Genomic DNA, 57019 nt, shown 5'->3' with positions numbered 1-57019 from the left:
CAGCTCTCGACATCCAGCCCGCTCAGCTCGAACGTCTGCCGGGCGCCCGCGAATCCGGGGCGCTCCCACAGACACAGCCGGCCCGCCCCGCAGTCGCCCAGCCGCGTCCGGTCACCGGCACCGCTCCGCGTCTCCGGTGTGCTCGGCGTCTCCGGCGTGCCCGGCGCGCCTGCCGACGTGCCCGGCACAGCGGCGGCGAGCAAGGCTCCGGCGGCCAGCGCCGCACCCACGTAGATCTTCCGCACAGGAATCAACTCCCCCGTCTTGCCCCTTGGTTCGTGTCACAAGGTTCCGACGGCAACGGCCGGTCTGCCAGGGCAGACCGGCCGTTTCATCAGGTCGGGCGAGGAAGTTGTCCACAAGCTCCGCAGGCCTGGCCGTCGCCGAGGGGCGCCGGCCGGGGGTCAGACGTGGACCGAGGGGCCCGCGTCGTTCGTACCGCGCTTGGTGAAGAAGGCGACGCAGGCCGCCACCACCGCGACGACGCCGGCGCAGGTGAAGGCGAGACCCATGCCCGACATGAAGGAGCCGTGCACGGCGTGGGTCATGGCGTCGGCGAACTGCTGCGGCGCGCCCTTCGGGGCGGGAGGCGCCATACCGACCTCGGCGGCGCTCTTGAGCTGTTCCGCCTGCTGCCCCTTGAGCGGCGGGAGCTTGGACTCCGCCCACTTCTCCGGCAGCGTACTGCTCACCTTGGAGGCCATCACGGCGCCCAGCACGGCCGTGCCGAGGCTGCCGCCGACCTGCATGGCGGCCTGCTGGAGTCCGCCCGCGACGCCGGCGTGCTGCAGCGGCGCGTTGCCGACGATGACCTCGGTGGCGCCGACCATCACGGGGGCGAGCCCGAGGCCCAGCAGGGCGAACCAGAACGAGGTGGTCAGCGTGGTGCTGTCCGTCTCCAGCGTGGAGAGCCCGAACAGGGCGACGGCGGCCACGATCATGGCGCCGACGAGCGGGATGCGCGGCCCGACCTTGGTGATCACCGAGCCCGCGAGCGGCGAGCCGACGATCATCATCGCGGTCAGCGGCAGCAGGTGCAGTCCGCTGTCCAGCGGGCTCATACCGTGCACGTTCTGCAGGTAGAAGGTGACGAAGAACAGGCCGCCCATGAAGCCGAAGGCCATCAGCACCATCAGCACGGTGCCCGCGGACAGCGGCACGGAGCGGAACAGGCTCATCGGCAGCAGCGGCTCCTTCGCCCTGGTCTCCCAGAGGGCGAAGGCGATGAAGGCCACGACGGAGACGATCAGGAAGCCGACGGTGAGCTTGTCGCCCCAGCCCCACTCGGGGGCCTTGATGAGCGACCAGACCAGGCAGAACATCGCGCCCGACAGCAGCACGATGCCGGGTACGTCGAAGGACCGCGGGGCGTTCTCCGAGCGGTGTCCGAGCAGGAGCACCAGGCCCATGACGAGCGCGAGAAGGCCCACCGGGACGTTGATGAAGAACACCGACTCCCAGCTGACGTGCTCGACCAGCAGGCCGCCCACGATCGGTCCCGCGGCGGTGGAGGCGCCGATGACCGCGCCCCAGATGCCGATCGCCGCGTTGAGCTTCTCGGCGGGGAACGAGGCGCGCAGCAGGCCGAGAGCGGCCGGCATCAACAGGGCTCCGAACGCGCCCTGCAGCACGCGGAAGGCGATGACGAGGGAGATGCTGCCGGACACGCCGATGGCCGCCGAGGTGGCGGCGAAGCCGACGACGCCGGTCAGGAAGGTCAGCCGGTGGCCGAAGCGGTCACCGATCTTGCCTGCCGTGATCAGGAAGACGGCGAGGGCGAGCAGATAGCCGTTGGTGATCCACTGCACGTCGGCGAGGGAGGCGCCGAGGTCCTTCTGGATGGCCGGGTTGGCGATGGCGACGATGGTGCCGTCGAGGGCGACCATCGTGACGCCGAGCGCGACGGTCAGCAGCGTCAGCCAGGGGTGGCCGCGCAGACCGCGGCGGCTCTGCGGTATATCCGTGTCCGGTGGAGTGGGCGCACCGGGCGCATCGTCCTTCGGGGCGGTGGTCTGGGAGCTCATGCGGCGAGATTAATGACAGCCACTGACAATTGACAAACTCATTTATTCGCCGGTAAATGTCAGATGGCTCACAGGTAGCGTGAGCCGCGGAAGAACTGGAGGTGGCGCAGTGACCGGACTGCGTGAACGGAAGAAGCAGCGCACCCGTGACGCCCTCATCCGGGCGGCACACGAGCTCTTCGTCGCGCAGGGGTACGACGCCACGACGGTGGACGAGATCTCCGACGCGGTGGACGTCTCGCAGCGGACGTTCTTCCGCTACTTCGCCAGCAAGGAAGAGGTCGCCTTCGCGCTCCAGGACCTCATCGAGGAGCGCTACTTCGAGGCCGTACGGGAGCGTCCCGCCGACGAGCATCCGCTGGAGGTGCTGCGCCGCCCCCTGGAGGAGTCCTGGAAGAGCATCGGCGACACCGTCCAGGAGATCGTTCCGATCCAGCTCCACATGCGCATGTGGCAGGTAATCGAGACGACCCCGTCGCTCGTCGCGGTCATGCTGCGGCGCTCCACGCAGACGGAGGAGCGGCTCGCCCAGGAGATCGCCCGCCGTACGGGACTGGACATCGACGCCGACCCGCGGCCGCGCGTACTCGTGGCGGCGTTCTCCGGTGTGACACGTATCGCCGGACGGCTGTGGGGCTGCGGCGAGGACACGAGTGTCGACGCCGCACGTCAGTTCACCGCGTCCTATCTGGAGCAGCTGGTGCCCGCGCTGAGTGACGACTGGCAGTGAGCGGGACGAGTGACAGGCGGCTCACCGGCCGTGACCCGATCACCCCAACGGGAAACGTGAGATGGCTCACTGGAGTCTCGGCTCCACAGTCGGGTCTCCTATCGTGTCCCCCCAGTGACTTCCTTCTCCGCATTCAGCAACCCGCTGTCCGGGGCCGGCTTCCCTCCGACGGGAGCTCCGGGCACCACCGCCTGGCGCGCGCTGCTCGCGCTGGCGGTGGTTCTCGTGCTGCTCGCCACCACAGGATGGACCGCGCTCAAGAAGGGTGACGCCGCACCGGGCCCCCGTACGGCGGCGCTGCTCTCCTGGGAGAAGGGGAGCATAGGCGGCCGGCCGCTGCCGTCCGCCGACAGTTCGACAGGCTCCATCGCGCACTTCTTCCACTCGCTGGACGCCGCGCAGCAGCACAGGCTCGCCGACCGCTATCCCCTCGTCGTCGGCAATCTCGGCGGTGCGCCGGTCGAACTGCGCTACGACGCGAACCACACGGCACTTCAGCAGGCGCGGGACTCCGAGCGGAAACGCATGCACGACGACCGGCTCACCGACGAGGGCCGGCACGAGGCGGGCAGGCGTATGCACCGCTTCGAATCGATGCTGGAGCCCGGCCGGCAGATCCTCGCCTTCGACCCGACGGGGAACGGGCGTGCCGCCGAGGCCTTCGGTGATCTGAACCGCGCGCAGCGCGTGTCAGTCGTCGTGCCCGGCGTGGACACCAATCTGCTGACGTTCGAGAAGACGCACCACAAGTACGCGGCGCCCGTCGGCATGGGGAAGGCCCTGCAGAAGCAGCAGGAGCGTTCCGCGCCGAACATGCGCACGGCGACCGTCTCGTGGGCCGACTACACGGCTCCCGTCGGGCTCGGCGTGGACTCCGCTTCCGGCAACATGGCGGAGAACGGCGCACAGCGGCTGACCGACTTCGTGGGCCAGCTCGGACAGCTGCCGGGCTCTCCCAAGACCGCGCTGTTCTGCCACAGTTACGGCTCGGTGGTGTGCGGGGTCGCGGCGCGCGACCTGCCGTCGCGGGTGACGGACATCGCGGCCTTCGGCAGCCCCGGCATGCGGGCCGACACCGCGCAGCAGCTCGACAGCAAGGCACGCGTGTGGGCGGCCAGGGACCGGGAGGACTGGATCGCCGACATCCCGCACATGGAGTTCGGCGGTCTCGGCCACGGCGCCGACCCCGTCTCGTCGTCGTTCGGCGCCCGCAGGCTCTCCACGGACGGCGCCGTCGAGCACACCGGCTACTTCGTTCCGGGCACCGGCAGCCTCGCCAACTTCGCGTCCATCGGGACCGGCTCGTACCAGACCGTCAACTGCGCCACTACGGACCCGGGATGCACCGGAGCCACAGCTGAACAGCCGCCGCGTACCTACAGGGCAGCGGGCTGACGCGCGTAGCGTTGGAGAGGGGGACGCGCGGGCAGCTCGCGCATACGATGGCCCACATGGGTGACGTACTGGCTGGAATTCACTCCACCTGGGAGTTCGACACGGACTCCGTGCTCATCCGCTTCGAACGGGGGATCCGCACACCGAAGCTCTTCCACGTGCTCGGGGAGCGGCGCGTTCCGTACGAGGCGTTGAGCGATGTCGAGCTCTCGCCGGGGGGAAAACGCGGCACCGTGGTGCTGCGCATCGTGCCCCGGGCGGGCTCCGACCCGCTGCTGGAGGCTGCCGACGGGCAGTTGAAGGAGGGCAGCGATCCGTACCGGCTCGTGCTGCCGAGCGAGCGGGAGACGCTGGCCGACTACTACGCGACGGAGCTGCGCGGTGTGCTCGGACCGGACGCGGGCAAACCCGCCGAACAGTATCTGGTCGAGGCGCCCGCGACGCCGCTGAACTTCAAGGCGTACGACGGGAAAGCGACCTTCGACGGCACGGCGGTGTCCTTCCGGTGGTTCTGGACGGGCGCGTCCTCGGCGAAATGGAAAGCCGGCGACCAGAGCTTTCCCGTGGGCGACCTGGAGGGTGTCGAATGGCGCTCCCCCGAGGCGATGAACGGTCATCTGCGGCTGCGGGTGCGGGGGTTCGACCCGCCGGGCGAGGCCGATCTGGACCCGGCATCCGTGGTGTTCGGGCTGGGCTACGGGCTGGTGTACGAGTCGCTGCCGTTCGCGGCCGCGGTGCTGGAGGCCGTACGGGCCGCGGGGCCGCTGCCGTCGCAGGCGGTGGCGGCCGCCGCGACGATCGCGGCGCCGGCGGCGCAGGGCGCGGGGACCGCGGGGGTCCCCGGCCGCCCCGACCCGGCCGACATCGCGGAGCGCATCCGGTACTTGGGCGAACTGCACGACGCGGGTCTGCTGACGGACGACGAGTTCACGGAGAAGAAGGCCGAACTGCTGGCCGAACTGTGAGCCGGTACGCCCCTCACCCCCTACCGCGGTAGGGGGTCACACAGGGACGCCGGAGTGACGGCCCGCGCCGGGGCGGCCGCCTAAGCTGGGCCCGACATGGACAGGTCGAGGTGGAAACCCGGGGCACGCGTGGCCTCCTGGGCACGGTGGCTCGGAGACGCCCTCACCACGCCCGCGCCCGCGCGCAGTGCGAAGACGGCCCTCTACGTCATCGCACTCGCTTTCGTCGCCGTGCTGCTGCCGGTCACCGTTCAGGTGCTGACCAACGACTACGGAATGCAGGCCGGCGTCGCCGGATCGCTCGCCGTTCTGCAGACCGCGCCGCTGCTGCTGGCCGTCTCACGGCCGCTGCCCGCCTGGTGGATCGTCATCGCGGCGGACACCCTCGGCGCCCTTCTGAGCGACGACATCGGCCTGGAGCCGCACCGTCCGTGGCCGTGGCCGGCCACCGTGATCGTGGGCTATCTGCTGCTCTGTCTCGCCGTCGCGCGGCGCGAGCGGCGCCGCACACTCATCGCGGTCTGGCTGATCACGACCGCCGTGTCGGTGGTGCTCGGCTTCGTGCATCAGGACCGCAGCGACGGCACCAACGTGCTGCTGGCCGTGCTCAGCGGTGTCGCCCTGTTCGTCGGCGCCCTGGTGCGCGAACGGGGCGACGCGCGGCGGAAACTGGCGGAACAGGAGACCATCAGCGAGGCCGAGAGGGCGCACCGCACGCTCCTGGAAGAGCGCGCCCGGATCGCCCGGGAACTGCACGACGTGGTCGCCCACCACATGTCCGTCATCACCGTGCAGGCGGACAGTGCCCCGTACCGGCTGGACGGTCTCCCCGCCGCGGCCGCCGAGGAGTTCGGCACCATCGCGGCCACGGCCCGCGAGTCGCTGACGGAGATGCGCCGGCTCCTGGGCGTACTGCGCAGCGAGGAGGCACAGGGCGAACGCGCGCCGCAGCCCGGCCTCGAACGGCTGGAGCAGCTGGTGGAGGCGACCGTACGGGCGGGCGTACCGGCCGAACTGGACCTGGACGAAGGGCTGTCGGTACCGGACGGGGCCGCAGCGGAGCCCGGAGCCGGACCGTCCGGTGTCCCGCAGGCCGTGCAGCTGTCCGCCTACCGCATCGTGCAGGAGGCGCTCGCGAACGTCGTACGGCACGCACCCGGCGCCACCACCACGGTGACCGTCCGCGATGACGGCACCGAGCTCACCGTGCGCGTTGTCAACGGGCCCGCCGCGCAGCCGGACGGGCCTCCCCTGGAGACCTCCGGAACGGGTCACGGGCTGGTCGGCATGCGGGAACGGGTACGGCTCGTGGGCGGCTCGCTGGAGACCGGGCCACAGTCCGGCGGGGGCTTCCTGGTCGCAGCCGTACTGCCCCTCGGCGCACAGGAAACGGCCCCACAGGACGACGGCCCGCGCAAGAGGGCCGCACGGGAGAAGGGCGGCACCGCCTCGTGACCACACGGGTGATCATCGTCGACGACCAGGCCATGGTGCGGGCCGGGTTCGCCGCGCTGCTGGCCGCACAGTCCGACATCGACGTGGTGGGCGAGGCGCCCGACGGGACACAGGGCGTCGCCCTGTCGCGCCGCGCCCACCCGGACGTCGTCCTGATGGACGTCCGCATGCCGGAGATGGACGGGCTGGAGGCCGCACGTGAACTGCTCGCCCCGCCACCGGGGGTGACGCACCGTCCGAAGGTGCTCATGCTGACCACGTTCGACGTGGACGACTACGTGTACGAGGCGCTGCGCGCGGGAGCGAGCGGCTTCCTGCTGAAGGACGCGCCGCCCGCCGACCTGATCTCGGCGGTACGGGTGGTGGCCGACGGCGAGGCGCTGCTCGCCCCGTCCGTCACGCGACGTCTCATCGCGGACTTCGCCCGCAGCCGCCCCGTACCCCGCAAACAGCGCGCCCTGCGGCTGAACGGACTCACCGAGAGGGAGACAGAGGTGCTGGGGCTCGTCGCCCGCGGACTGTCCAACACGGAAATCGCCGACAGTCTCGTCCTGGCCGAACAGACGGTGAAGACCCATGTGAGCCGCATACTCACCAAACTGGACCTGCGCGACAGGGCGCAGGCCGTGGTGTTCGCGTACGAGTCGGGGCTGGTCTCCCCCGGCGACACCTGAACCGCCGCACACCGGCCCACCCACTACCCGGGTATCACCTCGCAGTTGGCTCCCCGGTGTGACGCGTGCACGGTGAACCGCACCGCAGTCTTCCCTCCGCCAGGCAGCCGGATCCTCCGGCGCCGAAGGAGGGAGATCCGGTATGCAGCGCCGCCTCAAGCGTGCTCTCACCGCCACCGCACTCATCGGGGTCACCGTGCTGGGAACGGCCGGCTGGGCCACGGGCTCGGGCCAGACCGCCGTCACGGGACCGCCTCCCGGCTCCGTCTCCTGGCGCGCCGATCAGTCGCTGGGCCGGCAACTGCCCGACCCCGCCACCACGTCCCCCGACAAGGCCGCCGCCTTCCTCGGCCGGCTCACCGCGGCACAGCAGCGGGACCTGGCACACCGTCACCCGCTGACCGTCGGCAACCTCGACGGTGCTCCTGTCGCCCTGCGCTACGAAGCGAACCGGCTCGCACTCCGGCAGGCCGTACGGCAGCAGCGGGAGCGCGCGGCCGACTCAGCGCTCCCCCGGGAGTACCGCGAGGAGGCCGGCGAAAAGGCAGGCCGGTACGCCGGGCTGCTCTCCCCCGGGCGGCACATCCTCGCGTTCGACCCGCGGGGCCGCGGCCAAGTGGCAGAAGTGCACGGCGACCTGACGACAGCTCAGCGCACCGCGGTCGTCGTACCGGGCTCCGACATCGACCTCGGCACCTTCGACCGTACGGGCAAGAACCGGCTGGGCACGCCCACCGGCATGGCCGTGGCCCTGCGCGACCGGATGGCCCGTCAGAGCCCGGACACCCGCACCGCGGTGATCGCCTGGACCGGCTACACCACACCCGTCGGGCTCGGGCCGGACGCCGCCACCTCCCGGCTCGCCGACGCCGGCGCACCCCGGCTGGCGCGCTTCCTGCACGGACTGGCGTCCGCCGGGACACCGGCACCCACGGTGTTCTGCCACAGCTACGGCTCGGTGGTGTGCGGGGAGGCCGCGCACCGGCTGACCAAACGGGACGCGGCAGGGCTCGTGGTGATGGCGTCGCCCGGAATGCACGCGGACTCGCTGTCCGGGCTGCACACCGCCGTCCCCGTGTGGGCGACACGGAACCCGGGCGACTGGATCGGCCGGGTCCCGCACGTACGGCTGCTCGGCCTGGGACACGGCGCCGACCCGTCCGACCCGGCGTTCGGCGCACGTGTCGTCAGCTCGCGCGGCGCGGACGGGCACACCGGTTACTTCGCACCGGGCACACGTTCGCTGGCCAACTTCGCGTCCATCACGCTCGGTTCGTACGGTGACGTGCAGTGCGCCGCACGGGGGTGCCGTCATGGCCTCTGACGTGTTCGCGTGGCTTCCGGTCGCTCTGCTGGCCCTGCTGGGCGCCGTCAGCGGGGCACGGCACCTGTGCCGGCCCCGGCGTGCCGGACCGCCCCGTACTGCTCCCGGGCCGCGGAGGTGAGGGCCGTGCCGCCCGTGTGCTCAAGAGGCCGGGAGCCCCTCCGGTGCCTCGGCGGCGTCCGAGTAGATGCCGATCTTGTAGTCGAGGATCGCGAGAGTGTCCTGGAGCTCCGCGATCCGCTGCCGTACGTCCGCGCGCGTGGCGGTGAGCAGTTCGTGCCGCTCGGGGTAGGTGTGCTCGCCCTCCCGTACGTACTCCGCGTACCGCACCATGTCGGCGACTGCCATGCCGGTGCTGCGCAGCTTGCCGACGAGGTGGAGCCAGTCCAGGTCGCGGTTGGTGAAGCGCCGCTGCCCGGTGTGCGAACGGTCCACGTGCGGCATCAGGCCGATGCGCTCGTACCAGCGCAGCGTGTGGGCGCTGAGCCCGCTCAGGGAGGCGACCTCGCTGATCGTGTAGTGGTCCTGCCCGTCGGGCTGCGGGTGCACGACCTGCCGGGCGGCGCACCGCTGAACGGTGGCGTTCGCCGGGACGACGGGATTCGTCGGTGTCTCCGTTTCCATCACGGTCATAAGTGAACGCTACGGACTTGGAGTGCACTCCAAGCAAGCGCAAAATCGAGGCCAATTCGACCGGCGTTAGGCTCGGGGGCCATGGACAGCCTGCGCATGATCGAGAACTGGCCGGTCGACAACGCGGCGGCGGCCGTCGTCAGTGCGGACGGAGGCCTCGCGGGGACACACGGTCCCGTCGGACGGCGCTTCCCGCTCGCCTCCGTCACCAAGCCGCTCGCCGCGTACGCAGCGCTCATCGCCGTCGAGGAGGGCGCGGTCGAACTGGACGAGCCGGCCGGGCCCGCCGGTTCGACGGTCCGTCATCTGCTCGCGCACACCTCGGGGCTGGCCTTCGACGAGGACCGCCCGATGGCCGAACCGGGCACCCGCCGCATCTACTCCAACGCGGGCTTCGAGGCGCTCGGCGACCATCTCGCCAAGGCCACGGACATCCCCTTCCCGCAGTATCTGCGCGAAGCGGTGCTCGAACCGCTGGGCATGACGGACACCGATCTGCCCGGCTCCCCCGCGAAGGACGGAGTGTCGACGGCGGCCGACATGGCGCGCTTCGCCGCCGAACTGCAGGCGCCGCGGCTGCTGGACCGTACGACGCTGGACGAGGCGACGTCCGTGGAGTGGCCGGGCCTCAAGGGAGTGCTGCCGGGGTACGGCAACCAGTCGCCGAACGACTGGGGGCTCGGCTTCGAGATCCGCGACGGCAAGTCGCCGCACTGGACGGGCGAGTCGTCCTCGCCGCGCACATACGGCCACTTCGGACAGTCCGGCACGTTCCTGTGGGTGGACCCGGACGCGGGCGCCGCCTGTGTGACACTGGCGGACCGCGCCTTCGGCCCGTGGGCGATCGAGGTGTGGCCGCCGCTGACGGACGCCGTGCTGGCGGAACTGCGCTCGGCCTGAAGCCGGTCCGCCCGGGACCGGTCCGCCTGAGGCCGGTCCGCCTGAGGCCGGTCCGCCGGCGCTCAGCCGTAGCCGGGTTCCGCGTGCATCTCCCACATCAGGAGCTCCGCGGATCCCGCTGCCGTCGCGTCGAGGTCCTTCGCGCCGGTGATGCGGGCCGCGTCCCCGTCCTTGAGCGTCTGACCGTCCAGCACCGCGCTGCCGCGCACCACATGGACGTAGACCCAGGCCGCGTCCGGCACCGCGGTGATCTCCCCGTCGCCCAGCCTGCGTACGTGCAGCACCGCCTCCGTACGCGGCAGGGCGAACGGGGTGCCGTCCGCGATGCCGTGCACCACTTCGTACTCCGGCTCCGTCCCGAACGAGCCCGGCACCAGCCACATCTGTACGAAGCGCAGTGGTCCGTCCCCGGCATTGCGCTCGACGTGCCGTACGCCGCTGCCCGCGCCGAGCCGCTGCACGTCGCCGGGCAGCACCCGGGACACGTGTCCCTCGGAATCGCGGTGCTCCAGCTCGCCCTCGACCACCCAGGTGACGATCTCGACGTCCCTGTGCGGGTGTTCGGAGAAGCCGGAACCGGCGTCCAGGCGTTCCTCGTTGCACGCCACGAGCAGCGCGAAACCGACATTGTCCGGATCGTAGAAGCCGGAGAACGAGAAGGCGTGCCGGGTGTCGATCCCGGCCGCCGCGTCCCCGCCCCGGTAGCGGTCGTCCGCCCGCCAGACCTCAAGCATGCCCCCACGGTATCCCCCGCACGCCCCGCCCCTTCCGCTCTGTACCGCTCCCGCCCCCGTTGTCCCGGAACCGCCCCGGCCCCCGGGCCACCCGTTCCATGAGGCAGGCTTGTCACGTGCCCGAACCCAATGAGTCCTCCCCGAGTCCCGCCGAACACCCGCACGCCGCGACCCTCCGCAGACTCGAGCAGTCCTCCGGCAAGCTGGCCGCCGCCGCGATCGCGCGCATGGACGAGCAGCTGCCCTGGTACCGGGCGATGCCCCCGGAGAACCGCTCCTGGATCGGCCTCGTGGCACAGGCCGGCATCGCGGCCTTCACGGAGTGGTTCCGGCACCCGGAGACCCCGCAGGCCATCAGCACCGACGTGTTCGGCACCGCACCGCGCGAACTGACCCGCGCGATCACGCTGCGGCAGACCGTGGAGATGGTGCGCACGACCATCGAGGTCGTCGAGGCGGAGATCGACACGGTCGCCGCCCCCGGCGACGAGTCCGTACTGCGCGAGGCGCTCCTCGTGTACGCACGGGAGATCGCCTTCGCGACGGCGCAGGTGTACGCGCAGGCCGCCGAGGCCCGCGGCGCGTGGGACGCGCGGCTCGAATCGCTCGTGGTGAACGCGGTGCTGTCCGGCGAGGCCGACGAGGGCGCCGTCTCCCGCGCCGCCGCGCTCGGCTGGAACTCCCCCGAACACGTTTCCGTGGTGCTGGGCACCGCGCCCGACGGGGACAGCGAGCTGACAGTGGAGGCCATCCGGCGCGCCGCCCGGCACGCCAAACTGCAGGTGCTGACCGGCGTGTTGGGCACCCGCCTGGTCGTCATCGCGGGCGGTTCGGACGATCCGCTGCGTACCGCCAAGTCACTGATCGGCCCGTTCGCTCCGGGCCCGGTGGTGGCCGGCCCCGTGGTCGGCGACCTGCTGTCGGCGACCCGTTCCGCACAGGCCGCGGCGGCCGGACTGCGGGCGTGCGCGGCATGGCCGGACGCGCCGCGGCCCGTACTCGCGGACGATCTGCTTCCGGAGCGGGCGATGGCCGGCGACCCCGCTGCACGGGACCTCCTGGTGGAGGAGATCTACAGACCGCTGGAGGAAGCCGGTTCTGCGCTCCTGGAAACACTGAGCGTCTATCTGGAACAGGCAAGCAGTCTGGAGGGCGCGGCCAGGATGCTCTTCGTGCATCCCAACACCGTCCGCTACCGGCTGCGACGTGTGACGGACGTCACCGGCTGGTCCCCCTCGGACGTCCGCTCCGCCTTCACACTGCGGATCGCGCTCATCCTGGGCCGTCTCGCGGACTTCGAGCAGCAGCCCTAGGCTCTGACCGCCCGTTTGTCGGGGGTCCACAATTCCCCTGACCGTTCTTCGTCTCGGTCCCCACCCACGGGGACCGCTGTCCACAGGAGAGAGTGAAAGAGTGCTCGTACTCGTCGCTCCCGGCCAAGGCGCTCAGCAGCCTGGCCTTCTGACCCCCTGGCTCGAACTCCCCGGCGTATCCGACCGGATCGCGGAGTGGTCGGCCGCCATCGACCTGGACCTGGTGCACTACGGCACCGAGGCCGGCGCGGAGGAGATCCGTGACACGGCCGTGGCCCAGCCGCTGCTGGTCGCCACCGCTCTTGTCTCCGCCGGCGCGCTGCTGGACGAGCGCGACCCGGCCGGAGTGCTCGGCGCCGTCGCGGGCCACAGCGTCGGTGAACTCGCCGCCGCCTCGCTGGCCGGAGTGCTCTCGCCGCTCGACGCGATGTCCCTGGTCCGCACCCGCGGCAAGGCCATGGCGGAGGCCGCGGCCGTCACCGAGACCGGCATGTCGGCCGTCCTCGGCGGCGACCCGGAGGAGGTGACGGCGCATCTGGAGAAGCTGGGCCTCACCCCGGCCAACGTGAACGGCGGCGGTCAGATCGTCGCCGCCGGTACCGCCGAGCAGCTCGCGGCGCTGTCCGAGGACAAGCCCGAGAAGGCCCGGGTGATCCCGCTGAAGGTCGCCGGAGCCTTCCACACGCAGCACATGGCACCGGCCGAGCCGGTGCTGGAGTCCGCCGTCGCCGGCGTCGAGGCACACGACCCGGCGGTTCCGTACGTCTCGAACCTGGACGGCGCCGTGGTCGCCGAGGGCAGCGAGGTCGTACGGCGGCTGGTGCACCAGATCTCCGCCTCCGTGCGCTGGGATCTGTGCATGGAGACGTTCGCCGCACGGGGCGCCACCGCGATGGTGGAGCTCTGCCCCGGCGGCACCCTGACCGGGCTGGCCAAGCGTGGCCTGCGCGGTGTGCAGACGCTGGCACTGAAGTCCCCCGACGACCTCGACGCGGCCCGCGAGCTGATCGCCGAGCACACGCAGACCGCCTGAGCCTAGGAGCCCCGAGAAGCATGACCGCGAAGATCAAGCCCGCTAAGGGCGCCCCGTACGCGCGCATTCTCGGCGTCGGCGGCTACCGCCCGGCCCGTGTCGTGCCGAACGAGGAGATCCTCAAGCACATCGACTCGTCCGACGAGTGGATCCGCTCCCGCTCCGGCATCGCCACCCGGCACTGGGCGAGCCCGGAGGAGACCGTCGCGGAGATGACCCTGGAGGCCGCCGGCAAGGCCGTCGCGGATGCCGGGATCACTCCCGAACAGGTGGGCGCGGTCATCATCTCGACCGTCTCGCACTTCAAGCAGACGCCGGCCATCGCCACCGAGATCGCCTCCCGGATGGGCACCGACAAGGCCGCCGCGTTCGACATCAACGCGGGCTGCGCGGGCTTCGGTTACGGACTGACCCTGGCCAAGGGTCTGATCACCGAGGGCAGCGCGGAGTACGTACTGGTCGTCGGCGCCGAGCGGCTGTCGGACCTGACCGACCTCACCGACCGTTCCACGGCGTTCCTGTTCGGGGACGGCGCGGGCGCGGCCATCGTCGGCCCCTCCGAGGAGCCCGCGATGGGTCCCACGGTCTGGGGGTCGGAGGGCGACAAGTCCGACGTCATCTCGCAGACCGTGTCCTGGGAGGGCTACCGCGTCGGCAACGTCTCGGAAATGCCCGTGGGCGAGGACGGCCAGCTGAAGTTCCCGGCGATCCGGCAGGAGGGCCAGACGGTCTTCCGCTGGGCCGTGTTCGAGATGGCGAAGGTCGCACAGGAGGCGCTGGACGCCGCCGGTGTGGCCGCCGAGGACCTGGACGTCTTCATCCCGCACCAGGCCAACATGCGCATCATCGACTCGATGGTGAAGACCCTCAAGCTGCCGGAGAGCGTCACGGTCGCCCGTGACGTGGAGACCACCGGCAACACGTCGGCCGCCTCCATCCCGCTCGCCATGGAGCGGCTGCTGGCGACCGGGGAGGCGAAGAGCGGCGACACCGCGCTCGTCATCGGTTTCGGGGCGGGTCTGGTGTACGCGGCTACGGTCGTTACCCTCCCCTAGTCAAGATCCACGCGGATCCGACGAGCCGGGTCCGTGTGGTGGACGTTTTCCCACCGCAAACGCAACACGCCGCAACAGCGGCAACACACCGAAGGAGCGCCCCAGATGGCCGCCACGCAGGAAGAGATCGTCGAGGGTCTCGCGGAGATCGTGAACGAGATCGCCGGTATCCCGACCGAGGACGTCAAGCTGGAGAAGTCCTTCACCGACGACCTGGACGTCGACTCGCTGTCCATGGTCGAGGTCGTCGTCGCCGCCGAGGAGCGCTTCGGCGTGAAGATCCCGGACGACGACGTCAAGAACCTGAAGACTGTCGGCGACGCGACCAACTACATCGTCAAGCACCAGGGCTGATCCCGGCTCTGCTGCGACCCGTCCGATGACGCGTTTGTCGCCACCCGCCGCGCTCCCCGGGGAACTCTCCCCGGGCCCCGGCGGGGTGGCCCAAACGTCACCCCCTCAACCCGTGGAGACAGGAATCCAGTGAACGCGACCCACCAGACAGTGGTCGTCACCGGTATCGGCGCAACCACACCGCTGGGTGGCGACAGCGCATCGACCTGGGAAGGGCTGCTCGCCGGACGTTCCGGTGTGCACCTCCTCGAGCAGGACTGGGCCGCTGACCTGCCCGTCCGTATCGCCGCCGAGGCAGCGGTCGACCCGGGCGAGGTCATCCCGCGTCCGCAGGCCCGCAAGCTGGACCGCTCGGCGCAGTTCGCGCTGATCGCGGCCCGTGAGGCGTGGGCCGACGCGGGTTACACCGCCAAGGCCGGCGAGGACACGTCCATTTCGCCCGACCGGCTCGGCTCTGTCATCGCCTCCGGCATCGGCGGCGTCACCACGCTGCTCGACCAGTACGACGTGCTCAAGGAGAAGGGCGTACGCCGCGTCTCCCCGCACACCGTGCCGATGCTGATGCCGAACAGCCCCAGTGCCAACGTCGGCCTGGAGGTCAACGCGCGTGCCGGTGTGCACACTCCGGTCAGCGCCTGCGCCTCCGGTTCCGAAGCCATCGGCTACGCCGTCGAGATGATCCGAACGGGCCGCGCCGACGTCGTCGTCGCGGGCGGCACGGAGGCGGCGATCCACCCGCTTCCCATCGTCGCGTTCGGCAACATGATGGCGATGTCGAAGAACAACGACGACCCGGAGCACGCCTCCCGTCCGTACGACACGGACCGGAACGGCTTCGTGCTCGGCGAGGGCGCCGGCGTCATCGTGCTGGAGTCCGAGGAACACGCCAAGAAGCGCGGCGCGAAGATCTACGCGGAGGCCGTCGGGCAGGGCATCTCGGCCGACAGCCACCACATCACGCAGCCGGAGCCCAGCGGCAACGGCATCGCGCTGGCGCTGCAGAACCTGGTGGAGAACACCGGGCTGGCCGCCGCCGAGGTCCAGCACATCAACGCGCACGCCACGTCGACCCCGCAGGGCGACATCGCGGAGCTGAAGGCGCTGCGCAAGGTCTTCGGCGACGACGTCGACCACATGGCGATCTCCGGCACCAAGTCGATGACCGGCCATCTGCTGGGCGGTGCGGGCGGTGTGGAGACCGTGGCGTCGATCCTGGCGCTGCGGGACCGCAAGGCTCCGCCGACGATCAACATCGAGAACCTGGACCCGGAGGCGGACGCCGACATCGTCCGCGACGAGTCCCGTGCCCTGCCGGCCGAGGGCCGGATCGCCGCGCTGAACAACTCGTTCGGCTTCGGCGGCCACAACGTCGTGCTGGCCTTCCGTACGGTCTGACGGAGCAGTCGTACGGTCTGACGACACAGTCGTACGGTCTGACGGACCGGCCGAACGGTCCGGCGGGACAGTGACGTTGTAAGGGGCGGCTCCCATGGGGGCCGCCCCTTACGCGTGTGACGGGGCGCTAGTCGCCCGTGTCGTCGCCCTCGAAGCTCGCGTAGTACGAGGCGGACATGTCCTCGGCGCCGTGGCCCTGTTCGGCCGCGCGCCGGAAGCGCTCCGCACCGGCCGCCGTGACGTCCAGCTGTACGCCGGAGGCCCTGCCCGCTTCGACGATCAGCCGCGCGTCCTTCTCGGCCGTGCCGACGGCGAAGCTGGGCGTGAAGTCCCGCGACCTGATGGCGGCGGCCTTCAGCTGGAGATAGCCCATGTCGAGCGGGCCGCCCGCGACGGCCTCCAGGAAGTTCTGCGGGTCGACGCCGAGGCCCTCCGCCAACGCCATGGCCTCCGCCGTGCCGTGAGTGACAGTCAGCACCCAGCTGTTGCAGACCAGTTTGAGCCGGGTCGCCGCGCCGGGCGCCTCGTCGACCCAGACCGTACGGGAGCCGACCGCGTCCAGCACGGGCTCCAGTCCGGGCCGCGCCTGTGCGGGGCCGGCCGCCAGCACCAGCAACTGGCCGGTCTCGGCGGGCTGTCGGGTGCCGAGCACGGGCGCGTCGACGAAGACCAGCCCCCGCTCCCGGGCGAACTCCGTCAGCCGGGGCAGGCCGTCGAGCCCCGCCGTGGTGCACTGCAGCCAAGTCGCGCCGGGTCGCAGTCCGGACGCCGCGGCGCGCATCGTCTCCAGGGCCGCCGGCCCGTCGTGCAGCATGGTGAGCACCACGTCGGCGCCGTCGACCGCCTCCGCCGGAGTGTCGGTGACGCGGGCGCCGTCGTCGGTGAGCGGTTCGGCCTTGGCGCGGGTGCGGTTCCAGGCGCGGACGTCGAGGCCCGCGCGGCAGAGGTTGCGGGCCATCGCGGCGCCCATGATTCCGGTGCCGAGGACGGCTACTGAGGTTCGGTCAGCCATGCCCGCACGGTACCGGCGCTCAGACCACCTGGTGCAGCCACCGCACCGGCGCGCCCTCTCCCGCGTACCGGAAGGGCTCCAGCTCGTCGTCCCAGGGCTTGCCCAGCAGCCGGGAGATCTCCGCCTCCAGGTCGCTCTCGCCGCGCGTGGAACGCGCCATGGCGGCCCGCAGTCTGTCCTCGGGGATCAGGATGTCGCCGTGCATGCCGGTGACGGCGTGGAAGATGCCCAACTCCGGCGTGGAGCTGTACCGCTCGCCCTCGGCCGAGGGGCAGGGCTCCGCCGTGACCTCGAAGCGCAGCAGGTGCCAGCCCCGCAGCGCCGAGGCCAGCTTGGACGCCGTGCCGGGGTCGCCCTGCCAGGAGAACTCGGCGCGCCATGTGCCGGGCGAGGCGGGCTGTCTGATCCAGTCGAGGCTGACGCGGGCGCCGAGCACTCCCGCCACGGCCCATTCGACGTGCGGGCACAGCGCGCGGGGCGCGGAGTGCACGTACAGAACTCCACGTGTCGTCACCGGGACCTCCAGTGCGGTTCGAGGGCCACGACTCCTTCGGTGGCCTCGACTACCTGCCGGTCACGCGCCGGTACAGCGCCTGACTTCCTGCACCATCGGTCACTTCACCGTCAGTGGCCGAGGTTACGAACAGTAAACACCATGGCGATCAATTCTCCCCGAAAGGGACATGAAGTGACGCGAGGTAATATTTTGTCCTTGCAGTGCGCCCCCATTGCATCGTGAGCCACGGGGCAAAGCTATCGTGCGCCGGACGGCTGCGGGTGACGGACCGTCCGATGCACGCTGAGACGGTGGGGTACCAGATGCGGCAGAGCGGACAGAAACCCCGGAACGGTCAGGGGACGCGGCGTGTGCGCACCGCCGCGATCGGCGCTTTTCTCGCGCTCGTGACCGGCGGACTGGTGCTCGCGGTGGCATGCGGTGACCCCACCGGGGGCAGCGGAAGCGAGCGTCCGGACGCACCGCGCACGAGCGGTTCCGCACGCCCCTCCGCCTCGCCTTCCCCCTCTCCGACGCCCCGGTGGGACCGCAGTCCGGACTCCCTCGCCGCGGTCGGCGACTCCATCACCCGCGGATTCGACGCCTGTTCGCTGCTGGCCGACTGCACGCGTGCGTCCTGGGCCACGGGAACGAAGAAGGGCGTGCACAGTCTCGCGCAGCGGCTGCTGTCCGACCCGGCGGGGCAGAGCTGGAATTACGCGGTCAGCGGGGCCGTCATGGCGGATCTGCGCGGCCAGTTGACGCGCGCCGCGAGCCACAGCCCGGACATGGTGACCGTGCTCAGCGGGGCGAACGACGCCTGCCGGTCCTCTGTTTCGCGGATGACGCCGGTCGAGGTCTACCGCGACGAGTTCCGGCAGGCGCTGCGCGCGCTGCGGAGTGAACAGCCGAAGACCTTCGTGTACGTCTCCAGCATCCCGGACCTGAAACGGCTGTGGCAGCAGGGGCGGAACAACCCGACGGCGGAGCGGGTCTGGCAGTTGGGCATCTGTCCGTCCATGCTGCACAACGCGCGCTCCGACAGTCCGGCCGACCAGCAGCGGCGCGACGAGGTGCAGGACCGGGTGGTGGCCTACAACAAGGTGCTGGCGCAGGAGTGCGCGAAGGACAAGCGCTGCCGCCACGACCGGGGCGCCGTCTTCGACTACCGCTTCACAGAGGCGGAACTGAGCAAGTGGGACTGGTTCCACCCGAGCCAGCAGGGCCAGCGCAAGCTGGCCCAGCTGGCCCACAGCCGGATCACCGCACGGTGAGGGTGGCGGTCACCCGCGGCCCGTCCACGGAACGGGCCGCCTCCACCGTGTAGTTGCCGCCGACGAGGCGCCAGCCGCCGGTGCCGCCGTGCAGCGACTCGTCCCAGATCTCGGCCGCGCGGCGCGGGACGCGGACCTCCACGGTCGCCGTCTCGCCGGGCGCCGCCTCCACCGGGGCGAAACCCGCAAGCCAGCGTGCGGGCCGCTCGGGTGACGGCCTGTCGGCCGGGCCGCCATTCTGCGGGTCGCCGTGCTGCACGCCGTCCTGCGGGGCGAGGTAGATCTGTACGACCTCTCGGCCCGTGCGCGCGCCCGTGTTGCGTACCCGCACAGTGACCGTGGCCAGTTCACCGCCGCCCGGGGCCGCCGGGGTGACGGCCGTCTCCTCGTACTCCCAGTCGGTGTAGCCGAGCCCGTGTCCGAAGGGGTACGCGGGCTCGGTGCCGGCACGCTGCCAGGCGCGGTAGCCGACGAAGACGTCCTCGGTGTACGGCAGTTCACCGTCCTGCGGGACGACCTGCCGTACGGGCGCGTCCTCCAGTGCGGCCGGCCAGGTGGTGGGCAGCCGTCCGCCCGGTTCGTGGTCGCCCAGCAGTACGTCGGCGAGGGCCGAGCCCGCCTGTTCGCCGGGGAACCAGCCGAGCAGGACTGCGGCCACGTCGTCGCGCCACGGCATCTGCACGGGTGCGCCCGCGTTGACGATGACGACGGTGCGCGGGTTGGCCGCGGCCACGGCACGGACCAGGTCGTCCTGGCGGCCCGGCAGGGCGAGGCTCGTCCTGTCGAAGCCCTCGCTCTCCACCCGTTCCGTGGTCGCGACCACGACGACGGCCGCCTCCGCCGCGCTTGCGGCGGATGCCGCCTCGGCGATGAGGTCGTCCGGGTCGCGGCGCGGGTCGAGGTGGGTGAGGGCGCACAGTACGGCGGGAAGCGGCAGTGCCTCGGACTTCACGACGGTGTACGTGAGGGAGACCGATACCGGTTCGCCTGCGGACAGTTCGGCGGTGCCGCGTTCCACGGGGGTTCCGAAGAACGCCTCGAACGGGTCGCCGGAGTCCAGGCCCTGATTGCCGTCGAACAGCTGCCGCCCGGCCACCTCCAGCCGGAACGCGCCGACGCCGCGGGTGCCGAAGTGGTGGGTGCCGGACTCGCGCGGGGTGAAACTGCCGGTGATCTCGACGGTGTGCAGCGCGTCGTAGTCGACGCCTTCCGGGAGGTCGCCCAGCCACTGCACCTGACCGCTGGGCAGCGGTTCGCCTCCCAACTCGCGTCCCTCCGCGTCACGGCAGACGGCGCGCAGGGTGAAACTGTCGCCGGCGACGACCAGTTCGTCGTTCGGGTCGGCACCCACCGCGTACGTGAGGCCGGGCAGTCGCTCCCGCAGCCCCTCCAGGGGCGAGACGACGTGCGCGGGGAACACGGTCGCCGAACCGCCGCCGAGCACGCGTGCGTCCCGCGCGGCGGCGCCGAGGAGGGCGACCCGTGTGTCGCGGCGCAGCGGGAGGACGGGCTCCTCGTGCGGTGCCGGGGCACCATCGCGCACAGCACCGTTCTGCACGGCCGCGGTCCGTACGGCGGCGTTGCGTACGAGGACGAACGAGCGGCGGGCGATCTCGCGGGCCACCGTCTTGCCGTCCTCCGGGGCGGGACGGCGGTCGGCGGGGACGGCGGGCTCGACACCGTCCAGCAGTCCGACCCGGGCGGCGAGCAGCAGGACGCGCCGTACGGCAGCGTCGACGTCGCGCTCGTCGGCACGTCCCTCGCGCACGGCGGTGGCCAGGGCGGGCCCGTAGACGGTGCGGGGGCCGGGCATGGCGATGTCCAGGCCGCCGGCGAGGGCCCGTTCGGTGTCCCGGGCCGCCATCCAGTCGGACACGTTGATGCCGTCGAAGCCCCATTCGCCGCGCAGCACGTCCTGTACGAGGTGCCGGTGCTCGGTCATGGTCGGCCCGTTGACGGAGTTGTACGCCGTCATCACGCCCCACGGGTGCGCGGTCTCGTTGATCATCTCGAACGGGCGGAGGTACAGCTCGCGCAGCGCGCGGTCGCTCACCTTGTTGTCGACGGTGAACCGGTCGGTCTCCGCGTCGTTGGCGACGAAGTGCTTCACCGTCGTGCCGACGCCGCCCTCTTGTACGCCCCGGACGTAGCCGGCGCCGATGGCCCCGGTCAGCAGCGGGTCCTCGCTGTACGCCTCGAAGTGCCGTCCGCCCAGCGGCGACCGGTGCAGATTGACCGTCGGCGCGAGCAGCACGTGGACGCCCTTGCGGTGCGCCTCGCGGGCGAGCGCGTGGCCGGCGCGGCGGGCGAGCTCCGGGTCCCAAGTGGCCGCGAGCGCCGTCGGGGACGGCAGGGCGAGGGAGGGGTCTGCCGCGGTCCAGCGGACGCCGCGTACGCCGATGGGCCCGTCGGACATCACCATGGCCCCCAGGCCGATCTCCGGCAGGGGCGGGAGTGTCCACATGTCGCGGCCGGACAGCAGGCGTGCCTTGGCGTCCAGATCGAGCTTCGCGAGAAGGGCGTCGACAGCGGAGGCGTGGGGCGGCTCGGTCATACGGTGCTGCCTTTCTGAAGAGGCTCCCGGAAGATCCGAGCCTACGGGCCGACGCAGACCCATTGACGCGCCACGCAGCACCTCAATACATTCACGCCAGCATTTCGAACGTGATCCGAAATCTCGAACAGTGGGAGAGGCAACTGCCGTGCGCATCACCGGAATCAGCACCCACGTCGTCGGAACTCCGTGGCGCAACCTCACCTACGTCCAAGTGCACACCGACGAAGGGCTCACCGGTGTCGGCGAGACCCGCATGCTGGGCCACACCGACGCGCTGGTCGGCTATCTGCGGGAGGCGGAGGCCAACCATCTGGCGGGCTCCGACCCGTTCGCCGTCGAGGACCTGGTACGCAGGATGAAGTACGGCGACTACGGACGCGCGGGCGAGATCGTGATGTCCGGCATCGCCTGTGTGGAGATGGCCTGTTGGGACATCAAGGGCAAGGCCCTGGGGGTGCCGGTCTGGCAGCTGCTGGGCGGCAAGGTCACCGACCGGGTGAAGGCGTACGCGAACGGCTGGTACACCACGGAGCGCACTCCGGACGCGTACCACAAGGCGGCCCGGACGGTGATCGAGCGCGGCTACCGCGCCCTGAAGATCGACCCGTTCGGCACCGGGCACTTCGAACTCGACCACGCGGCCACCCGGTACGCGGTCTCGCTGATCGAGGCCGTACGGGACGCGATCGGCCCGGAGACGGAGCTGATGCTGGAGATGCACGGGCGGTTCAGCCCGTCCACGGCGGTGCGGCTGGCGAAGGAGCTGGCGCCCTTCCGGCCCGCGTGGCTGGAGGAGCCGGTGCCGCCGGAGAACCTCAAGGCTCTGAAGACCGTGGCGGACAAGGTGGATCTGCCCGTCGCCACGGGTGAACGCATCCACGACCGGATCGAGTTCCGCGAGCTGTTCGAGGACCGCTCCGTCGACATCGTGCAGCCGGACGTCGGCCACCTCGGCGGCATTCTGGAGACCCGCAAACTGGCGGCGACGGCGGAGACCCACTACGTGATGGTCGCGCCGCACAACGTCGGCGGCTCCGTGCTCACGGCCGCGTCCCTGCAACTCGCGGGCTGCACCCCCAACTTCAAGATCCTGGAGCACTTCAACGACTTCGCCGACGCGGAGATCAAGAAGGTCGTCAAGGGCGCTCCGCAGGTCGTCGACGGGTACTTCGAACTGCCCACGGCGCCGGGTCTCGGGGTCGAGCTGGACACCGACGCGGCGGCAGAATTCCCCCAGCAGCAGGCCCGGTTCGACCTGTGGGCCGAGGGCTGGGAGAAGAGGGAGCCCGCGGGCGCGGACGGCGCGGGCGGCGCCCGGTGAAGGGAGCAGCGGTGCAGGAGTGGTCACGCGAGTCCGGGGGACGGCCGTCGCACGAGCCGGCATTGGAACAGGTTCCGGTGGACAGGCCCGAGCGGGCGCGGGCGGTGGTCGTCGACAAGCCCGGCGCGCACCGGCTCGTCAGCGGCGCCCGTGCGCGCCCCGGCCCGGGCGAGGTGCGGATCGCCGTGTACGCGGCGGGAATCTGCGCCAGCGACCGCGAGGTGTACGACGGGACGCGGCCGGCCGGCTACGTGCGCTACCCCGTCACCCCGGGCCACGAGTGGTCCGGCACCGTCGACGCCGTCGGTGAGGGAGTGGACAGCGAACTGATCGGCCGGAAGGCCGTCGCGGAGGGCTTCCGTGCCTGTCTGCGCTGCGAACGCTGCCGTGAGGGGCAGACCAGTCTGTGCGAGAGCGGCTACGAGGAGACCGGGTTCACCCTTCCGGGCGGCTTCGCCGACGCGCTCGTACTGCCGGCCCGGCTGCTCCATCTGCTGCCCGACGACGCCGACTTGCGGGCTGCGGCCCTGCTGGAGCCGGCCGCCGTGGTGGCCGCCGCCGTCCTCGCGGGCGCGCCGCGGGCCGGTGACCGGGTGGCGGTGGTCGGCGCGGGGACGCTCGGACTGCTGGCGGTCCAGCTGCTGGCCGCGTACTCGCCGGCCGAGCTGCTCGTGACCGATCCGCGGGTGCGCCGTGGGGAGCTCGCCCTGGAGATGGGCGCGAGCCGTGCGCTGACTCCCGGGGAGTGCGCCGACGAGGGCGGATACGACCTCGTGGTGGAGACCGCCGGCGCGGCCACGACTGCCAACGACGCGTGTGCGCTGGCGCGTCGGGGCGGGCGCGTGGTGCTCACCGGCATGTTCGAGCCCGGTGCGCAGGGCATGGACCCGGTGCGGCTCGCCGTGAGCCAGCTGACCGTGCAGTCGGTGTTCGGGGCACCCTCCGCAGCCTGGGCGTACGCCGTGCGGGCGTTCGGGGCGGGGATCCTCACGCCGGGAGCGCTCGTCACCCACGAGTTTCCGCTGGAGAGCTTCGGCGAGGCGATCGCGCTCGTCGGGTCGGGCGAACCCGCGGTCGGCAAGGTGCTGTTGAGGCCCTGACGGCGGTGGGCCGGGGGCGGGCGGTCCGGTTTCCCGCGCCCCAGCCGGCCGCCGCACCTGACAACCGCCGAACCGGACGACCCGGTGGCGGCCGCTGTGCCTGACGCCTCCGCGGAGCCCTGTCCCACCCCGGCTCCCTCCTCACTCCAACCAACACAGGAGTCCCGTGTCTTCCTCCTTCCGCCGTCCCGGTGCCGATACGCTCGCCGCCCTCGGCCACGAAACCCCCGCACTCGATCCCGCCGACGCCTCGCCGCACGCCTTCCCCGACGGCGGGACGTGGCGTACGGAGATCCCCTCCTGCGAGGGGCCCGAAGTGCTCGCCACCGTGCTCAAGGAGTCCGAGGCGCTCGGCGTACCGGTGCACCGCATCAGCCAGGGCAGCGGTGTGTGGATGCTGACCGACGCCGAGATCACCGAGATGGTGGACGCCTGCGCCGAACGGAACATCGAGCTCTGCCTGTTCACCGGTCCGCGCGGCACATGGGACATCGGTTCCGCCACCCGTACGGACTCCGGCGGCGGCGGTCTGCGCGCCCGCGGGCACGACGCCGTGGCGGGCTGCGTCGAGGACGCCGTACGTGCCACAGGGCTCGGTGTGCGATGCCTGCTGGTGGCAGACGAGGGCGTGCTGTGGACGCTGCACAGGATGCGCGCGCAGGGTCTGCTGCCGGCCGGCACGACGCTCAAGGTGTCCGCGCTCATCGGGCCCGTGAACCCCGTCTCCTTCAGCGTCCACGAGCAGTTGGGCGCCGACTCCCTCAACATCCCCTCCGACCTGACCCTGGACCATCTGACGGAGATCCGCAGGGTCAGCCGCGCCCCCATGGACTTCTACCTGGAGGCGCCCGACGACCTCGGCGGCTACGTCCGCATGTACGACGCCGCCGAGATCATCCGCCGGGGTGCGCCCGTCTATCTGAAGTTCGGCCTCAGCAAGGCGCCCGGCATCTATCCGTACGGCGCACAACTGCGCGACGCCGCCCTGGACTCCGCGCGCGAACGTGTGCGCCGCGGACGGCTCGCCCTCGACCTGCTGGCCCGGCTCGGCGCCGACGGCGGCATGTCACCGCTCGGCTCCCGGCTGCCCGGCGAGCTCAAGCGCTTCCCTCTGCCCGAACTCCCCGACAGGAGCTGACCATTGTGCGCACCGGTCCGAGAACAACAGCTGCCCTAGCGGCTGCCGCCCTGCTGACGGCCTCGCTGGCCGCCTGCGGCCAGGAGGCCAAGGGCGGCAGCCGCTACAAGCCGGACGAGGGCAAGGGCGGGACCATCGGTCTCGCCATGCCCACCAAGTCCTCCGAACGCTGGATAGCCGACGGCAAGAACATGGCCGAACAGTTCGAGGCGAAGGGCTACAAGGCCGATCTGCAGTACGGCGACGACAAGGTGGAGAACCAGGTCGCCCAGATCGAGAACATGATTTCCAAGGGCCACCGGCTGCTCGTCGTCGCCGCCATCGACGGCCGCGCCCTCACCGACGTACTGCGCCGCGCCAAGGAGGCCGGGGTCCCCGTCATCTCCTACGACCGGCTGATCCTGGGCACCAAGAACGTCGACTACTACGCGTCGTTCGACAACGAGCGCGTCGGTGAACTGCAGGGCCAGTACATCGTCGACAAGCTGAAGCTGAAGGAGGGCGGCGACAAGAAGTACACCGCCGAACTGTTCGCCGGTTCTCCCGACGACAACAACACGCGGTACTTCTGGGACGGCGCGATGAAGGTGCTGCGCCCCTATCTGCGCGACGGCCAGCTGACCGTCCGCAGCAAGCAGACCAAGATGAACCAGGTCACCACGCTGCGCTGGGACGGCGGTACGGCGCAGAAGCGGATGGACGACCTGCTGAGCAAGAACTACGGGTCGGCCGACGTGGATGCCGTCCTGTCGCCGTACGACGGGATCTCCATCGGCGTCATCTCCGCGCTCAAGAGCGCCGGTTACGGCACGGCGGGCAAGCCGTACCCCGTCGTGACGGGACAGGACGCCGAACTGGCGTCGGTGAAATCCATTCTGCGCGGCCAGCAGACGCAGACCGTCTACAAGGACACCCGCAAGCTCGCCAAACAGGCCGTGCAGATGAGCGACGCCGTCATCACCGGCAAGAAGCCGGAAGTCAACGACACGAAGACGTACGACAACGGCGAACGTGTCGTCCCGTCGTACCTGCTGAAGCCGGTCAGCGTCGACAAGTCGAACACCCAGCGGCTCATCGACGACGGCTACTACAAGGCGGGACAGCTCAAGTGACGGGCCGCGAGGACATACCCGTTCTGGAGATGCGCGGCATCACCAAGACCTTCCCCGGCGTGATCGCGCTGTCCGGGGTGGACCTGACCGTGCGGCCCGGCGAGATCCACGCCGTGTGCGGGGAGAACGGCGCCGGAAAATCCACCCTGATGAAGGTCCTCAGCGGGGTGCATCCACACGGGAGTTACGAGGGCGAGATCCGCTTCGAGGGCGAACAGGCCGGCTTCCGGGACATCCGTGACGCCGAACGGCGCGGCATCGTCATCATCCACCAGGAGCTGGCGCTCATCCCCCAGCTGTCCCTCGCCGAGAACATCTTCCTCGGCAACGAGCACTCCTCCCGCGGGATCATCAGCTGGAACGAGACGCTCCGGAAGGCCGGTTCGCTGCTGCGCCGGGTCGGGCTCGACGACAAACCGCAGACCCGGGTCTCCGACATCGGCGTCGGCAAGCAGCAGCTCGTGGAGATCGCCAAGGCGCTGTCGAAGGAGGTGCGGCTGCTCATCCTGGACGAGCCCACCGCCGCGCTGAACGACGAGGACAGCCGCAATCTGCTCGCCCTCATCCGGGAACTGCGCGACCAGGGCATCGCCTGCATCGTCATCTCGCACAAGCTCCAGGAGATCCGGCAGGTGGCCGACACGGTGACCGTCCTGCGGGACGGCCGCACCATCGAGACGCTGACCGTACGGGAGAGCGCGGACGCGGAAGCGGAGATCTCCGAGGCCCGGCTCATCCGCGGCATGGTGGGGCGCGACCTCGACCACCGTTTCCCGCCGCGCACGCCGTACGCCGGGGACGACGCGGGGAAGACCGCGCTGGAGATCGCCGGCTGGACTGTGCACCATCCCGTGGACCAGCACCGCAAGGTCGTCGACGACGTGTCGCTGGACGTGCGGCGCGGCGAGATCGTGGGCATCGCGGGACTGATGGGCGCGGGCCGGACGGAGCTCGCCATGAGCGTGTTCGGCCGTTCGTACGGACGGTTCGCCGGCGGCACCGTCCGGGTGGACGGCCGGGAGGTGCTCACCCGTACCGTGTCGGAGGCGGTGGGGCACGGAATCGCGTACGTCACCGAGGACCGCAAGACATACGGCCTCAACCTCATCGACGACATCACCCGCAACATCTCGCTGGCCTCACTGCCGGGGCTGTCGCGGCGCGGCGTCGTCGACGAGCACGCGGAGCGGCAGGTCGCCGAGCGCTACCTGCGCTCGATGAACATCAAGGCGCCCACGGTGCGCGAACAGGTGGGCCGGCTCAGCGGCGGCAACCAGCAGAAGGTCGTGCTGTCCAAATGGCTGCACGCCGGCCCGGAGGTGCTGATCCTCGACGAGCCGACGCGGGGCATCGACGTCGGCGCGAAGTACGAGATCTACACCGTCATCGCCGACCTCGCCGCACAGGGCAAGGCTGTCGTCTTCATCTCGTCCGAACTGCCGGAACTGCTCGGCATGTGCGACCGCATCTTCACGATGGCGGCCGGCCGGCTGACCGGCGAACTGGATGCCGCCGGCGCCACGCAGGAGGCGCTGATGCGCCACATGACCATGGACACGCGCCACCCCAGCCCGAGAGCCGAGGCCCGACCATGACCGACGTCAACGAGAGAGCGGACGAGAGGACCGGAGTACGGGAGTCCGCCGGAGCGCTGCTGCTGCGGACACTGCGCACCAACACCCGGCAGTACGGCATGCTCGTCGCGCTCGCGCTCATCGTCGTGCTGTTCCAGATATGGACCGACGGGGCGCTGCTCCTGCCCAACAACGTGTCCAACATCGTCCAGCAGAACAGCTACATCCTGGTGCTGGCGATGGGCATGATGATGGTCATCATCGCGGGCCACATCGACCTGTCCGTCGGCTCGTTGGCGGCCTTCGTGGGCGCGGCGGCGGCCGTGATGATGGTGCGGCACGACATGCCGTGGGTGCTCGCGCTCGTGCTGTCGCTGCTGATCGGCGCGGTGGCCGGAGCGTGGCAGGGCTTCTGGATCGCGTACGTCGGCATCCCGTCCTTCATCGTCACCCTGGCCGGCATGCTGCTGTTCCGCGGCGCCACGCAGATCCTGCTGGAGGGGCAGTCCATCGCGCCCTTCCCGAAGGGTTTCCAGGACATCGCGCAGGGCTTCATCCCCGAGGTGGGCCCGTACACGCAGTACCACAACCCCACTCTGCTGATCGGCCTGCTGGTCATCGCCTTCGTGCTGTTCCAGGAATGGCGGGACAGGAGGCGGCAGTTGGCGTACGAGCTGGAGGTGCTGCCGCGCGGACTGTGGGCGATCAAGTGCGGTGCGATCGTCGCGGCCGTCGTCGCGTTCACCCTGACGCTGGCCAGCTACCACGGTGTCCCCGTGGTGCTGCTCATCATGTGCGCGCTGCTCATCGGCCTCGGCTTCATCATGCGGAACGCGGTCGTGGGCCGCCATGTGTACGCACTGGGCGGCAACAAGGCGGCGGCAAAACTGTCGGGCGTGAAGGACAGGCGTGTCACCTTCCTCGTGTTCGTGAACATGGGCGTGCTGGCGGCACTCGCGGGCTGCGTGTACGCGGCCCGGCTGAACGCGGGCACCCCGCAGGCCGGCATCAACTTCGAACTGGAGGCGATCGCCGCCGCGTTCATCGGCGGCGCCTCCATGAGCGGCGGCGTGGGCACGGTGCTGGGAGCCGTCATCGGCGGGCTGGTGCTCGGTGTGCTCAACAACGGCATGTCGCTGGTGGGCATCGGCACCGACTACCAGCAGGTCATCAAGGGCCTCGTCCTGCTCGCCGCGGTGGGCTTCGACGTGTGGAACAAGCGCAGAGCGGGCTCGTAGAGCCGCACGGCGCACATGTCGCACGGGTCCGGCTGTGCGAGAGAGCGAGTCTCCTGTGCCGGAACCGGTGCCAAGTCGCCGGTTCTGCGCCACAGTTGGATCCCATAACTTCAACACTTCCGCACAGAATGGATCTGATGCGATCATGACTGCAAAGAGACGCACAGTTCTGGCCGCCGCCGGCGCCTGGGGCACAGCCGGTGCCCTGGGCGTCGCGGCCGGTGGCGGTGCGGCACACGCCGCACCGCGCGCACGGAGAGGGCAGCATGAGGCCATGCAGGAACACTTCGGCACCCTGCCGGACGGCACCGCAGTCGAGCGGTGGACCGTCTCCAACGGTGGCACCAAGCTCCGTGTCCTGAGCTTCGGCGGTGCCGTGCAGTCCCTCGAAGTGCCCGACCGGCACGGCAGAACGGCGAACATCTCCCTCGGCTTCGACAACCTGGAGTCGTACGTCGCCGACGGTTCACACTTCGGCGCGCTCATCGGCCGGTACGGCAACCGCATCGCCAAGGGCCGCTTCACGCTGGACGGCACCACGTACCAACTGCCGCTCAACGACGGGCCGAACAGCCTGCACGGCGGCGACAAGGGCTTCGACCGGCTGGTGTGGGACGTCGAGTCCTTCGAGGACGGCAGGGACGTCGGCCTGACCCTGCGCCACGTCAGCGCGGACGGCGAGATGGGCTACCCCGGCAAGCTGACCACGCGGGTGGACTACACGCTGACCTCGGCCGGACGCCTGCGCATCGACTACACGGCGACCACCGACAAGCCCACCGTCGTGAACCTCACCAACCACACCTACTTCAACCTCGCGGGCGAGGGCAGCGGCGACGTGTACGACCACGTGCTGCAGATGGACGCCGCCCGCTACACGCCGGTCGACAAGACGCTCATCCCCACCGGCGAACTCGCCCCGGTCTCCCGCACGCCCTTCGACTTCCGGCGCGCCAAGACCGTCGGACGCGACATCCGCGTACCGCACGAGCAGGTGCTGTACGGACAGGGCATCGACCACAACTACGTGCTCGACAAGGGCATCACGCGGCACCCGGAACAGTTCGTCACGGTCACCGACCCCTCGTCGGGGCGCGTCATGCGCATCGCCACCACGGAGCCCGGCGTGCAGTTCTACACCGGCAACTTCCTCGACGGCACGGCCGAAGGCACCTCCGGCCGCGTCTACCGGCAGGGCGACGGCTTCTGCCTGGAGACCCAGCACTTCCCGGACTCGCCCAACCAGCCGGACTTCCCGTCGACCGTGCTGCGGCCCGGTGAGAAGTACCGCTCGTCGACCGTCCTGTCGTTCAGCACACGCTGACGGCACTGCCTGCACGCACCGGCAACGCACCCAGGCAGCACAGCACGACAGCACAGCAGTACACGGAGAGGGCCACCGCCCGGTGCGGTGGCCCTCTCGTCGCGTTCGCCGGCCGGCCGGTCAGGCCAGCCGGATCACGTTCCAGGACAGCGGCTCCAGCACCGCGGTGAGCGTGCCGTCCTGCAGCCGTGTACCGCTCCCCTCGTGCGGGACGACCCGCTCCGGCTCGGCGAGCGTGTTGCGCGCCTCGGGGTCGCTGTCGGCCAGCACACTGTGCGCGACGACGCGCCCTTCGAGCCCGAGCCCCTGGAGGGCTGCCTCCAGGGGCAGTTCGGCGTCCTGTGAACGGTTGACGGCGAACACGGTGACCTCACCGCTCCCCTCGTCCCGTACGGCTGTGGCGTGCAGCAGCGGCACCTCCCCGTAGACGGCTGTGCTGTACGTCGGCGAGCTGGGCCGCACATCGAGCACCGTTCCGCGGCCGTACCGCGACGTCTGCGCGAAGGGGAAGAAGGTGGTCTGCCGCCAGGCGGGGCCGCCCGGCTCCGTCATGATCGGTGCGATGACGTTGACGAGCTGCGCGAAGCAGGCGATCTTCACACGGTCCGCGTGCCGCAGCAGGGCGATCAGCAGCGAGCCGAACACCACGGCGTCGGTGACCGAGTAGACGTCCTCCAGCAGCCGCGGGGCCTCCTCCCAGTCGGGCGACGGCTGCTCGTGGTGGCGGCTCTGGTACCAGACGTTCCACTCGTCGAAGGACAGGTCGATCCGCTTCCGCGACTTCAGCCGGGCACCGATGTGGTCGCACGTGGCGACGACGTTCTCGATGAACGACTCGGTGTCCACGGCGGAGGCGAGGAACGAGTCCCGGTCGCCGCCCTTCTCCTCGTAATAGGCGTGCAGCGAGATGTAGTCGACGAGGTCGTAGCACTCCTCCAGCACCTCCGCCTCCCACGCGGCGAAGGTCTCCATGGACTGGTTCGAGCTGCCGCAGGCGACCAGTTCGACAGCGGGGTCGATCTGCCGCATGGCACGTGCCGTCTCGGCCGCCAGCCTGCCGTACTCGGCTGCCGTCTTGTGGCCCGTCTGCCAGGGGCCGTCCATCTCGTTGCCCAGACACCACAGCCGGATGCCGTACGGGTCCTTGTCGCCGTGTGCGATCCGCAGGTCCGAAAGGGCCGTCCCCGAGGGGTGGTTGGCGTACTCCTGGAGCTCCAGCGCCTCGGCGATGCCGCGGGTGCCCAAATTGACCGCCATCATCGGCTCACCGGCCACCTTGCGCACGAAATCGGTGTACTCGGCGAGCCCGAACCGGTTGCTCTCCGTGGACCGCCAGGCCAGGTCGAGCCGGCGCGGCCGGTCCTCCTTCGGCCCCGTGCCGTCCTCCCAGCGGTGCCCCGACACATAGTTGCCGCCGGGATACCGGATGGCGGTGACCCCCAGTTCCCGGATCAGCTCCAGCACATCGGTGCGCAGTCCGGCCTCGTCGGCCGTCGGGTGCTCCGGCTCGTACACGCCGGTGTACACACAGCGGCCCAGATGCTCGACGAACGTCCCGAACAGCCGGTCGTCGACCGGTCCGACGGTGAAGGCGGGGTCCAGAGTGAAGCGCGCGGGGGTGCTCATGGGTTCCCTTCGGTGGGTGGAAATACGGTCAGCAGGCGGGCCGTTCGGCCTGTGCGCGGTCAGTACGCGGTGGGCCAGCCGCCGGCCCAGCTCAGGAGGTTGACGCCGAGCGTGGGCGTGCCGCCGGTGCGGCGGTCGTAGTAGTGGTAGACGAGCAGCGTGCCGTCGGTGTCCTGGAGCACGTCCTGGCCGCCGGGGCCGGTCACGTCGCCGTGCGAGGCGAGCACCGTCGTGCCGCCGCCGTCGGTCAGCCTCTTGCCGGTCCTGTCGGTGAACGGCCCGGTGGGGCTGGTGGAACGGCCGGCCCGGATGCTGTACGTACTGTCGGTGCCGGCACAGCACTTCCCGTACGAGCTGAAGAGGTAGTAGTAGCCGCCCCGCCGCATGAGCGCGGGGCCCTCGATGCCCTCCACGTCGGGCGCGGCCGAAGCGAGCCCGTACATGCGGGTGTTGGAGGCGGACTGTTTGCCGGTGCGCGGGTCGAGTTCGATCATCTTGATGCCGGACCACCACGAGCCGAAGGCCAGCCACCATTTTCCGTCGCTGTCGGTGAACAGGTCCGGGTCGATGGCGTTGTAGTCCGAACTCTCCGTGGTGGAGTGCACGATGCCCCGGTCGGTGAAGCTGCCCGGCTTTCCGGTGGAGCTGGTGGCCAGGCCGATGGCCGACTTCCGGGAGCCGAAGCTGGAGACCGCGTAGTACAGGTAGTACGTGTCGCCCACCTTGGTCAGGTCGGGCGCCCACGGGCTCTTCTCCGGCGAGTAGCCGCCCCACCAGCCGAGCGGTTGCGGGAAGGCGGAGCCCGCGTCCCGGAAGGCGGTGCGGTCGGGCGAAGTACGTGCCTCCAGACCCTTGTTGGAGCCGTACAGCGCGTAGCCGTCACCGGTCCTGGCCAGGGTCGGGTCGTGGATACCGGTGTCGCCGGTGACCGTGCCGGGGTCCGGGTAGGCGGCGGACGCGCTGCCGGGGGTGAGGACGACGGCGGCCAGGGCTGCCGCCGCGAGGGGCAGCCCGGCGAGGAGTTTCACGGATCTTCGGATGCGCATGGGACCTCCGTACGGACGGCTGTGGGGGTTCGCTGGGGCGTTGGGCTCACTGGCCTGCGAGGCCCGTGTGGGCGACGCCGCGGACGATCTGACGCTGGAAGAGGGCGAAGACGACCAGCAGCGGCAGGCCCGCGATCACCAGGGAGGCCATCACCTGCGAGTAGCGGACGCCGTAACTGGACTGCACGTTGACCAGCCCGACGGGCAGCGTCATGCCGTCGGGGTCGGTGGTGACCAGGAACGGCCACAGGAAGTTGTTCCAGGTCTGGATGAAGGTGAAGATCGCCACCGCGGCCAGCACGGGCCGGGACAGCGGCAGCACGATCGTCCAGAACACCCGCCAGCGGCCCGCTCCGTCGCAGAACGCGGCCTCCTCCAGTTCGCGCGGCACGCCCTCGAAGAACTTCACCAGGATGAACACCATGGCGGGCACCGCGACCTGAGGGAGGATCACACCCCAGTACGTGTCGACCAGCCCGAGGGCGAGCATCTCCGCGAACAGCGGGGCGATCAGCACCTGCGGCGGCACCATGATGCCGGCGAGCACCAGCCCGAACAGCACGCGGCGGCCGCGGAATTCGGTGCGCGAGAAGCCGTACGCGGCCATCGCGCACAGCAGCACCGTCAGAACTGTCGTCACGGTGGAGATGTAGAAGGTGTTGAACAGCCAGCGCGGCAGGTCACCGGCCTCCCACACCTTCTGGTACGCCTCGAAGGTGATGGTCGAACCGACCCACCGCAGTGGCGTCTTCACCTCTTCGCCGGCCGGTTTGAGGGAGGTCGCCACCCCGTAGGCGAGCGGCAGCACCCACAGGGCGGCGAGCACGACGGCCGCCGCCAGCATGGCGATCCTGCCGCGGGTCCAGCGGACGCGCCGGCCGTCCTGGACTCGGCCGCCTGTGGTGACGGTCGTGGTGGTCATCGGGTGGTCTCCTCACGGGAGCGGCGGCTGACCCGCAGATGGATCAGGGACACGAGGACGATCAGCGCGAAGAAGATGTACGAGACGGCGGAGGCGTATCCGGTGCGGTAGCCGGTGAAGCCCTGCTGGTAGACGTACTGGAGGATCGGGCGCGTGGAGTCGTCGGGGCCGCCCTGCGTCATGATGTAGACCTGATCGAAGATCTTGAGCGAGGCGAGCAGTTGGAGGATCACCACGACTCCCGTGGTGCGCCGCAGCATGGGCAGCGTGATGTGCCACAGCCGGTGCAGCGGTCCGGCGCCGTCCAGTTCGGCCGCCTCGTACAGATGCTGCGGAACGGCCTGCAGCGCCGCCAGGTAGAGCAGGAAGTTGAAGCCGACCGTCCACCAGACGGTCGTCAGCACGATGGAGAGCATCGCGTAGCGCTCGTCGGTGAGCCAGCCGATGTCCGGGTGCAGGCCGACGGTGGCGAGCAGTTGGTCGGCGAAGCCGAAGTCGGACGGGTAGATGATCCACAGCCACAGCAGTCCGACCACGCCGGACGGCAGCAGATACGGCGCGAACCAGCTGAGCCTCCACAGCCATTCGACCACGCGCAAATGGTGTGCGAGCAGGGCGAGCACCAGGCCGAACAGAACGAGCGGAACGGTGGAGAGCACCGTGAACACCACGGTGTTGCCGAGCGAGGACCACATGTCCGGGTCCCGCAGGGCCTCGGCGTAGTTGCCGAACCCGATGAACTCGCCGCCGCTGCCGGTGATGTTGTCGTCGGTGAGGCTCATCCGGATGCCCAGCAGCAGCGGCCAGACCAGGAACAGGCCGTACACGAGCAGGAAGGGGCCGACGAAGGCCAGCCCGTGCTCGGTCCAGTGATGCCGGCGTATGCGCGTTCCTGTACGCGCTCCCGTGGCCGGGCCGCCCGGTGCGGCGGCAGGTCGCGGAACTGTCGTCGTGCCGGTGGGGGACGTCGGGGCGGTCATGCGCCGTCACCTCCGCGGGAGCGCAGCGGGTCGGGGGTGTCGAGCAGCTTCTGCAGCCGGGACCGCATCTCGCGCAGCGCCTGCCGCGGAGTGCGGGAACCGGTGAACACGCCGGAGAGCACGGCGCCCAGCTCCAGCCACATCGTGGAGGCGGAGCCGGCGAACCATGCGGGCGGGTCGAGGACCACGTCGTCGATGACCGACCGGTACTCGGACTGCGGCTCCAGGGCCAGATAGTCGCGCCGCTTCAACGCCGGGAGGTGGGCCGGGACATGGCCGCCCCTGGCCCAGTCGACGGACTGTTTGATCATCCAGGCGACGAAGGTGTGCGCGGCACGGTTGCCCTCTCCCCCGCGGTCCTTCTGGTGCGGCAGTACGAAGGCGTGGGAGTCCGCCTGGGCGGTGGGACGGCCGAACAGGGCGGGCACGCGGGTCATCGAGAACGGCAGGTTGCCCTGCCGGAAGGTGCTGACCTCCCATTCGCCGTGGAAGAAGAAGCCCGTCTCGCCGGCGTTGAACGTGCTGATCGCGCCGTTGACGTCCATGCGCCGGGCGGCCAGCCCCTCGTGTGTGAGGGTGCGCATGAACTCCAGGACTCGCAGGGCCTTTTCGTCGTCCAGAGTGATGCGCCGCGCAGCGGAATCGAGCACCGTTCCGCCGGCCTGTGAGTACATCGTGGAGAAGAACCGCCACGGACCGACGACATCGGGACCGAGCGTCTCGGTGACCAGGGCCGGCCGTCCGGTGACCTTGCGGACAGCCCGCAGCGCTTCGATGAACTCCCGCGCTCCGGACAGCTGCCGCAGCTTGCCGTTCCCGTCGAGGAGGCCGGCCTTCTTGCAGATCCCGGTGTGGAAGAACAGCACGACGGGATGGGTGTCCAGCGGTACGGCGTACTGCTCGCCCCCGACAGAACCGCGCCGCCACAGAGCCGGCGCGAAGTCCTCCGCCCTGATGCCCTCGTCCTCGAGCATGCCGAGGTCGAAGGCGTCGAGGAGGCGGCCGGGGGCGAAGCCGGGAAGCCGGGACAGATGGAGCGTGGCCGCCTCGGGCGCCCGGCCGCCCGCGCCCGCCATGCCGAGCTTGGTGTAGTACGGGGCGCCCCACGCGAATTGGTTGGCTTCCAGGCCGAGGGTCGGGTGCTCCTTCTGGAACGTTTCGGCGAGAGCGGCCATGTTGACGCCGTCACCGCCGCCGAAGAAGTTCCAGAAACGCAGCCGGGTCCGGCCCGCGGCGACGGACGCGGGCGCGGCGCAGCCGGCAGTGCCCGCGGCTCCGGCGGCGGCCAGTACACCGATTCCGCCGAGCCCGGCGAGCATCCGCCGACGGCTGGGCGGGGCTGGGGGAGTTGAAGGCATGCGGCTCCTCCCCGGAGACCGGGAGTGGGTTCCTGGTCCGGATCACTGGAGCATCCGGACGCCTGCACCGCTGTTCGGAATACCGGACAGCGGTCGACTTTCCGAACGGAAGCTAGATTCGAATCGGTGCCGCGTCAATGCTTCGCACAGAAGCGGCAGTTGGGGCTCCGGAGCCGGAGCGGGCGCGCACGAGAAGGCCCCGCCCCGGCAGATGCCGGAGCGGGGCCTGGTGCGCGCTGGGGTCCGGGGCCGGCGTGCGGCCCTGCGGATCAGACCGCGGTGACGGTGACCTCGATGTTGCCACGGGTGGCGTTGGAGTACGGGCAGACCTGGTGGGCCTTCTCCAGCAGGGACGTGGCGGTGGCCGCGTCCACGTTGGGGATGTTCGCCTCGAGGGCGACGGTGAGGCCGAAGCCGCCCGCGGGGGTGCTGCCGATGCCGACCTTCGCGGTCACGGTGGAGCCGGAGATGTCGGCGCCTTCCTGGCGGGCGACGACACCGAGCGCGCCCTGGAAGCAGGCGCTGTACCCGGCGGCGAAGAGCTGCTCCGGGTTGGTGCCCGCACCGCTCCCGCCCATTTCCTTGGGCGGGTTGACCACGACGTCGAGCTTGCCGTCGTCGGTGGCGACCCGGCCGTCACGGCCGTTCTCCGCGGTGGCGACAGCGGTGTACTTGACGTCTACGGACTGGATGGACATGAATCCTCCTGTTCGGTGGCATGACCGGGGGCCTCGCGCCCGGGACCCGGCGGCCGGTGCCGAGCTTAGTACCAGGGGTGCCGCGTTCCCCCGGGGGGCGACCCCGACCCCCGGCGGGACGCCGGGAACGGGATCGCGCGGACGACCCGGGAGAAGGGCGTGTGGTGCGGTCCGTCACTCGCCGAGAGTGACGACCATCTTTCCGCTGTTCTCACCGCGGAGCATGCCGAGGAACGCCTCGACGGTGTTGTCGATGCCCTTCACGACCGTTTCGCGGTAGTGGAGTTCACCGGAGCGGATCCAGGCGGAGACCTCGTCGAAGAACTGCGGCTGGAGCGCGCCGTGGTCGGCGACGAGCATGCCCTGGATGCGCAGCCGCTTGCCGACGACCTGCATCAGGTTGCGCGGGGCGGCGGGCGGCTCGGTGGAGTTGTACATCGAGATCATGCCGCAGACGGTGACCCGGCCGTGCACGTGGAGGGAGCTGATGGCCGCCTCCAGGTGCTCGCCGCCGACGTTGTCGAAGTAGACGTCGATGCCCTCGGGGGCGGCCTGCTTCAGCTGCTCGGCGACGGGACCCGCCTTGTAGTTGAAGGCCTCGTCGAAGCCGTACTCCTCCTTGAGGACGCGGACCTTCTCGTCCGAGCCGGCACTGCCGATGACCTTGGCGGCGCCCTTCAGCTTGGCGATCTGGCCGACCTCGCTGCCGACCGCGCCGGCGGCACCCGAGACGAAGACGACGTCGCCCTCCTGGAAGGAGGCGACCTCCAGCAGCCCGGCGTACGCCGTGAGGCCGGGCATGCCCAGCACGCCGAGGTAGGCCGAGAGCGGGGCGAGCTCCGGGTCGACCTTGGTGAGGGCCTCGGCGCCGAGCGTGGCGTACTCCCGCCAGCCGGCCATGTGCAGCACGTGGTCACCGGGCTTGAAGCCCTCCGCCTGCGACGCCACGACGACGCCGACGGCCGCGCCCTCCATGGGGGCGTCGAGCTGGAAGGGCGGCACGTACGACTTCACGTCGTTCATGCGGCCGCGCATGTACGGGTCGACGGAGATGTGCTGGTTGCGCACCAGGACCTGGCCCTCGACGGGGTCGGCCACGGGCGCCTCCCGCAGCGCGAAGTCGGCCGGGACGGGCCAGCCCTGCGGGCGGGAGACGAGATGCCATTCACGGCCCTTGGTGGGCAGGGCTGCGGCGTCGGGCGAGGTCATCGGGGGGCCACCTCTCAGAAAGCTTCAGGAACTGAAACAACCATGCCCCTGGATATTTCATGTTGTCAAGCAAATGAGTACCCTGGGTGTCATGGCTGCCAGTCCGACATCGCGTAACCCGGCATCGCGTACCCGCAGAGAAGACCCCCTCACGTTCGAGGTGGTCGAGCTCATCGGCACGGTGGTCGCGCGGTACCACGAGGAGTACGAGCTCGCCGCGGCCGAGCACCACCTCACGGGCGCGCAGGCGCGCATGCTGTCGCTGCTGGCGCTCGAGCCGACTCCCATGCGGAAGGTGGCCGAGAAGCTGAAGTGCGAGCCGTCCAACGTGACGGGAATCGTCGACCGGTTGGAGTCCCGCGGTCTGGTGGAGCGCCGTCCGGACCCGGCGGACCGCCGGGTGAAGATCGCGGCGGCCACCGGCGAGGGGAGCGCGCTCGCCGCCCGCCTGCGCGCCGGGCTGGACTTCGCGCGCGAGCCCCTCGCGGAGCTCACTCCGGCCGAACGCACAGTTCTGCGCGACCTGTTGAAGCGCATGCTGGGCGAGGACATCGACGACAGCTGAGCGCGCGCGTCCGCCGTACGGACCGGTGCTTTCGGCCCGCGCTGGTCTGCCTCCGAGGTGTTCTGCCTCCGGTGTGTTCTGTCGCCGGTGTGTTCTGTCGCCGGTGTGTCAGCCCGCGAAGGCCGGCTGCGGGAGGCCCCGGCCCGCGCCGGGGAAGCACAGCAGGGAGCCCGCGAGGGGCTCGTGCGCGGGGTCGGCGGTGACGGCCGCCGTGGTGACGTACAGGTCGCGCAGGTCCGCACCGCCGAAGGCGCAGGCGGTGGGGTTCCGTACGGCGAGCGGCAGTGTGCGGTCGAGGGCGCCGGACGGGGTGTAGCGGCGGACCGCGGAACCGCCCCACAGGGCGACCCAGACGCAGCCGTCCTCGTCCACTGTCAGACCGTCCGGGAAGCCCCCGCCCTCCTCGATGACGGCGAGCGTGCGGCGGCCGGACAGTTCGCCGGTTTCCGGGTCGTGGTCGAAGACGTCGATGCGGCGGGTGGGCGAGTCGTTGTAGTACATCAGCCGGCCGTCCGGGCTCCAGCCGGTGCCGTTGCTGACGGCGACCGAGGGCAGCACCGTGCGCACCTGCCCGTCGCCCGTGTGCCGGGACAGCGTGCCCGCGCCCGGGGTCTCGTCGTACGCCATGGTGCCCGCCCAGAAGGAGCCGTCGGGTGCGACCGCCGCGTCGTTGCCGCGGCGGCCCGGGACGGGCTCGCGGTGCAGCCAGGAGAACGCGCCGCCGGCGTCGTAAAGGCCCACGCCGTCGCGCAGGTTGACCACGAGACCGCCGCCCGTACGGGGCTTCGCCGCGCCCACGTGCTGTCCGGTGGTCAGCACCGAACGGACACCGGTCACCGGGTCGTAGGTGTGCACACGGGAGTTGAGGATGTCCACCCAGATCAGCCGCTCGCGCGCGCTGTCCCAGGTCGGCCCCTCGCCCAGTTGCGCATCCGTCCGTACGGCGACCTCCGGCCGCTGTGCCGCGCTCATGCCCGCCTCCTGTGTCCCAGTCGTGCCGACAGTTCACCGGCGCCCTTGACCGCCAGCTCCTCCAGTTCGCCGCGCCGTTCCTCGCTCCACCGGATCGTCGGCACGGAGATGCTCAGCGCCGCGACCGTCTGCCCCGACGAGTTCCGTACGGGCGCGGCAACGCAGTTGACGTCGGGGTTGGATTCGCGCTCCTCGACCGCGGTGCCGTGCTCGCGTATGTCCGCGAGGGCTTCGCGCAGGGCCGCCGGGTCGGTGAGGGAGTTCGGCGTCATCGCGGCGAGCGGTTCGGCGGCCGGCAGCCGTGCCTCCAGTTCGCCCTCCGGCAGGGAGGCGAGCAGCATCTTGCCGACGGACGTGCAGTGCGCGGGCAGCCGCCGTCCGGCGGCGGACACCATGCGGACGGCGTGCGTGCTGTCGACCTTGGCGATGTAGATGACGTCCACCCCTTCGAGGATGGCGACGTGCACTGTCTCGTCACAGGTCTCGGCGACGCTGCGGGCCACTTGCTGTCCCTCGGCCGCGAGGTCGAGCTGCTCCGCGTACCGGCTGCCGAGCTGGTAGGGGCGCACTCCCAGCCGGTAGCGGCCCGGCTGGTCGGGCAGCGCGACGAGATAGTTGCGGGCTGCGAGGGTCGTCACCAGCTCGTGCACAGTGGTGCGCGGGAGGTCGAGCCTGCGGGTGATCTCGGGCGCGGAGAGCGTCCCGTCCCCGTCGAGGAAGAGCTCCAGTATGTCCAGGGCCCGGGTGACGGCCGGCACGAGACGACCCATGTCCCGCCCCTCTCCTTGCGCGGTGGTCACGGAAGTTCGGGATACCGGAAGCCGACCGGTATCCCGAACGGGAGCGTAGCCGCGCCCGTGACGCACGCACAATGGCCGCGACCGCGGGAGGCCCGCGCACAGCTGTGCTGCGCACGCGCCCCCGTCCGTTCTGCCGGCAGTCCGGACTGCCGGCCGTTTCGGGCTGCCGTCCGGACTGTCAGTCGAGTTCGCCGCGCAGTCTCATCGCCCGCAGCACCAGCTCCAGTTCGAACCGTACGTCCGGGTCGTCGACGTCGGAGCCCCACAGTTCGCGGATCTGGCGCAGCCGGTAGCGCACGGTCTGCGGGTGCACGCCCAGCCGGGCCGCCACGTCGGGCGCACCGCCGCGCGTCTCCAGCCAGGCCAGCAGTGTCTCGGCCAGCCGTCTGCTGTGCGCGGGACCGCAGTCGCGCAGCGGGCCGAGCCGCAGTCTGGTCAGTCCCCCGATGAGTTCCTCGGGCGGCAGCAGTACGAGCGCCTCGGTGTGCTCGGTGCACAACAGCAGCTGTCCGCCGGGCAGCAGACCGCGTTCCATCAGTCCGACCGCCATCTGCGCCCACCGCAACGACCGTACGGCGTGCGCCAGGGGCACCGGCGGTCCCATCGCCCCCGCCCATCCCGCGGTCGCCCGGCGGACCAGTTCCGCCCGTCCTGCCGCTTCCGGCTCGGGCACCACCATGCGGGGCTGTTCGCAGTCCATGTCGAGCAGTACCTCGTCGCCGACCGCAGGCGGTACGGCGGACCGTGCGGGCCGTACCAGCACGGCGACCGCGACCGTACGGGGCACGGGCCAGCCGATCCGCGCCGCGCGGTCGGCCAGCAGGTCGGCCGGGTCGCCTTGTGCGCGGGTGTGCTCGGACAACAGCAGGTCGAGCAACCGGCGCTGGAGGCGCAGGCGTTCACCGGCCTGCCGGGCGACTGCCTCCGCGTAGCCGCGCACCGACTCGGCGACGAGGCGGTCGAGGTAGGTGAATCCGGACTCGGCGAGTTCGTACATGGCGGGCGGCGGGATCTCCACCTGGGTGCCGATCTCCGCGAGGCGGCGCCAGGCCAGCCGGATGCCGAGCCGGTAGACGGCCTGCAACGAGTCCAGGCTGCGGCCCTGCAGCACCTCTCCCCTGCCGAACTCCTGGAACACGCGGGGCGGTACGTGAGGTGTGTCGAGTCCGTTGGCCAGATGGTCGACGAAGTGCTCCAGCGCACGACGGATGCCGATGAGTGCCATGGGTTCGCCCGACTCGTCGAGGACGAGCGGGAGTTCCGGGTACTCCTTGCGGATGGCGTGCAGGATGTCCTCCGCCAGCACGGGCAGCTCCGAGAGCGCCCGCTCGGCGAACTCTTTGGCACGCAGGGGCGGTACGTCCTGCCACGCTGACCCGGCCGGTCCCGCCGGCACGGCTCAGTCTCCCGAGGGCGTCTGGAAATGCACCAGCGGCACGTTCGGCTGCTCCGGTGTGGCGTCGAGCGCGGCGACGATTCCCATGGCCGCACCGACCGCGAGAGCGGCGGCGGCGACACAGGTGAACGCTGCGGCGAAGAGTCTGTGCATGGCGCGGCGACCTCTCTCGTAGGTGCGCACCGCCCCGCCCCGGGGCCGACTCCGCTGTGTGCGCCGAGTGTCCGAGAACCATTGACGCCGTGTCAAGACTCCGCCTACGGTTTCGCCTCCATACGCAGCCGTCCGGCCGGCCGTCGGCCGGGCTGCCCCAGGGGGCCGCCTTCCGGGCGCCGCACCGCGCCGCGCCACAGTGCGGTGCGTCCCTTCCTTCGCCGTACGTCGCACCACTTCACCCTCGGAGTGCCCGCATGCGCCGTAGATCGTCTCCGCTGTTACCGCTGTCCCTGAGCCTGCTCGGGGTCGGGGTCTTCCTGCTGGTCCTCGCCCCGATGCTCACCTGGTACGTCGAACCGCGCGCCAAGCGGACGCCCGTCGACGTCGACGTCACCTCCATTTTCACCGGCACCGGCGCGTACTTCGACCAGGAGGCCCTGAAGACGCGCAAGGGCAAGCAACTCACCGTCAACCGCCATGTGCTGGGCAATGTCGCCGCGAGCGAGAAGAGCGGACGGGCCGTCTGGGACGTGTCGCAGACCATCGACAATCCGGAGACCCTCAAGCTGAACGACCCGCGCAGGGCGTTCCAGTGGAAGGTCGAACGGTGGGTGACGGACCGCGAGACCAACCTGCCGGTGCAGTGCTGCAGGCTGCGCCCCGCGGACACCAGCGGAGAGGCGTACCTGAAGTTCCCCTTCGACGTGGAACAGCGCACCTACCGCTGGTGGGACAGCTCGCTCGGCAAAACAGTGCCCGTCCGCTACACCGGCCGCGAGACGGTCAAGGGGCGTGAAGGGCTGCGCTTCACGGCCACCGTCGCACCCATCCGCATGGGCAGCAGGCAGGTGCCCGGACGGCTGGTGGACCGGCCCAGGAGTTCCCAGGTGTTCGCGGAGGAGTGGTACTCCAACTCCGGCCTCGACCTGGTCGTCGACCAGCGCACGGGACGCATTCTGTACGCCGCGACCGGCCCGAAGGTGACGCTGCGCGCGCCCGGCGGCGATGCCGACAAGGTGACGCTCCTGCAGAGCGACAAGCTGGCGTTCGACGACGCCACACAGCGCGAGGCGGTCAAGCTGGCGGACGAGGACAACAAGAAGCTCGAACTCGTCGGCACGAAGGCGCCGTTCGGCGCACTGCTCGCCGGCGGTCTGTTGACGCTCACAGGAGCGGGTCTGCTGCTGCGGGGAGTACGCAAAGTACGCCAACCGCGTGAGATGTGATGCACCGTCAGCCCTATACCGGTGCGAAATTGTCACCCGCGTGAGTAGCCGTTCGCGAACAGACCGGCGAACACTGAGCCTTCCACCCGCCCGGCCTGCGGTTCCCGCCGGGCACCCGGGTTGTCCCCGGATCACACGCAGTACCGCGCACCGCCCCGTACCGCCCCGCTGAGCCGCACCGCCCCGCCCCGTACGTCCAGCGCTCCGCACCGAGTACAGAACCGCAGCGCAGAACCGCAGCACAGAGCCGCAGTACCGTTCAGAGCCGCACGTCCTGCACAGAGAGCCGTACGACGCACCGAGACGTACGACCGCACTGCCCCGCTCGATGGATGCCCGTACCACCCGTACCGCACCGTGAACGAGTTGGAGCGCCGATGCCCCAGCAGGTACCACCGTCACTGCTCTTCCCGCGCGGCACCGAACCGGCCGCCCGGCGGTACCCGGCCGACCCGGGACCGCCGCGCCGGATCGTCTTCCTGGCGCGCCGCGACCTCGGCAATCCGGCCGCGGGCGGCTCCGAGCTGCTCATCGACCGGATCGCCGAGGGACTCACCGCACACGGCCACCAGGTCACCCTGTTGTGCGGCGGTCCTGCGGCCTACCGCGACTACCGTGTGGTCTCCGCAGGCGGCGACGCCGGCCATTTCCTGCGCGCACGCCGGACGTTCGCCCGGCAGGTCGGCGACTGCGATCTGCTGGTCGAAGTGTGCAACGGCATGCCGTACCTGTCGCCGCTGTGGCACCGCGGTCCCACCCTGTGCTTCGTCAATCACGTGCACACCGACCTGTGGGGGATGCGCTACCCGGCACCGGCCGCACGTCTCGGCCGCCGGCTGGAGCACTGGGCGCTCGCCGGGGGCCACCGCGGCAACCTCAAGGTCGCCGTCTCCCCCTCGACCGCCGGGGCGCTGGGTCAACTGGGCGTCCCCCGCGAGGAGATCCGCATCGTGCACAACGGTGTGGAGGAGCCCGGTCCGCTGCTGGCACCCGACCGGGAGCCGCTGTTCGTCGCCATGGGACGGCTCGTCGAGTACAAACGGATCGACCTGCTGCTGCGTCTGTGGGAGCGGGTGCGCCCCGTCACCGGCGGCCGGCTGGTCATCGTCGGCGACGGCCCCGAACGGGCCCGGCTGGAGGCCATGGCGGGCCCGGACACCGTGTTCACCGGGCACGTCGGCGAGGCCGAGAAGCACCGGCTGCTGTGCCGGGCCTGGCTGTTGCTGCACCCCTCGCTGGTGGAGGGGTGGGGTCTGGTCGTCACGGAGGCCGCCGCGCGCGGCACACCGGCCGTCGGTTTCGACATCCCCGGGCTGCGCGACTCCGTCGAGCACGGGGTGACCGGTCTGCTGGCGGGCGGGGAGAGCGCGTTCGCCGCCCACTGGTGCACCCTCGCACTGTCCGCCCAGCGCCGTGACGCGCTGGGCAAGGCCGCCGAACAGCGCGCCGCGCGGTTCCGCTGGGCGAACACCGTGGACGCCTTCCGTACGGTCGCGGCCGAGGCGTACGCACGTCACACGCCGGACGGCCGGACGGTGGACAGACGGACGCCGGACGGACGCACACCGGACGCGCAGCACACGTCGCCGGGGCGTCAGTTACCCGGCGACCGCCCCTTACCCGCAGACCTCCCGGAATCTCCAGACCTCCCGGAATCCGCGGACCGCCCGGCCCCCGAAGGCCGCATACCCGGCGGAACCCTCACGTCCGCGTCCCGGCAGGCACTGTCGAGACGTCTGCCGGACTCGCCGCCCCCGGCTGGGCGGTGACCCGGCAGTGCGCGATCCCTCCATCCGAAGATCCGTCGCCCTGTGCCGTGCCTTCGCCCACGAACAGGACGACCCCGAGCGGTGCTACGGACTGCTCGCCCGTGACGCGGCCTCCCAGCTGGAGCGGTACGTGACCCTGGCGGGCGCGACGGTGGCCGATGTCGGGGGCGGCAGCGGCCAGTTCACCGAGGAGTTCCGGCGCCGCGGCGCACACGCCTACCTCTTCGAGCCGGATCCGGCCGAACTGACGGCACTCGGGCGGACGCCCGCAGGGGCCGTCGTCGCCGACGGCTATCTGCTGCCCCTCGCGGACGGCAGCGCCGACGTGTGCTTCAGTTCGAACGTACTGGAGCACGTCGCCGACCCTTTGACCTTCGTCTCCGAGATGGTGCGGGTCACCCGGCCCGGCGGCCTCATCTATCTGTCGTTCACCAACTGGTATTCGCCCTGGGGCGGCCACGAGACGGCCCCCTGGCACTACCTGGGCCACGAACGCGCCCGTGCCCGCTACCGCAGACGGCGCGGACACGAGGCCAAGCACCGCCTCGGCGAGAACCTGTTCGCCGTGCACATCGGCCCCACCCTTCGCCAGGTGCGCGCCCGCAGCGACGTCGAGATCGTCACGGCACGCTCCCGCTACTGGCCGTTCCTGGCCACAGCCGTGACCCGTGTCCCGGGGCTGCGCGAGATCGCCACCTGGAACCTCCTTCTCATCCTCCGGCGGTGTCCTTCATGACCACGACCGTCCAGGCACCACCCCGCAGCCCGGGTCCGGAGCGCGCCGCCGCGCAGGACCCGCCGCCGGAACGCCCGCGCGGCAGGCTGCTGTTGGCCGTCGTGTGGGCCGTGGTGTTCGTCGCCTTCCTGGCGAAGTCGCCCGGGAAGATGACGTTCGAGACGAAGCTCGGTGTCGCCGCCGACCCGTGGTCCTTCCTGGACCACCTGGGCGAACTGTGGCAGGACCGGGCGGGGTTCGGCGGGATCTCCGACCAGTACGCCGGCTACCTCTTCCCCTCGCTGCCCTACTACGGGCTGACCGATCTGCTGCAGATCCCCACCTGGATCGCGGAACGGCTGTGGCTGTCGCTGATCGTGGCCGCGGCGTTCTGGGGCGCGCTCCGGCTGGCCGAACGGTTCGGCACCGGCTCGCGCGGCACCCGCGTACTGGGCGCCCTGGTGTACGCACTGTGGCCGGCCTTCACCATCGTCGTCGGCTCCACCTCGGCCGCGGCCCTTCCGGGCGCCGTACTGCCGTGGGTGCTGCTGCCACTCACCTCGGTCACCGCCAACCCGCGGGTGGCCGCTGCCCGTTCGGCGCTGCTGGTGCCGTTCATGGGCGGTGTGAACGCCGCCGCCACCCTGGCCGCACTGCTGCCCGTCGGGCTGTATCTCCTCACCCGTACGGGACGCAGGCGGCGCACCCTGCTGGCGTGGTGGCTGCCCGGAGTGGTGCTGGCGACCCTGTGGTGGACGGTTCCGCTGATCCTGCTCGGCGTGTACGGCGAGGACTTCATGCCGTACGTCGAGACCGCGAAGGCGACGACCGACACCATGTCGGCCACCGAGATGCTGCGCGGCGCGGGCAACTGGACGGCATATCTGAACTTCGGTGAGGCCTGGCTGCCGGCAGGCTGGACCGTCGCCACGAACGTGCTCGCCATCCTGGGCGGAGCGCTGGCCGCAGGGCTCGGACTCGCCGGCCTCGCCCGGCGCGACATGCCGGAGCGGCGCTGGCTGGTGCTCACCGTCATGACAGTCGCGGCCATCATGCTCGCCGGGTACGCCGGTGCGCTGGGAGCGCCGTTCGCGGAGTCCGTACAGGGCTGGCTGGACGGATGGCTGCGGCCGTTCCGGAACATCTACAAGTTCCAGCCGGGCCTCGCTCTCGCCGTCGCCCTCGGGCTCGCCCATCTGACGTCCCTCACCGCCCGTACGGACGGTGTCCGTGCGCTGCCGGGCCGGCGTCTGCTGCCCGCGCTGGCGGCTCTGCTGGTGCTGCCCGGGCTGGCACTTCCCTATGTGACCGGTGACGTGCTGCAGCCCGGCGCCTTCAAGAAACTGCCCAACCACTGGGAGCAGACGGCCGACTGGCTGCAGAACCACTCCCCCGACAGCCGCGCGTACGTCACTCCGGCCACCGCACACGGGGTGCAGACCTGGGGCACGACTGTCGACCAGCCGCTGGACGTGCTGGCCGAATCGTCGTGGGCGCAGCGGGACTACGTGCCGTTCGGCCCGCCGGGCAACCGGCGTGCGACGGACGCCGTCGAACAGGCGCTGACGAGCGGCGGCGACGTACCGGGCCTGCCGGCTTTCCTGGCGCGCGCCGGACTGCACTACGTCGTCGTCCGCAACGACCTCGACCCCGACCAGATGGGCTACGTGCCGCCGCAGACCGTACGGCGGACCCTGGAGGAGTCCGGGTACGAGCGGGTGCGGGGCTTCGGGCCGAAGGTCACCCAGGGCACCATCCCGGCGAACACCCCGCTCCAGGTGGCGGGCCTGTACGAGCAGCTGCGCTCCGTGGAGATCTTCGCCCCTCCGGGCGACGACCGTCCCGGCGTGGCGGACGCACGCGCCGTCGCCGACACCGCGCAGGTGAGCGGCGGCCCCGAGGCGCTGCTGCAACTGTCGGCCGACCCGTCACTGGCCGGCAAGCCGACCGTGCTGACCGGCGACAACCACCCCGGACTCGGCACGCCCGCACAGCAGTTGACCGCGGACGGGCTGCGACGCGCCGACACCAGGTTCGGACTGGTGAGCAACAACACGTCGTACACGTACACCGCGAACGAGCGGAACGCGCCGGACAGCACTGAGCGGCCGGGTGAGAAGCCCAAGCAGATCCTGCCGACGACCGGGTCCAGGCACCAGACGGTGGCAGTGCTGCGCGGCGCGAAGTCGGTCACCGCCTCCAGCAGCGGCAACTGGCTGTTCCACCTCCCGCAGTTCGACCCGGTGGGCGCCTTCGACCGCAACCCGGACACCGCCTGGGCGGAGGGCAGCGCCGGCGATCCTGTCGGCCAGTGGCTGCGTGTCGGCTTCCAGCGGCCGACCGCCATACCGGCCGCGCTGAAGGTCACACCGCTGCCCGCCGAGGCGGCCAGGGCCGCGCCCACCCGGGTGCGCGTCGAGACCGACAAGGGCAGCAGGACCAGCACCCTGCGACCGGACGGCACGAAACAGGAGATCAAGTCGCCCCGCGGGACGGCGAAATGGCTGAAGCTCACCATCACCGGTGCGCAGGGTCCGCGTGCCGGACTGTCGGGCGTGGGCTTCCAGGAGATCGAGATCCCGGACGTCCAGGTGACACGGATGCTGCGGCTGCCGGACGACGCACAGCGCGGCGGCACGGGAGGCACGGGGGACGTCGGTACGGAGGACGAGACGTTCTCGCTGCACCGCGGCAGCGACCCCGGCGGACTGTCCCCGGGTACCGGAGAGACGGGCCTGCACCGGCAGTTCACCACCAAGGGCGGCAGTGACGAGTTCACGGTGCGCGCACAGGCGCTGCCCGTACAGGGCGCCGAACTCGACCGGCTGCTGGACGAAGTGGCGCCGGGTTCCCGCAACCGGGTCACCGCGTCTGCGGACTCCACGGCGCGCCTCGGCACCTCGGTCGGCGCCCGCAATCTGGTGGACGGCGACCTGACGACGGCGTGGATCGCCGGGAACAAGCCGACCATCCACCTCAGCTGGCCCGGCAAGAAGGAGATCGGCGAGATCGTCCTGGCCGGTGGCGGCGGCATCTCGGCCCGGCCCGAAGAGGTCCGCATCAGCTCCCCCGAGGGGGCGGTCACCGCGGGCGTCGACAAGAACGGCTGGGCCCGCTTCGAGCCCCTCAACACCGACCAGCTCGACATCACCGTCACCGCCACCCGCCCGGTGACGGTGCACAATCCGGTCGCCGACCGGAAGCTCGAACTGCCCGTGGGCCTCACCGAGGCGTACGTTCCGGCGCTGGACGATCTGCGGGTCCCCCGCCCCGACCCGGACCGTACGTTCCGGCTGCCCTGCGGTCAGGGCCCGACTCTCGCCGTCGACGGCACGCTGCACACCACGAGCGTCAGCGGGAAGGTCCGCGATCTCACCGACAGGCGGCCCGTCGACATCCGGCTGTGCGCGGGCGAGGCGAAGGACAGCAGTCTGGAACTGTCCCCCGGACGGCACACCGTGGAGACCGGCGGCACAGGGCCGCTGGCCCCGTCGGACATCACGTTCACCCGCGGCGAGCGCCCTGCCGGCGCCGCACAGCAGGCCGGTTCGGCAACAGAGGCGACCACCGCGGACGCCCGCAGCGTCACCCCCGTCGACTGGGCCGGCGACCGACGGTCCATCCGCGTCGGCGAAGGCCCGGCCGCCTACCTGCAGTTGCACCAGAACGTCAACGACGGCTGGAAGGCGACACTCAACGGCAAGGAGCTCACCGCGCTGCGGCTCGACGGCTGGCAGCAGGGCTTCCTCGTACCGGCCGGCCAGAGTGGTCTGGTCACACTGGAGTACGAACCGGCCCGCTGGTACGAGGGCGGTCTGATCGGCGGTGCCGTGGGCGTCGCCGTCCTGCTCGGACTCGCCCTGATCCGCCGCAAGTCGGGAACGCCGCTCGGCACGGACGAGAACGGGGCCCCGCCGCCCGGCGCCGTCCTGGGCACAGTTGCGCTCACCCTCGTGGTGGCGCTCGTCGCCGGACCGTACGCGGTGATCGTCCCGGTGCTCGCGGTACTGGCCTGGCTGCGGCCCGCCCTGCTGGTGCCCCTGGCGCTGCTCGGCGGGCTCGGCGCGGGAGTCGCCGCTGCCGTGGGCGCGGGGGACGCCGTGGCCGACGGGCGCGGCGCGTTCGGACCCGTCGCCCAGGCGCTGGCGCTGCTCGCGCTGACGGCCGCACTGGTCACCTTCCCCGTACGCGGGAAGGCCCGGCAGCCCGTACCGGAACCGGAACCCGACCCGCCGCTGTACGGGCCGCGCCCTGCGGAGTTCGATGGACCCGAACCTCCCGCGTCCGCCGCGCAGCCGGCCGAGGCCGCACCGCAGGCGCGTGCCGAACAGTCCCGGTCCGCCGAGCAAAACGGGGAGGAATCCACCCCATGACCGCACTCCAGTCCGCACGCGACGGACTGCCGGGCCCCGACCGGCGGCCGCCGGCGGCCAGAACCGGCACGGTCCCGTTCCCCACCGTGGACGAGATCACCCGGCACTGTCTGACCGAGGCCGAGCCGGAGACCGTGCACATCGAGATCCATCTGCCCGGCCGGCCCGACCCGGACCGGCTGCGTACCGCAGTCGACGAGGCGCTGCGCCGCCATCCGCGCATCCTCGTCCGGCAGGAACGGTCCCACTGGTGGCACCGCCGCTACACATGGCGGCTCACCGACGGGCCGGACTGCGATCCGGTGCACTGGCCGGGCGGCACGCTGGAAGAGGGACGCAAACGTGCGCTCGCCGAGTGCCCGCCCCTGGACGCCTCGCCGCCCGTACGGATCGAGGTGGTCGAGCACGACGGCCGCTGGGTGCTGCTGACCACCATCAACCACACGGCGCTCGACGGTCCGGCATGTCTGCGTGTGCTCGCCACAGCGGCCGAACTGTACGGCGGTGCGGACAACTCGCCCGCCCCGCCGCCCGTTCGTACGGACCGCGCACAGTCCGGCGGGCCGCAGCCCGAACCGTCGGCGTCCCTGCTGTCCCGTCCCGCACGGATCGCATCCGACACGGTGCACCCCGGACTGCCCGGCAACGGCATGTTCATCGCCGACCTCCCCGTCCCGGCGCGCCCTCCGCGCGCGCCGGGCGGGCCCAGCCCGTACACCGTCAACGACCAGCTGCTGGTGGCCACTTGGATCATGTGCGCCCGCTGGAACCGGATGCACGAACAGCCCGTACGCCCGGTCCGCATCACCATGCCGGTCGACGACCGCCCGCGCACGGCGGACATGCCCATCGGCAACGGCACCCGTCTCGTCGAGGTCACCTTCGGCCCGGAGGAACAGCAGGCCCACGACTCCCTGACCGCGTCCGGGGCGCCCGACCGGACCGCCGTCGCACGGCTGCTGCGCGCCACCGCGGCTCGTACCCGCGCGCTCAAGTCGGTCGACCGGCCCCAACTCGGCTTCAGCGGCGGCCTGCTGACGACACCTCTGCTGCCGGTCGGACTGCGGGCCGCCTACGTGCGCGGACTACGGGAGGCCGCGGGTCCCTGGGCGTCCACCACGCTCCTGTCCAACATCGGCCGGATTCCCTACCCGCTGGACTTCGGCGACGCGGGACGGGCGGAGGCCGTCTGGTTCTCCGCGCCCGCACGCTCGCCCCGCGGACTGTCCGTCACCACGGTCTCCACCGGCGGCCGGCTCCAGCTCGCCCTGCGCTGGTCGCACACCCGGCTCGACGACGCGGCGGGCAGCCGTCTCGGCGCACTGTTCGCCCGCTCGCTGGCCACCACGTCGTACGTGCCGGGCAGCACCCGGCAGGAGGAGGCCGGCCTGTGACCAGCGCACCCACACGGCAGCCCGGACAACACCCGGGCTCCCTGCGCGCGTTGTACGAGGATCCGGCCACCCCCGTGGCGTCCGGCCCGGACCGCGCACGCCGCCAGGCGGCCCTCCTCGCGGCGGCGCTGGGGCCCGCCCGCGCGACGCAGCCGCGCACCGTACTGGACATCGGCTGCGGCGACGGCACGGCGGCCGCCACGACGGCACAGGCTCTGCCGGGCGACGGGTACCGCGTCATCGGTGTCGACTGGTCGCAGGACGCGCTGCGCCGCGCCGCCACCCGGCTGACAGCCGTACGCGGCGAACTCGCCCCGCCCGGGCTGCCGTTCCGCACGGGCGCCGCGGACGCCGTCCTGTTCAGCGAGGTCATCGAGCATCTCGTCGACCCGGACGCGGCACTGGACGAACTGCGCCGCGTACTGCGCCCCGGCGGCCATCTGCTGCTGTCCACGCCCAATCTGGCCGCCTGGTACAACCGCGCCCTGCTGCTGGCCGGCATCCAGCCGGTGTTCTCCGAGGTGTCCCTGCGCGGCATCCACGGCCGCCCCGGCGCCCAAGTCGTCGGCCATCTGCGGCTGTACACGGCGCGGGCACTGCGCGGCCTGCTGAACGCCTCCGGGTTCGAGGTTGTCCGGATGACCGGCGCGCCGTACCACGATGTGCCGCGACCCTTCCGCCCGTTGGACAGGCTGGCCTGCAAGACGCCGTCCCTGGCGTCCATTCTGCTGGTGCACGCCCGCAAGACCCCGGACAGTGCGGACGGAACGCGCCGGAACGACGAGAACTCCGTGCGGCAGGACAGCTGATGTTCTGGGGCGTCGGAGCCGCGCTGCTGGCCAATGTGCTGTTCAGCGCCGGCTTCGTGATCGAGAAGCGGGCGCTGTCCTCCCTGCCGCCGCTCTCCGCCGCACGCCCCGGACAGGTCGTCGGACAACTGCTGCGCAGTCCTCTGTGGATCCTGGGCGCCGCGTCCCTGCTGCTCGGCTTCGCCGCACAGCTGGCGGTCTACCGCACGCTGCCGCTGGTCGCCGCGCAAGGACTGTTCGTCACAGGCCTGGTGATGCTCCTGCTGCTGTCGGCACTGTTCCTCGGCGAACAGTCCAGCGGCCGCGAACGGCAGGGCATGGTCGCGATCGTGGTGGCCCTCGTCATGATCGTGTTCTCGCTGCACGGGAGCACCGAGGAGATCAGCCGCCTCGCCCCGCTGCCCCTCCTGCTGGTCATCTGCGTGCCGTCCCTCGCGATCGCGCTGCTCCTCTTCCACTCCGCCGAACGCCGCTCGCGCCGCCGCCACCGGCTGCCGACCGCGGGCGTGCCGTACGGCGTGGCGGTGGGGTTCCTGTACGGGGTGAGCTCCCTGGCCATCAAGGGCGCGGCAGGACTGCTCGACCCGGACGACATCCCCGGCACGGTGACGGCCGTCCTGACGTCGCCCTATCCGTACATCCTGCTGTTCACGGGGTCGACGGGGCTGATCCTGTCGCAGACGGCGCTGCAGCGCTGCCGCGCGTCCCTCATCGTGCCCGTGTGCACGACGGTCAACTTCCTCTTCGCCGTCGTCAGCGGCACCGTCGCGTTCGCCGAACCGCTCCCCGACCAACCCCTGCGGCTGGCCCTGCGGTTGGGCGGCGCCGCACTGGCGGTGTCCGTGCTGCTGGCACTGCCGCGCCACGACCAGCCACAGTCCGACGGCGGCCCGGAAGCGTCCGCCCGCACCGAGAAAGGCGGTCACCATGCCCACGATCTCACCTGACGACCCGCTGCTGACGATCCTCGCCTGCCCCCTCGACAAGGGGCCGCTGTTCCTGCTCCAGCCCGAGGAGGCGCTCTACAACCCGCGCCTGCACCGCCGTTACCCGATCGTCGACGGCATCCCGCAGCTGCTGCCATCCTCCGGTGTGCAGCTGGAGGAGGACGAACACACCGAACTGCTGGACCGGATCGGCCCTCCGGAGGACGCCGCCTCATGACCCTGGCAGCCCGGCTCGCCCCCCACCTGCCGGCCCGGCTCGTCACCCTGGCGACCGACCTGCTGTACCCGCGGTTCGAACCCGAACTGCGCCGCCTCGACGACTTCTGCCCGCCCGGCGGCACGGCTGTCGACATCGGCGGCTGGTACGGGCCGTGGACCCGCCGTCTGGCACGCCGCGCGGACCGCGTCGTCACCGTCGAACCCGTCCCGCACCTCGCCCGCCGGCTCCGCTCCGGCACCCCGCCGAACGTGGAGGTCCTGCAGGCCGCGGCCACCGACCACTCCGGCACCGCCACACTCTGGCTGCCGGCCGACGGCCGCGGCGACCGCGGCGTGTCCTCCCTCGTACGGCGCGGGGAGGTGCACGGCACGCAGCTCGACGTGCCGTGCCTGGCGCTCGACGAACTCGCCCTGCAGGACGTCACCCTGCTCAAGATCGACGTCGACGGGAGCGAACTCGCCGTCCTGCACGGCGCGGAGAAGACCCTGCGCTCCTCGCGTCCCGCCCTGTTCATCGAGCTGGAGGTGCGGATCCAGCCGCTCGCCCCGGTACTGGACTTCCTGTACGGGCTCGGCTACACGGGCTGGGTGCTGCCCGGCACGGAGTGGCTGCCCCTCGGCGCCTTCGACCTGGCGGCCCACCAGCACCGCACGGCGCACGTGGCGGAACACGGCCTGCTCCGCCGCTCCCTGGCCCCGCACCGCCGCTACGTCAACTCGGTGCTGTTCCTTCGGGAGCCGGACCCCTGCTGAGGCCACCGGCCGGTATGCGTACGGGAGTTCCGCGCCGGGCCCGCCCGCTCACGCGGACTTCTTCGTCCCCGCGCTCTTCCTCGCCGACGCCGTCTTCTTCGAGGAAGCGGACTTGGCGGACGCGGACTTGGCGGACGCCATCTTCTTCGCCGGAGCGGCCTTCTTCGCGGCCGTCTTCTTCGCGGCCGTCTTCTTCGCCGGAGCCTTCTTCGCGGCGCTCTTCTGCCCGGTGCTCTTCTGTGCCGAGGACTTTCCCGACGTCCCCGAACCCTTCGCCGACGAGGCCTTCTTGGCGGTTCCGGAGCCGGCGGTTCCCGAACTCTTGGCAGACCCCGAACTCTTCGCGGAGGAGGCCGGCTTCTTCGCCGCGCCGCTCTTCCGCCGCCCCGACAGCTCGTGCACCGTCGCGTCGCCGCCCTCTTCGCCGCCCCGCGACTCCTTCGCGGCCTGCACGCTGTTCTCCAGCACGGCCATCAGGTCGACCACATTGCCGGAGCCGGACGACTTCTTCGCCGCCGGCTTCGTCTCCCCCTCCCCCGTGCCGCCCCGCTCCTTCGCCGCCACGAGCTCTTCGACCGCCTCGCGGTACTCGTCGCGCAGTTCGTCCCAGTCCAGCTCCCCCAGGGTGTCCATCAGCGTGTCCGCCAGGTCGAGTTCGGCGCTGCGCACGGTCACGTCGGCCTCCGGCGCGACACCGGCGGCGGACCGGATCTCGTCCGGCCAGAGCATCGTGTGCATCGCCAGCACGCTGTCGTACACGCGCAGCATCCCGAGGCTCTCCCGGCCGCGCAGCGCCAGCTTCACGACAGCCACCCGCTCCGAGCGCTCCAGCGCCTCCCGCAGCAGTGCGTACGGTTTCGCGGCGCTCTGCCCGTCGACGGCCAGATAGTACGAGCGGTCGAGCTGGATCGGATCGATGTCCTCGCGCGGGACAAAGCCGAGGATCTCCACCGTCTTGGTGGTCGGCAGCGGCAGCGAGGCCAGGTCCGCATCCGTCAGCTGCACGGTCTCGCCGTCCGCGGTCTCGAACCCCTTGCCGATCTCGTCCCGCGGCACCTCCTTGTCCTCCAGCTCGCAGACCTTGCGGTAGCGGATGCGGCCGCCGTCGGTCGTGTGCAGCTGGTGGAAGGAGACGCTGTGGTTCTCGGTGGCGGACACCACCTTGATCGGGATGGAGACCAGCCCGAACGAAATCGACCCTTTCCAGATGGAACGCATGATTTGTCCCTTCCATGGGACTCTCAGGTTATGCCGTACACGGAGATCGAGGGCCGCCGTCTCGCCCTGAGCAACCTGGACAAGGTGCTGTACCCGGTGGCCGGCTTCACCAAGGGCCAGGCGGTGCACTATTACGCCTCCGTGGCCCCCGTGCTCCTCCCCCACCTGCACGGGCGCCCGCTCTCCTTCGCCCGCTTCCCGGACGGCGTCGAGGCGGGCAGCTTCTACACGAAGCACGTACCGCCCGGCACCCCCGACTGGGTGACCACCGCCGAGATCACCGTGGCCTCCCGGAACCCGATGCGGCAGGTGCTCCTGGAGGACGTGGCCTCCCTTGTGTGGGCCGCCAATCTCGCCGCGCTCGAACTGCACACCCCGCAGTGGCGCGTGGAGCGGCAGGCCATGGCCGACCGGCTGGTCTTCGATCTCGATCCGGGCGAGGGCGCCGGGGTGCTGGAGTGCCGCACGGTCGCGGAGTGGATCCGCGACCGGCTCACCGCGGACGGGCTGACCGTCCTGCCGAAGACGTCGGGGTCCAAGGGGCTGCACCTGCTCGCGGCCCTGGAGCCCACGCCCTCGCCCGACGTCAGCGCGTACGCGAAGCGCATCGCGATCGAGGCCGAGCAGGCCCTCCCCGAGCTGGCGCTCAGCAAAATGGCGCGCGCCCTGCGGCCCGGCAAGGTGTTCGTGGACCACTCGCAGAACAACCAGGCGAAGACCACGGCCGCGCCGTACACGCTGCGCGCCCAGCCGTACCCCACCGTTTCGACGCCGCTCACCTGGGACGAGCTCGCCGGGGCCCGCAGAGCGGACGAACTCGTGATGCTCGCCACAGATCTGCCGGACCGCATCGCCGAACACGGCGATCTCCTCGGCCCGCTGCTGTCCCCCGGCGCGGCACGGCCGCTCCCCGCCTCATCGGCATGAGACGGGGAGCGGCCGGACTGCTGCGGCCCTACGGCCGGAGCGGGCTAGGTGTTGCTCGTCCCCCAGTCGTCGTCCAGCGGCGTCCGCTGCTGGCGCAGTGCGCGCACCTTGTCGCCGACCGTGTCCGGCAGCCGGTGCCCGACCTTGTCGGTGACGACACCGGCGGCCTTGGACGCCGCCTCCCGCCCCGACTGGGCGGCGGACTCGGTCACGTTGCGGACGGCCGGATTCTCGGCGACCTTGTGCGCGGCCTGCCGGAGCTTCTCGTAACGCTCGCGGCCGGCGCGCGTCCCCAGCACGTACCCCACGGCCACTCCAGTGGCGAACGTGAGCCGGTAGCGCATGGCTACACCCTTCTGTCGGTTCCTCTCACAGCCCCCGATCCGAACGGTCTCACCCTCCTGATCCGGGGCGGCACGGATACGGATTTCGGAGTACCCCCTGGCATGCGCTAATGTATTTCCCGCAGCGAGGGAACGCCCCCGGGAACGGGGCGCCGCGCCCGAGCAACGCAGTCCCGTGTAGCTCAATCGGCAGAGCAGCCGGCTGTTAACCGGCAGGTTACTGGTTCGAGTCCAGTCGCGGGAGCAGAAGAGAAGGGGCCCTCCGGGGCCCCTTCTTCTTGTGTGCGTCCCATGTGCCCACCGCCGTCGGGGGTTTCGCGCGGCGGCGCGTGAACACCTCGTCGGACGGGAACTTTTTCCGACCGGTGCCCGGCACCGGGAACCGATCACCCCGTGATCGAAGTCCTCCCCTGCGTACGGCTGCACCCGGCACGGGCGGCAGATCGTATGAGCAGCTATGCTGCGGC

The 57019-nt window shown here is 71.0% G+C and carries 50 protein-coding genes, 1 tRNA gene and 1 pseudogene (1 of these 52 only partly in view); 32 read left to right on the top strand and 20 right to left on the bottom strand.

The window, feature by feature from the left end; all coding sequences use genetic code 11:
* Both AC3AGO_RS23765 and AC3AGO_RS23760 read right to left on the bottom strand, forming a co-directional pair.
* Window positions 1–245 carry the 5' portion of a peptidase inhibitor family I36 protein gene (locus tag AC3AGO_RS23765; RefSeq protein WP_487822257.1) on the bottom strand. The gene continues 178 nt to the left of window position 1, outside the view, so the window shows 245 of its 423 coding nt (coding positions 1–245); it begins with the start codon at window positions 243–245; its stop codon lies off the left edge, out of view.
* A 159-nt stretch (window positions 246–404) separates the two neighbouring features.
* Window positions 405–2024: an MFS transporter gene (locus tag AC3AGO_RS23760; protein WP_487822256.1), complete on the bottom strand. Its 1620-nt coding sequence runs from the start codon at window positions 2022–2024 to the stop codon at window positions 405–407.
* Between the two features lie 109 nt (window positions 2025–2133).
* On the opposite strand from AC3AGO_RS23760, the gene AC3AGO_RS23755 reads away from it, so the two are divergent.
* The 6 genes from AC3AGO_RS23755 (at window position 2134) to AC3AGO_RS23730 (ending at window position 8567) form a co-directional block, all read left to right on the top strand.
* Window positions 2134–2754, top strand: coding sequence for a TetR/AcrR family transcriptional regulator (locus tag AC3AGO_RS23755; RefSeq protein ID WP_487822255.1), 621 nt, complete (start codon window positions 2134–2136; stop codon window positions 2752–2754).
* A 114-nt stretch (window positions 2755–2868) separates the two neighbouring features.
* Complete coding sequence (locus AC3AGO_RS23750; RefSeq protein WP_487822254.1) at window positions 2869–4149, top strand: alpha/beta hydrolase; 1281 nt, start codon at window positions 2869–2871, stop codon at window positions 4147–4149.
* Window positions 4150–4205: 56 nt separating this feature from the next.
* Window positions 4206–5114 carry a DUF4429 domain-containing protein gene (locus AC3AGO_RS23745; RefSeq protein ID WP_487822253.1) on the top strand — a complete coding sequence of 303 codons (909 nt, stop codon included), beginning with the start codon at window positions 4206–4208 and terminating at the stop codon, window positions 5112–5114.
* A 96-nt stretch (window positions 5115–5210) separates the two neighbouring features.
* Window positions 5211–6569 (top strand): sensor histidine kinase, encoded by a 1359-nt coding sequence (locus AC3AGO_RS23740; protein WP_487822252.1) that lies wholly within the window; start codon window positions 5211–5213, stop codon window positions 6567–6569.
* A complete protein-coding gene (locus AC3AGO_RS23735; RefSeq protein ID WP_487822251.1) occupies window positions 6566–7243 on the top strand; it encodes a response regulator in 678 nt (225 codons plus the stop codon). Before AC3AGO_RS23740 ends, AC3AGO_RS23735 begins: the two co-directional genes overlap by 4 nt.
* Before the next feature lie 142 nt (window positions 7244–7385).
* Window positions 7386–8567, top strand: coding sequence for an alpha/beta hydrolase (locus tag AC3AGO_RS23730; protein WP_487822250.1), 1182 nt, complete (start codon window positions 7386–7388; stop codon window positions 8565–8567).
* A gap of 141 nt (window positions 8568–8708) precedes the next feature.
* Here AC3AGO_RS23730 and AC3AGO_RS23725 read toward each other — a convergent pair whose 3' ends face one another.
* The gene (locus AC3AGO_RS23725; RefSeq protein ID WP_487822249.1) at window positions 8709–9200 is read right to left on the bottom strand and encodes a MerR family transcriptional regulator; all 492 of its coding nucleotides are present in this window, start codon (window positions 9198–9200) and stop codon (window positions 8709–8711) included.
* Between the two features lie 81 nt (window positions 9201–9281).
* On the opposite strand from AC3AGO_RS23725, the gene AC3AGO_RS23720 reads away from it, so the two are divergent.
* Window positions 9282–10100, top strand: coding sequence for a serine hydrolase domain-containing protein (locus AC3AGO_RS23720; RefSeq protein ID WP_487822248.1), 819 nt, complete (start codon window positions 9282–9284; stop codon window positions 10098–10100).
* Window positions 10101–10162: 62 nt separating this feature from the next.
* On the opposite strand, the gene AC3AGO_RS23715 is transcribed toward AC3AGO_RS23720, so the two are convergent.
* A complete protein-coding gene (locus AC3AGO_RS23715; protein WP_487822247.1) occupies window positions 10163–10834 on the bottom strand; it encodes a pirin family protein in 672 nt (223 codons plus the stop codon).
* Between the two features lie 116 nt (window positions 10835–10950).
* On the opposite strand from AC3AGO_RS23715, the gene AC3AGO_RS23710 reads away from it, so the two are divergent.
* The 5 genes from AC3AGO_RS23710 to fabF all read left to right on the top strand — a co-directional run bounded on the left by AC3AGO_RS23710 (window position 10951) and on the right by fabF (window position 15984).
* On the top strand, window positions 10951–12147 hold the full coding sequence (locus AC3AGO_RS23710) for a PucR family transcriptional regulator (RefSeq protein WP_487822246.1): 1197 nt from the start codon (window positions 10951–10953) through the stop codon (window positions 12145–12147).
* A 100-nt stretch (window positions 12148–12247) separates the two neighbouring features.
* Window positions 12248–13180, top strand: a complete 933-nt coding sequence (locus tag AC3AGO_RS23705; RefSeq protein WP_487822245.1) for an ACP S-malonyltransferase — start codon at window positions 12248–12250, stop codon at window positions 13178–13180.
* Between the two features lie 20 nt (window positions 13181–13200).
* A complete protein-coding gene (locus AC3AGO_RS23700; RefSeq protein WP_487822244.1) occupies window positions 13201–14235 on the top strand; it encodes a beta-ketoacyl-ACP synthase 3 in 1035 nt (344 codons plus the stop codon).
* Window positions 14236–14340: 105 nt separating this feature from the next.
* A complete protein-coding gene (locus AC3AGO_RS23695) occupies window positions 14341–14589 on the top strand; it encodes an acyl carrier protein (protein WP_487822243.1) in 249 nt (82 codons plus the stop codon).
* Window positions 14590–14718: 129 nt separating this feature from the next.
* Window positions 14719–15984: a beta-ketoacyl-ACP synthase II gene (gene fabF, locus AC3AGO_RS23690; RefSeq protein WP_487822242.1), complete on the top strand. Its 1266-nt coding sequence runs from the start codon at window positions 14719–14721 to the stop codon at window positions 15982–15984.
* Between the two features lie 127 nt (window positions 15985–16111).
* Here fabF and AC3AGO_RS23685 read toward each other — a convergent pair whose 3' ends face one another.
* Together AC3AGO_RS23685 and AC3AGO_RS23680 are read right to left on the bottom strand one after the other, a co-directional pair.
* The gene (locus tag AC3AGO_RS23685; protein ID WP_487822241.1) at window positions 16112–16996 is read right to left on the bottom strand and encodes an NAD(P)-dependent oxidoreductase; all 885 of its coding nucleotides are present in this window, start codon (window positions 16994–16996) and stop codon (window positions 16112–16114) included.
* Between the two features lie 19 nt (window positions 16997–17015).
* Window positions 17016–17510: a DUF3145 domain-containing protein gene (locus AC3AGO_RS23680; RefSeq protein ID WP_487822240.1), complete on the bottom strand. Its 495-nt coding sequence runs from the start codon at window positions 17508–17510 to the stop codon at window positions 17016–17018.
* Window positions 17511–17815: 305 nt separating this feature from the next.
* Between AC3AGO_RS23680 and AC3AGO_RS23675 the strand changes: the two genes are divergently transcribed.
* Window positions 17816–18766 carry an SGNH/GDSL hydrolase family protein gene (locus tag AC3AGO_RS23675; protein WP_487824781.1) on the top strand — a complete coding sequence of 317 codons (951 nt, stop codon included), beginning with the start codon at window positions 17816–17818 and terminating at the stop codon, window positions 18764–18766.
* On the opposite strand, the gene AC3AGO_RS23670 is transcribed toward AC3AGO_RS23675, so the two are convergent.
* Entirely contained in the window at window positions 18753–21320 is a 2568-nt protein-coding gene (locus AC3AGO_RS23670; protein WP_487822239.1) for a glycoside hydrolase family 3 protein, read from the bottom strand. The genes AC3AGO_RS23675 and AC3AGO_RS23670 overlap by 14 nt on opposite strands.
* Before the next feature lie 148 nt (window positions 21321–21468).
* On the opposite strand from AC3AGO_RS23670, the gene AC3AGO_RS23665 reads away from it, so the two are divergent.
* From AC3AGO_RS23665 to AC3AGO_RS23635, 7 genes are all read left to right on the top strand, one after another.
* On the top strand, window positions 21469–22644 hold the full coding sequence (locus AC3AGO_RS23665; protein WP_487822238.1) for a mandelate racemase/muconate lactonizing enzyme family protein: 1176 nt from the start codon (window positions 21469–21471) through the stop codon (window positions 22642–22644).
* 62 nt (window positions 22645–22706) lie between these two features.
* Window positions 22707–23744: a zinc-dependent alcohol dehydrogenase gene (locus tag AC3AGO_RS23660; protein WP_487822237.1), complete on the top strand. Its 1038-nt coding sequence runs from the start codon at window positions 22707–22709 to the stop codon at window positions 23742–23744.
* 166 nt (window positions 23745–23910) lie between these two features.
* Window positions 23911–24882, top strand: a complete 972-nt coding sequence (locus AC3AGO_RS23655; protein ID WP_487822236.1) for a hypothetical protein — start codon at window positions 23911–23913, stop codon at window positions 24880–24882.
* Between the two features lie 5 nt (window positions 24883–24887).
* Window positions 24888–25994 carry a multiple monosaccharide ABC transporter substrate-binding protein gene (gene chvE, locus AC3AGO_RS23650; RefSeq protein WP_487822235.1) on the top strand — a complete coding sequence of 369 codons (1107 nt, stop codon included), beginning with the start codon at window positions 24888–24890 and terminating at the stop codon, window positions 25992–25994.
* Window positions 25991–27589 carry a multiple monosaccharide ABC transporter ATP-binding protein gene (mmsA, locus tag AC3AGO_RS23645; protein ID WP_487822234.1) on the top strand — a complete coding sequence of 533 codons (1599 nt, stop codon included), beginning with the start codon at window positions 25991–25993 and terminating at the stop codon, window positions 27587–27589. Before chvE ends, mmsA begins: the two co-directional genes overlap by 4 nt.
* Window positions 27586–28806 carry a multiple monosaccharide ABC transporter permease gene (gene mmsB / locus AC3AGO_RS23640; protein ID WP_487822233.1) on the top strand — a complete coding sequence of 407 codons (1221 nt, stop codon included), beginning with the start codon at window positions 27586–27588 and terminating at the stop codon, window positions 28804–28806. The genes mmsA and mmsB overlap by 4 nt, the downstream gene beginning before the upstream one ends.
* Before the next feature lie 145 nt (window positions 28807–28951).
* A complete protein-coding gene (locus AC3AGO_RS23635) occupies window positions 28952–30130 on the top strand; it encodes an aldose epimerase family protein (RefSeq protein WP_487822232.1) in 1179 nt (392 codons plus the stop codon).
* Between the two features lie 120 nt (window positions 30131–30250).
* On the opposite strand, the gene arfA is transcribed toward AC3AGO_RS23635, so the two are convergent.
* The 7 genes from arfA to AC3AGO_RS23600 form a co-directional block, all read right to left on the bottom strand.
* Entirely contained in the window at window positions 30251–31756 is a 1506-nt protein-coding gene (gene arfA, locus AC3AGO_RS23630) for an arabinosylfuranosidase ArfA (RefSeq protein WP_487822231.1), read from the bottom strand.
* A gap of 59 nt (window positions 31757–31815) precedes the next feature.
* Complete coding sequence (locus tag AC3AGO_RS23625) at window positions 31816–32802, bottom strand: arabinan endo-1,5-alpha-L-arabinosidase (protein WP_487822230.1); 987 nt, start codon at window positions 32800–32802, stop codon at window positions 31816–31818.
* A 46-nt stretch (window positions 32803–32848) separates the two neighbouring features.
* Window positions 32849–33724, bottom strand: a complete 876-nt coding sequence (locus tag AC3AGO_RS23620) for a carbohydrate ABC transporter permease (RefSeq protein WP_487822229.1) — start codon at window positions 33722–33724, stop codon at window positions 32849–32851.
* A complete protein-coding gene (locus AC3AGO_RS23615) occupies window positions 33721–34704 on the bottom strand; it encodes a carbohydrate ABC transporter permease (protein WP_487822228.1) in 984 nt (327 codons plus the stop codon). The genes AC3AGO_RS23620 and AC3AGO_RS23615 overlap by 4 nt, the downstream gene beginning before the upstream one ends.
* A complete protein-coding gene (locus AC3AGO_RS23610) occupies window positions 34701–36062 on the bottom strand; it encodes an extracellular solute-binding protein (protein ID WP_487822227.1) in 1362 nt (453 codons plus the stop codon). The genes AC3AGO_RS23615 and AC3AGO_RS23610 overlap by 4 nt, the downstream gene beginning before the upstream one ends.
* A 269-nt stretch (window positions 36063–36331) precedes the next feature.
* Window positions 36332–36760, bottom strand: a complete 429-nt coding sequence (locus tag AC3AGO_RS23605; RefSeq protein ID WP_487822226.1) for an organic hydroperoxide resistance protein — start codon at window positions 36758–36760, stop codon at window positions 36332–36334.
* 174 nt (window positions 36761–36934) lie between these two features.
* Window positions 36935–37969 carry an NADP-dependent oxidoreductase gene (locus AC3AGO_RS23600; RefSeq protein ID WP_487822225.1) on the bottom strand — a complete coding sequence of 345 codons (1035 nt, stop codon included), beginning with the start codon at window positions 37967–37969 and terminating at the stop codon, window positions 36935–36937.
* 91 nt (window positions 37970–38060) lie between these two features.
* On the opposite strand from AC3AGO_RS23600, the gene AC3AGO_RS23595 reads away from it, so the two are divergent.
* Window positions 38061–38534 (top strand): MarR family winged helix-turn-helix transcriptional regulator, encoded by a 474-nt coding sequence (locus AC3AGO_RS23595; protein WP_487822224.1) that lies wholly within the window; start codon window positions 38061–38063, stop codon window positions 38532–38534.
* Window positions 38535–38642: 108 nt separating this feature from the next.
* Here AC3AGO_RS23595 and AC3AGO_RS23590 read toward each other — a convergent pair whose 3' ends face one another.
* The 4 genes from AC3AGO_RS23590 to AC3AGO_RS23575 all read right to left on the bottom strand — a co-directional run bounded on the left by AC3AGO_RS23590 (window position 38643) and on the right by AC3AGO_RS23575 (window position 41855).
* Window positions 38643–39506, bottom strand: coding sequence for an SMP-30/gluconolactonase/LRE family protein (locus tag AC3AGO_RS23590; protein WP_487822223.1), 864 nt, complete (start codon window positions 39504–39506; stop codon window positions 38643–38645).
* Window positions 39503–40276: an IclR family transcriptional regulator gene (locus tag AC3AGO_RS23585; RefSeq protein WP_487822222.1), complete on the bottom strand. Its 774-nt coding sequence runs from the start codon at window positions 40274–40276 to the stop codon at window positions 39503–39505. The genes AC3AGO_RS23590 and AC3AGO_RS23585 overlap by 4 nt, the downstream gene beginning before the upstream one ends.
* Before the next feature lie 208 nt (window positions 40277–40484).
* Window positions 40485–41702 carry a PucR-like N-terminal domain-containing protein gene (locus AC3AGO_RS23580; RefSeq protein WP_487822221.1) on the bottom strand — a complete coding sequence of 406 codons (1218 nt, stop codon included), beginning with the start codon at window positions 41700–41702 and terminating at the stop codon, window positions 40485–40487.
* Between the two features lie 3 nt (window positions 41703–41705).
* Complete coding sequence (locus tag AC3AGO_RS23575) at window positions 41706–41855, bottom strand: hypothetical protein (RefSeq protein ID WP_487822220.1); 150 nt, start codon at window positions 41853–41855, stop codon at window positions 41706–41708.
* Window positions 41856–42112: 257 nt separating this feature from the next.
* Between AC3AGO_RS23575 and pgfA the strand changes: the two genes are divergently transcribed.
* From pgfA to AC3AGO_RS23530, 9 genes and pseudogenes are all read left to right on the top strand, one after another.
* Complete coding sequence (gene pgfA, locus AC3AGO_RS23570) at window positions 42113–43084, top strand: cell envelope lipid trafficking protein PgfA (RefSeq protein ID WP_487822219.1); 972 nt, start codon at window positions 42113–42115, stop codon at window positions 43082–43084.
* A gap of 377 nt (window positions 43085–43461) precedes the next feature.
* A pseudogene (locus AC3AGO_RS23565) lies at window positions 43462–44598 on the top strand (glycosyltransferase family 4 protein); the annotation flags it as partial.
* Window positions 44599–44860: 262 nt separating this feature from the next.
* Complete coding sequence (locus AC3AGO_RS23560) at window positions 44861–45589, top strand: class I SAM-dependent methyltransferase (RefSeq protein WP_487822218.1); 729 nt, start codon at window positions 44861–44863, stop codon at window positions 45587–45589.
* Window positions 45586–49941 carry an alpha-(1->3)-arabinofuranosyltransferase domain-containing protein gene (locus AC3AGO_RS23555; protein ID WP_487822217.1) on the top strand — a complete coding sequence of 1452 codons (4356 nt, stop codon included), beginning with the start codon at window positions 45586–45588 and terminating at the stop codon, window positions 49939–49941. The genes AC3AGO_RS23560 and AC3AGO_RS23555 overlap by 4 nt, the downstream gene beginning before the upstream one ends.
* Window positions 49938–51335, top strand: coding sequence for a condensation protein (locus AC3AGO_RS23550; RefSeq protein WP_487822216.1), 1398 nt, complete (start codon window positions 49938–49940; stop codon window positions 51333–51335). Before AC3AGO_RS23555 ends, AC3AGO_RS23550 begins: the two co-directional genes overlap by 4 nt.
* Window positions 51332–52144, top strand: coding sequence for a class I SAM-dependent methyltransferase (locus tag AC3AGO_RS23545; RefSeq protein ID WP_487822215.1), 813 nt, complete (start codon window positions 51332–51334; stop codon window positions 52142–52144). Before AC3AGO_RS23550 ends, AC3AGO_RS23545 begins: the two co-directional genes overlap by 4 nt.
* Window positions 52144–53091 carry a DMT family transporter gene (locus AC3AGO_RS23540; RefSeq protein ID WP_487822214.1) on the top strand — a complete coding sequence of 316 codons (948 nt, stop codon included), beginning with the start codon at window positions 52144–52146 and terminating at the stop codon, window positions 53089–53091. The genes AC3AGO_RS23545 and AC3AGO_RS23540 overlap by 1 nt, the downstream gene beginning before the upstream one ends.
* Window positions 53081–53308, top strand: coding sequence for a Trm112 family protein (locus AC3AGO_RS23535; RefSeq protein ID WP_487824780.1), 228 nt, complete (start codon window positions 53081–53083; stop codon window positions 53306–53308). The genes AC3AGO_RS23540 and AC3AGO_RS23535 overlap by 11 nt, the downstream gene beginning before the upstream one ends.
* Window positions 53305–54063 carry an FkbM family methyltransferase gene (locus AC3AGO_RS23530; RefSeq protein WP_487822213.1) on the top strand — a complete coding sequence of 253 codons (759 nt, stop codon included), beginning with the start codon at window positions 53305–53307 and terminating at the stop codon, window positions 54061–54063. Before AC3AGO_RS23535 ends, AC3AGO_RS23530 begins: the two co-directional genes overlap by 4 nt.
* 48 nt (window positions 54064–54111) lie before the next feature.
* On the opposite strand, the gene ku is transcribed toward AC3AGO_RS23530, so the two are convergent.
* Entirely contained in the window at window positions 54112–55281 is a 1170-nt protein-coding gene (gene ku / locus AC3AGO_RS23525) for a non-homologous end joining protein Ku (RefSeq protein ID WP_487822212.1), read from the bottom strand.
* Window positions 55282–55311: 30 nt separating this feature from the next.
* Between ku and ligD the strand changes: the two genes are divergently transcribed.
* Entirely contained in the window at window positions 55312–56208 is an 897-nt protein-coding gene (gene ligD / locus AC3AGO_RS23520) for a non-homologous end-joining DNA ligase (protein WP_487822211.1), read from the top strand.
* Window positions 56209–56252: 44 nt separating this feature from the next.
* Here the strand turns inward: ligD and AC3AGO_RS23515 are convergent, their stop codons facing one another.
* On the bottom strand, window positions 56253–56552 hold the full coding sequence (locus tag AC3AGO_RS23515; RefSeq protein WP_487822210.1) for a YtxH domain-containing protein: 300 nt from the start codon (window positions 56550–56552) through the stop codon (window positions 56253–56255).
* Between the two features lie 171 nt (window positions 56553–56723).
* On the opposite strand from AC3AGO_RS23515, the gene AC3AGO_RS23510 reads away from it, so the two are divergent.
* Window positions 56724–56796 (top strand) — tRNA-Asn (locus AC3AGO_RS23510).
* Window positions 56797–57019: the final 223 nt, after the last annotated feature.

The organism is Streptomyces sp. BL1 (genome assembly GCF_057628045.1).
Note: the sequence above shows the minus strand (reverse complement) of the source record. Positions and strands in the feature narration are given on the sequence as shown.

Coding starts and splice junctions, on each gene's coding strand:
- AC3AGO_RS23760 (WP_487822256.1), bottom strand. CDS start 2,024: ATGAGCTCCCAGACCACCGCCCCGAAGGACGATGCGCCCGGTGCGCCC.
- AC3AGO_RS23745 (WP_487822253.1), top strand. CDS start 4,206: ATGGGTGACGTACTGGCTGGAATTCACTCCACCTGGGAGTTCGACACG.
- AC3AGO_RS23740 (WP_487822252.1), top strand. CDS start 5,211: ATGGACAGGTCGAGGTGGAAACCCGGGGCACGCGTGGCCTCCTGGGCA.
- AC3AGO_RS23730 (WP_487822250.1), top strand. CDS start 7,386: ATGCAGCGCCGCCTCAAGCGTGCTCTCACCGCCACCGCACTCATCGGG.
- AC3AGO_RS23725 (WP_487822249.1), bottom strand. CDS start 9,200: ATGACCGTGATGGAAACGGAGACACCGACGAATCCCGTCGTCCCGGCG.
- AC3AGO_RS23720 (WP_487822248.1), top strand. CDS start 9,282: ATGGACAGCCTGCGCATGATCGAGAACTGGCCGGTCGACAACGCGGCG.
- AC3AGO_RS23715 (WP_487822247.1), bottom strand. CDS start 10,834: ATGCTTGAGGTCTGGCGGGCGGACGACCGCTACCGGGGCGGGGACGCG.
- AC3AGO_RS23700 (WP_487822244.1), top strand. CDS start 13,201: ATGACCGCGAAGATCAAGCCCGCTAAGGGCGCCCCGTACGCGCGCATT.
- AC3AGO_RS23695 (WP_487822243.1), top strand. CDS start 14,341: ATGGCCGCCACGCAGGAAGAGATCGTCGAGGGTCTCGCGGAGATCGTG.
- AC3AGO_RS23685 (WP_487822241.1), bottom strand. CDS start 16,996: ATGGCTGACCGAACCTCAGTAGCCGTCCTCGGCACCGGAATCATGGGC.
- AC3AGO_RS23675 (WP_487824781.1), top strand. CDS start 17,816: ATGCGGCAGAGCGGACAGAAACCCCGGAACGGTCAGGGGACGCGGCGT.
- AC3AGO_RS23670 (WP_487822239.1), bottom strand. CDS start 21,320: ATGACCGAGCCGCCCCACGCCTCCGCTGTCGACGCCCTTCTCGCGAAG.
- mmsB (WP_487822233.1), top strand. CDS start 27,586: ATGACCGACGTCAACGAGAGAGCGGACGAGAGGACCGGAGTACGGGAG.
- AC3AGO_RS23635 (WP_487822232.1), top strand. CDS start 28,952: ATGACTGCAAAGAGACGCACAGTTCTGGCCGCCGCCGGCGCCTGGGGC.
- arfA (WP_487822231.1), bottom strand. CDS start 31,756: ATGAGCACCCCCGCGCGCTTCACTCTGGACCCCGCCTTCACCGTCGGA.
- AC3AGO_RS23625 (WP_487822230.1), bottom strand. CDS start 32,802: ATGCGCATCCGAAGATCCGTGAAACTCCTCGCCGGGCTGCCCCTCGCG.
- AC3AGO_RS23620 (WP_487822229.1), bottom strand. CDS start 33,724: ATGACCACCACGACCGTCACCACAGGCGGCCGAGTCCAGGACGGCCGG.
- AC3AGO_RS23615 (WP_487822228.1), bottom strand. CDS start 34,704: ATGACCGCCCCGACGTCCCCCACCGGCACGACGACAGTTCCGCGACCT.
- AC3AGO_RS23610 (WP_487822227.1), bottom strand. CDS start 36,062: ATGCCTTCAACTCCCCCAGCCCCGCCCAGCCGTCGGCGGATGCTCGCC.
- AC3AGO_RS23605 (WP_487822226.1), bottom strand. CDS start 36,760: ATGTCCATCCAGTCCGTAGACGTCAAGTACACCGCTGTCGCCACCGCG.
- AC3AGO_RS23600 (WP_487822225.1), bottom strand. CDS start 37,969: ATGACCTCGCCCGACGCCGCAGCCCTGCCCACCAAGGGCCGTGAATGG.
- AC3AGO_RS23595 (WP_487822224.1), top strand. CDS start 38,061: ATGGCTGCCAGTCCGACATCGCGTAACCCGGCATCGCGTACCCGCAGA.
- AC3AGO_RS23590 (WP_487822223.1), bottom strand. CDS start 39,506: ATGAGCGCGGCACAGCGGCCGGAGGTCGCCGTACGGACGGATGCGCAA.
- AC3AGO_RS23585 (WP_487822222.1), bottom strand. CDS start 40,276: ATGGGTCGTCTCGTGCCGGCCGTCACCCGGGCCCTGGACATACTGGAG.
- AC3AGO_RS23575 (WP_487822220.1), bottom strand. CDS start 41,855: ATGCACAGACTCTTCGCCGCAGCGTTCACCTGTGTCGCCGCCGCCGCT.
- pgfA (WP_487822219.1), top strand. CDS start 42,113: ATGCGCCGTAGATCGTCTCCGCTGTTACCGCTGTCCCTGAGCCTGCTC.
- AC3AGO_RS23555 (WP_487822217.1), top strand. CDS start 45,586: ATGACCACGACCGTCCAGGCACCACCCCGCAGCCCGGGTCCGGAGCGC.
- AC3AGO_RS23550 (WP_487822216.1), top strand. CDS start 49,938: ATGACCGCACTCCAGTCCGCACGCGACGGACTGCCGGGCCCCGACCGG.
- AC3AGO_RS23540 (WP_487822214.1), top strand. CDS start 52,144: ATGTTCTGGGGCGTCGGAGCCGCGCTGCTGGCCAATGTGCTGTTCAGC.
- AC3AGO_RS23530 (WP_487822213.1), top strand. CDS start 53,305: ATGACCCTGGCAGCCCGGCTCGCCCCCCACCTGCCGGCCCGGCTCGTC.
- ku (WP_487822212.1), bottom strand. CDS start 55,281: ATGCGTTCCATCTGGAAAGGGTCGATTTCGTTCGGGCTGGTCTCCATC.
- ligD (WP_487822211.1), top strand. CDS start 55,312: ATGCCGTACACGGAGATCGAGGGCCGCCGTCTCGCCCTGAGCAACCTG.
- AC3AGO_RS23515 (WP_487822210.1), bottom strand. CDS start 56,552: ATGCGCTACCGGCTCACGTTCGCCACTGGAGTGGCCGTGGGGTACGTG.